The 57,671-nt window shown below is 63.2% G+C and carries 49 protein-coding genes, 1 tRNA gene and 1 pseudogene (2 of these 51 cut by a window edge); 26 read left to right on the forward strand and 25 right to left on the reverse strand.

Going from position 1 to position 57,671, the window contains the following annotated elements:
• The 4 genes from ACKFRY_RS04315 to ACKFRY_RS04330 all read right to left on the reverse strand — a co-directional run.
• Window positions 1-312, reverse strand: the start of a protein-coding gene (locus tag ACKFRY_RS04315; RefSeq protein ID WP_408923279.1) for an ArsA family ATPase. 630 nt of this gene lie to the left of the window's left edge; only the first 312 of its 942 coding nucleotides appear in the window; its start codon is at window positions 310-312; the stop codon falls past the left edge of the window.
• Complete coding sequence (locus tag ACKFRY_RS04320; protein ID WP_005325674.1) at window positions 303-560, reverse strand: cory-CC-star protein; 258 nt, start codon at window positions 558-560, stop codon at window positions 303-305. Before ACKFRY_RS04320 ends, ACKFRY_RS04315 begins: the two co-directional genes overlap by 10 nt.
• The gene (locus ACKFRY_RS04325; RefSeq protein WP_200435737.1) at window positions 544-2,256 is read right to left on the reverse strand and encodes a carbon starvation protein A; all 1,713 of its coding nucleotides are present in this window, start codon (window positions 2,254-2,256) and stop codon (window positions 544-546) included. The genes ACKFRY_RS04320 and ACKFRY_RS04325 overlap by 17 nt, the downstream gene beginning before the upstream one ends.
• 226 nt (window positions 2,257-2,482) lie before the next feature.
• On the reverse strand, window positions 2,483-4,585 hold the full coding sequence (locus ACKFRY_RS04330; RefSeq protein WP_049360198.1) for a PhoX family phosphatase: 2,103 nt from the start codon (window positions 4,583-4,585) through the stop codon (window positions 2,483-2,485).
• Between the two features lie 189 nt (window positions 4,586-4,774).
• Between ACKFRY_RS04330 and lysS the strand changes: the two genes are divergently transcribed.
• Both lysS and ACKFRY_RS04340 read left to right on the forward strand, forming a co-directional pair.
• Window positions 4,775-6,352, forward strand: coding sequence for a lysine--tRNA ligase (gene lysS, locus ACKFRY_RS04335; protein ID WP_005325682.1), 1,578 nt, complete (start codon window positions 4,775-4,777; stop codon window positions 6,350-6,352).
• 132 nt (window positions 6,353-6,484) lie between these two features.
• Window positions 6,485-7,408 carry a hypothetical protein gene (locus tag ACKFRY_RS04340; RefSeq protein WP_408923280.1) on the forward strand — a complete coding sequence of 308 codons (924 nt, stop codon included), beginning with the start codon at window positions 6,485-6,487 and terminating at the stop codon, window positions 7,406-7,408.
• Window positions 7,409-7,413: 5 nt separating this feature from the next.
• On the opposite strand, the gene crtI is transcribed toward ACKFRY_RS04340, so the two are convergent.
• From crtI to ACKFRY_RS04355, 3 genes are all read right to left on the reverse strand, one after another.
• Window positions 7,414-8,943 (reverse strand): phytoene desaturase family protein, encoded by a 1,530-nt coding sequence (gene crtI / locus ACKFRY_RS04345; RefSeq protein WP_179386982.1) that lies wholly within the window; start codon window positions 8,941-8,943, stop codon window positions 7,414-7,416.
• 9 nt (window positions 8,944-8,952) lie between these two features.
• Entirely contained in the window at window positions 8,953-9,828 is an 876-nt protein-coding gene (locus ACKFRY_RS04350) for a phytoene/squalene synthase family protein (protein ID WP_408923281.1), read from the reverse strand.
• Window positions 9,829-10,217: 389 nt separating this feature from the next.
• A complete protein-coding gene (locus tag ACKFRY_RS04355; protein WP_179386979.1) occupies window positions 10,218-11,654 on the reverse strand; it encodes a GuaB1 family IMP dehydrogenase-related protein in 1,437 nt (478 codons plus the stop codon).
• Window positions 11,655-11,766: 112 nt separating this feature from the next.
• Between ACKFRY_RS04355 and ACKFRY_RS04360 the strand changes: the two genes are divergently transcribed.
• Window positions 11,767-13,188 carry an MDR family MFS transporter gene (locus ACKFRY_RS04360; protein WP_408923282.1) on the forward strand — a complete coding sequence of 474 codons (1,422 nt, stop codon included), beginning with the start codon at window positions 11,767-11,769 and terminating at the stop codon, window positions 13,186-13,188.
• A gap of 13 nt (window positions 13,189-13,201) precedes the next feature.
• Here the strand turns inward: ACKFRY_RS04360 and ACKFRY_RS04365 are convergent, their stop codons facing one another.
• Window positions 13,202-14,413, reverse strand: a complete 1,212-nt coding sequence (locus ACKFRY_RS04365; protein ID WP_408923283.1) for a serine/threonine protein kinase — start codon at window positions 14,411-14,413, stop codon at window positions 13,202-13,204.
• Window positions 14,414-14,632: 219 nt separating this feature from the next.
• Here ACKFRY_RS04365 and ACKFRY_RS04370 point away from each other — a divergent pair, with 219 nt between their 5' ends.
• Both ACKFRY_RS04370 and ACKFRY_RS04375 read left to right on the forward strand, forming a co-directional pair.
• Entirely contained in the window at window positions 14,633-17,395 is a 2,763-nt protein-coding gene (locus ACKFRY_RS04370; RefSeq protein ID WP_408923284.1) for an ATP-dependent Clp protease ATP-binding subunit, read from the forward strand.
• Window positions 17,396-17,591: 196 nt separating this feature from the next.
• Entirely contained in the window at window positions 17,592-17,762 is a 171-nt protein-coding gene (locus ACKFRY_RS04375; protein ID WP_080970400.1) for a DUF4236 domain-containing protein, read from the forward strand.
• 56 nt (window positions 17,763-17,818) lie between these two features.
• On the opposite strand, the gene ACKFRY_RS04380 is transcribed toward ACKFRY_RS04375, so the two are convergent.
• Window positions 17,819-18,679 (reverse strand): A/G-specific adenine glycosylase, encoded by an 861-nt coding sequence (locus tag ACKFRY_RS04380; protein ID WP_005325704.1) that lies wholly within the window; start codon window positions 18,677-18,679, stop codon window positions 17,819-17,821.
• Window positions 18,680-18,714: 35 nt separating this feature from the next.
• Between ACKFRY_RS04380 and ACKFRY_RS04385 the strand changes: the two genes are divergently transcribed.
• Both ACKFRY_RS04385 and ACKFRY_RS04390 read left to right on the forward strand, forming a co-directional pair.
• The gene (locus ACKFRY_RS04385) at window positions 18,715-19,329 is read left to right on the forward strand and encodes a carbonic anhydrase (RefSeq protein ID WP_408923285.1); all 615 of its coding nucleotides are present in this window, start codon (window positions 18,715-18,717) and stop codon (window positions 19,327-19,329) included.
• 64 nt (window positions 19,330-19,393) lie between these two features.
• A complete protein-coding gene (locus tag ACKFRY_RS04390) occupies window positions 19,394-20,098 on the forward strand; it encodes a hypothetical protein (RefSeq protein ID WP_408923286.1) in 705 nt (234 codons plus the stop codon).
• A gap of 3 nt (window positions 20,099-20,101) precedes the next feature.
• On the opposite strand, the gene radA is transcribed toward ACKFRY_RS04390, so the two are convergent.
• Together radA and ACKFRY_RS04400 are read right to left on the reverse strand one after the other, a co-directional pair.
• Window positions 20,102-21,472 (reverse strand): DNA repair protein RadA, encoded by a 1,371-nt coding sequence (radA, locus tag ACKFRY_RS04395; RefSeq protein ID WP_250412926.1) that lies wholly within the window; start codon window positions 21,470-21,472, stop codon window positions 20,102-20,104.
• Between the two features lie 73 nt (window positions 21,473-21,545).
• Window positions 21,546-22,133 (reverse strand): hypothetical protein, encoded by a 588-nt coding sequence (locus tag ACKFRY_RS04400; RefSeq protein WP_408923287.1) that lies wholly within the window; start codon window positions 22,131-22,133, stop codon window positions 21,546-21,548.
• A gap of 192 nt (window positions 22,134-22,325) precedes the next feature.
• Between ACKFRY_RS04400 and ACKFRY_RS04405 the strand changes: the two genes are divergently transcribed.
• Genes ACKFRY_RS04405 through rlmB form a run of 5 tightly spaced genes read left to right on the forward strand, consistent with a single transcriptional unit; the run spans window position 22,326 to window position 26,482 of the window.
• The gene (locus ACKFRY_RS04405) at window positions 22,326-22,910 is read left to right on the forward strand and encodes a CarD family transcriptional regulator (protein WP_005325718.1); all 585 of its coding nucleotides are present in this window, start codon (window positions 22,326-22,328) and stop codon (window positions 22,908-22,910) included.
• Complete coding sequence (gene ispD / locus ACKFRY_RS04410) at window positions 22,882-23,604, forward strand: 2-C-methyl-D-erythritol 4-phosphate cytidylyltransferase (protein WP_408923288.1); 723 nt, start codon at window positions 22,882-22,884, stop codon at window positions 23,602-23,604. The genes ACKFRY_RS04405 and ispD overlap by 29 nt, the downstream gene beginning before the upstream one ends.
• Window positions 23,597-24,079 carry a 2-C-methyl-D-erythritol 2,4-cyclodiphosphate synthase gene (ispF, locus tag ACKFRY_RS04415; RefSeq protein ID WP_005329967.1) on the forward strand — a complete coding sequence of 161 codons (483 nt, stop codon included), beginning with the start codon at window positions 23,597-23,599 and terminating at the stop codon, window positions 24,077-24,079. Before ispD ends, ispF begins: the two co-directional genes overlap by 8 nt.
• A 44-nt stretch (window positions 24,080-24,123) precedes the next feature.
• The gene (gene cysS, locus ACKFRY_RS04420; RefSeq protein WP_408923289.1) at window positions 24,124-25,512 is read left to right on the forward strand and encodes a cysteine--tRNA ligase; all 1,389 of its coding nucleotides are present in this window, start codon (window positions 24,124-24,126) and stop codon (window positions 25,510-25,512) included.
• A 22-nt stretch (window positions 25,513-25,534) separates the two neighbouring features.
• Window positions 25,535-26,482: a 23S rRNA (guanosine(2251)-2'-O)-methyltransferase RlmB gene (gene rlmB / locus ACKFRY_RS04425; RefSeq protein ID WP_005325725.1), complete on the forward strand. Its 948-nt coding sequence runs from the start codon at window positions 25,535-25,537 to the stop codon at window positions 26,480-26,482.
• A gap of 15 nt (window positions 26,483-26,497) precedes the next feature.
• Here the strand turns inward: rlmB and ACKFRY_RS04430 are convergent, their stop codons facing one another.
• The 5 genes from ACKFRY_RS04430 to ACKFRY_RS04450 all read right to left on the reverse strand — a co-directional run bounded on the left by ACKFRY_RS04430 (window position 26,498) and on the right by ACKFRY_RS04450 (window position 30,977).
• Entirely contained in the window at window positions 26,498-27,508 is a 1,011-nt protein-coding gene (locus ACKFRY_RS04430) for an HNH endonuclease signature motif containing protein (RefSeq protein WP_408923290.1), read from the reverse strand.
• A 170-nt stretch (window positions 27,509-27,678) separates the two neighbouring features.
• Complete coding sequence (locus tag ACKFRY_RS04435) at window positions 27,679-28,407, reverse strand: alpha/beta hydrolase family esterase (protein ID WP_408923291.1); 729 nt, start codon at window positions 28,405-28,407, stop codon at window positions 27,679-27,681.
• A gap of 11 nt (window positions 28,408-28,418) precedes the next feature.
• A complete protein-coding gene (locus ACKFRY_RS04440; RefSeq protein WP_200435754.1) occupies window positions 28,419-29,333 on the reverse strand; it encodes a metal ABC transporter permease in 915 nt (304 codons plus the stop codon).
• Window positions 29,311-30,012 (reverse strand): metal ABC transporter ATP-binding protein, encoded by a 702-nt coding sequence (locus ACKFRY_RS04445; RefSeq protein WP_200435755.1) that lies wholly within the window; start codon window positions 30,010-30,012, stop codon window positions 29,311-29,313. The genes ACKFRY_RS04440 and ACKFRY_RS04445 overlap by 23 nt, the downstream gene beginning before the upstream one ends.
• On the reverse strand, window positions 30,012-30,977 hold the full coding sequence (locus ACKFRY_RS04450; protein WP_408923292.1) for a metal ABC transporter solute-binding protein, Zn/Mn family: 966 nt from the start codon (window positions 30,975-30,977) through the stop codon (window positions 30,012-30,014). Before ACKFRY_RS04450 ends, ACKFRY_RS04445 begins: the two co-directional genes overlap by 1 nt.
• An 80-nt stretch (window positions 30,978-31,057) precedes the next feature.
• Here ACKFRY_RS04450 and ACKFRY_RS04455 point away from each other — a divergent pair, with 80 nt between their 5' ends.
• On the forward strand, window positions 31,058-32,155 hold the full coding sequence (locus ACKFRY_RS04455) for a LacI family DNA-binding transcriptional regulator (RefSeq protein WP_408923410.1): 1,098 nt from the start codon (window positions 31,058-31,060) through the stop codon (window positions 32,153-32,155).
• Between the two features lie 26 nt (window positions 32,156-32,181).
• Here the strand turns inward: ACKFRY_RS04455 and otsB are convergent, their stop codons facing one another.
• From otsB to thrE, 5 genes are all read right to left on the reverse strand, one after another.
• On the reverse strand, window positions 32,182-32,964 hold the full coding sequence (gene otsB / locus ACKFRY_RS04460; protein WP_200435758.1) for a trehalose-phosphatase: 783 nt from the start codon (window positions 32,962-32,964) through the stop codon (window positions 32,182-32,184).
• Window positions 32,965-32,982: 18 nt separating this feature from the next.
• Complete coding sequence (locus ACKFRY_RS04465) at window positions 32,983-33,504, reverse strand: META domain-containing protein (protein WP_005325746.1); 522 nt, start codon at window positions 33,502-33,504, stop codon at window positions 32,983-32,985.
• The gene (locus ACKFRY_RS04470; protein WP_408921872.1) at window positions 33,501-34,943 is read right to left on the reverse strand and encodes a trehalose-6-phosphate synthase; all 1,443 of its coding nucleotides are present in this window, start codon (window positions 34,941-34,943) and stop codon (window positions 33,501-33,503) included. Before ACKFRY_RS04470 ends, ACKFRY_RS04465 begins: the two co-directional genes overlap by 4 nt.
• 14 nt (window positions 34,944-34,957) lie before the next feature.
• Entirely contained in the window at window positions 34,958-35,329 is a 372-nt protein-coding gene (locus ACKFRY_RS04475; protein WP_005329985.1) for a hypothetical protein, read from the reverse strand.
• Window positions 35,330-35,415: 86 nt separating this feature from the next.
• Complete coding sequence (gene thrE / locus ACKFRY_RS04480; protein WP_200435760.1) at window positions 35,416-37,152, reverse strand: threonine/serine exporter ThrE; 1,737 nt, start codon at window positions 37,150-37,152, stop codon at window positions 35,416-35,418.
• Between the two features lie 150 nt (window positions 37,153-37,302).
• Between thrE and ACKFRY_RS04485 the strand changes: the two genes are divergently transcribed.
• Window positions 37,303-37,375 (forward strand) — tRNA-Thr (locus tag ACKFRY_RS04485).
• A gap of 28 nt (window positions 37,376-37,403) precedes the next feature.
• Here ACKFRY_RS04485 and ACKFRY_RS04490 read toward each other — a convergent pair.
• Both ACKFRY_RS04490 and ACKFRY_RS04495 read right to left on the reverse strand, forming a co-directional pair.
• Entirely contained in the window at window positions 37,404-37,958 is a 555-nt protein-coding gene (locus ACKFRY_RS04490) for a TetR/AcrR family transcriptional regulator (RefSeq protein WP_005329996.1), read from the reverse strand.
• Entirely contained in the window at window positions 37,924-39,435 is a 1,512-nt protein-coding gene (locus tag ACKFRY_RS04495) for an MFS transporter (RefSeq protein ID WP_408923293.1), read from the reverse strand. The genes ACKFRY_RS04490 and ACKFRY_RS04495 overlap by 35 nt, the downstream gene beginning before the upstream one ends.
• A gap of 182 nt (window positions 39,436-39,617) precedes the next feature.
• On the opposite strand from ACKFRY_RS04495, the gene ACKFRY_RS04500 reads away from it, so the two are divergent.
• The 3 genes from ACKFRY_RS04500 (at window position 39,618) to ACKFRY_RS04510 (ending at window position 43,772) form a co-directional block, all read left to right on the forward strand.
• Complete coding sequence (locus tag ACKFRY_RS04500; RefSeq protein ID WP_200435761.1) at window positions 39,618-41,363, forward strand: pyruvate dehydrogenase; 1,746 nt, start codon at window positions 39,618-39,620, stop codon at window positions 41,361-41,363.
• Between the two features lie 186 nt (window positions 41,364-41,549).
• A complete protein-coding gene (locus ACKFRY_RS04505) occupies window positions 41,550-42,254 on the forward strand; it encodes a response regulator transcription factor (protein WP_005330000.1) in 705 nt (234 codons plus the stop codon).
• Between the two features lie 12 nt (window positions 42,255-42,266).
• A complete protein-coding gene (locus ACKFRY_RS04510) occupies window positions 42,267-43,772 on the forward strand; it encodes a sensor histidine kinase (RefSeq protein ID WP_408923411.1) in 1,506 nt (501 codons plus the stop codon).
• Here ACKFRY_RS04510 and ACKFRY_RS04515 read toward each other — a convergent pair.
• A complete protein-coding gene (locus ACKFRY_RS04515) occupies window positions 43,769-44,197 on the reverse strand; it encodes an HIT family protein (protein WP_005330004.1) in 429 nt (142 codons plus the stop codon). The two genes, ACKFRY_RS04510 and ACKFRY_RS04515, sit on opposite strands and share 4 nt — an antisense overlap.
• A 35-nt stretch (window positions 44,198-44,232) precedes the next feature.
• Between ACKFRY_RS04515 and purD the strand changes: the two genes are divergently transcribed.
• The 5 genes from purD to ACKFRY_RS04540 all read left to right on the forward strand — a co-directional run bounded on the left by purD (window position 44,233) and on the right by ACKFRY_RS04540 (window position 50,902).
• Window positions 44,233-45,507, forward strand: coding sequence for a phosphoribosylamine--glycine ligase (gene purD / locus ACKFRY_RS04520; protein ID WP_408923294.1), 1,275 nt, complete (start codon window positions 44,233-44,235; stop codon window positions 45,505-45,507).
• A 41-nt stretch (window positions 45,508-45,548) separates the two neighbouring features.
• Entirely contained in the window at window positions 45,549-46,979 is a 1,431-nt protein-coding gene (purB, locus tag ACKFRY_RS04525; RefSeq protein ID WP_005325782.1) for an adenylosuccinate lyase, read from the forward strand.
• A 116-nt stretch (window positions 46,980-47,095) separates the two neighbouring features.
• Window positions 47,096-47,989: a phosphoribosylaminoimidazolesuccinocarboxamide synthase gene (locus tag ACKFRY_RS04530; protein WP_408923295.1), complete on the forward strand. Its 894-nt coding sequence runs from the start codon at window positions 47,096-47,098 to the stop codon at window positions 47,987-47,989.
• 49 nt (window positions 47,990-48,038) lie between these two features.
• Entirely contained in the window at window positions 48,039-50,162 is a 2,124-nt protein-coding gene (locus ACKFRY_RS04535) for a S9 family peptidase (RefSeq protein ID WP_408923296.1), read from the forward strand.
• Between the two features lie 56 nt (window positions 50,163-50,218).
• Window positions 50,219-50,902 (forward strand): DUF2334 domain-containing protein, encoded by a 684-nt coding sequence (locus ACKFRY_RS04540; protein ID WP_005325788.1) that lies wholly within the window; start codon window positions 50,219-50,221, stop codon window positions 50,900-50,902.
• A gap of 189 nt (window positions 50,903-51,091) precedes the next feature.
• On the opposite strand, the pseudogene ACKFRY_RS04545 reads toward ACKFRY_RS04540, so the two are convergent.
• Window positions 51,092-53,855: pseudogene (locus ACKFRY_RS04545) on the reverse strand (ExeM/NucH family extracellular endonuclease).
• A 232-nt stretch (window positions 53,856-54,087) separates the two neighbouring features.
• Here ACKFRY_RS04545 and purS point away from each other — a divergent pair.
• The 4 genes from purS to ACKFRY_RS04565 form a co-directional block, all read left to right on the forward strand.
• The gene (gene purS, locus ACKFRY_RS04550) at window positions 54,088-54,330 is read left to right on the forward strand and encodes a phosphoribosylformylglycinamidine synthase subunit PurS (protein ID WP_023019878.1); all 243 of its coding nucleotides are present in this window, start codon (window positions 54,088-54,090) and stop codon (window positions 54,328-54,330) included.
• On the forward strand, window positions 54,331-55,014 hold the full coding sequence (gene purQ / locus ACKFRY_RS04555; RefSeq protein ID WP_005325791.1) for a phosphoribosylformylglycinamidine synthase subunit PurQ: 684 nt from the start codon (window positions 54,331-54,333) through the stop codon (window positions 55,012-55,014).
• 13 nt (window positions 55,015-55,027) lie between these two features.
• Window positions 55,028-57,337, forward strand: a complete 2,310-nt coding sequence (purL, locus tag ACKFRY_RS04560; RefSeq protein WP_408923297.1) for a phosphoribosylformylglycinamidine synthase subunit PurL — start codon at window positions 55,028-55,030, stop codon at window positions 57,335-57,337.
• Between the two features lie 212 nt (window positions 57,338-57,549).
• Window positions 57,550-57,671 carry the start of a hemolysin III family protein gene (locus ACKFRY_RS04565; protein WP_408923298.1) on the forward strand. Its footprint extends 601 nt past the window's final position, so 122 of the gene's 723 nt are visible here — the first part of the coding sequence; the start codon lies at window positions 57,550-57,552; its stop codon lies beyond the right edge, outside the window.

A 57,671-nucleotide genomic window follows, 5' to 3' on the forward strand; every position in this document is an offset into this window, starting at 1 on the left:
GAGGTGCTTTTTCACCTCGCCGTGCAGGTGTTCGGGCATAAAGCGGCGCATCGAGTTCCCTACCTGCGCTAGGTGCTGCTCGGTCGCGCGCGCAGGGTCGATCTCGATGGCGGACAGGGTAGGGGTGAGGTTTACGGGGGCGTCGCCAAGCGAGGCACCAAAAATATGCCCCAGGTTATGCGCCGGGTCCGTAGAAACCAGGCAGACGCGATGCTCGCGGGACAGGCGCAACGCGGTGGCGGTGGCCAAGGTGGTCTTGCCCACCCCGCCCTTGCCGCCAAAGAACATGATGGGTGAGGTCTCTAGCAACATTGAATATTCTCCAGCGGGGATTTATCCATTCCCATGCGGGTATGCCAGGCGTGGAAATCCTCATAGACCAACGGCAAAAGTTCCAGGGTGTAGTAGCTGGCCGGGTTGGGGATGCCCAGGGCCTCCGAGGCAACCAGCATCATGAAGAGATCGTCTTCTTGCTGTTGGGCCTTGGCAAAGCTGGCGCGATACGGGGCCTGGTAGTACTCATTGAGCCCGGCCGCAAGTGCCTTAAGCTTGTCGAGCATGCTCGGGCAGCGGGGCGTCAAGGTCATCATCGGTCCACTCCAGCGGGGCCTCCTTGCGGGCGCGGGAAATGGCGCCGACGGCCTCTACAATCACCCAGATGGCGGCCACCACGATGATGACGTCCATGCAGAATAGCAGCCAGTTCTGGCTGGTAAAGAGGGACTTCAGCTGGAGGAGTGCGGCCCACAGTGACATGGTGGTAACGAAGATGAGCGGGAAGACTACCGGCCACGTCGGCCGGCGCAGGTGGGTCAGGATGACCACCACGATGGCCAAGGAAAGGCCCGCCATGAGCTGGTTGGTGGTGCCGAATAGCGGCCAGATGGTCATGCCGCCGGATCCATCCGCACCGGCGGAGAAGGTCAGGCCGAAGGCCAAGCCCACCGCGATGACGGTGGCGGCCAAGGCCTTGATGCGCACGCCCATGATCTCGCCAATTTCTTGCACCACGAGGCGCTGCAGGCGCACGCCCGAGTCCATGGTGGTGGCGGCAAAAAGCACGGCCATGGTGGCCAAGATGGTGCCGGAGAGGGACGTGGGAATCCCCATGCCTTCATTCATGAGTGCGCCGCCGCCTTGCACGAAGGCCTCCACACCTCCGGCATTCCACTCGGAGTAGATCTCTTCCCACTGCTGCAGGGACTTAAAGCCTGCGGTGGTGGCGATGATGGTGCCCAGCGCGAGTAGGCCCTCGCCCACGGCGCCGAAGTATCCCACAAAGCGCACGTCAGTTTCCTTATCCACCTGCTTGGACGAGGTACCAGAGGCCACCACGCCGTGGAAGCCTGAAATAGCGCCGCAGGCGATGGTGACAAAGAGCAGCGGGAAGATGCCCGGGGTGTCCTCCGGCACGTTGTCGCGCAGCGCCGGTGCGGCAAGCGTAGGGCGGGTAATGAGGAAGGAGCCGTACAAAATGGCCAGGCCCACAAAGAGCTGGAGGCCGTTGATGTAGTCGCGCGGCTGCAGCAACACCCATACCGGCAGCATCGAAGCGATAAAGGCGTAGATGAATAACAAGATGATCCACACGCCGTTCGCTGGGATCCCCAGGACGGTATCCGGCAGGACCACGGGCACGCGGTCACCGATGATCATCAGCGCGTAGAGCGCGACAACGCCCACGATGGAGACCAGCGGCAGGTTCCAATTCAGGCGGTAGATGGCCTGGCCGATAAGCAGCGCGACGACGACGGCGCCCCACGTGGGTATTACGGCCGTAGGCGTGGAGACCAGCAGGTTCGAAATGACCACGGCGAAGGCCGCATTCACCATCAATAGCAGCAGGAAGATGACGATGAGGAAGAGGTTGCGCCCGCGCTTGCCAATGTAGCGCCCAGACAACGTGCCGATGGACTGGCCCTTGTGGCGCTGCGACGCCCACAGCGCACCTAAATCGTGCATGCCGGCAAAGAAGACGGTGCCGAGGGTGACCCAGAGAAACGCCGGACCCCAGCCCCAGATGACGGCTACAGCCGGACCAATGATGGGCGCGGCGCCCGCCACGGAAGTGAAGTGGTGGCCCCACAGGACGTATTTATTGGTAGGCACAAAGTCCACGCCGTCTTCCATGGTGTGGGCCGGGGTGGAGTAGTTCGGGGATAGCCGGAAAATGCTCTTTCCTAGGACCTTGGAATAGAGCAGATAGCCGGCGCCCATCATCGCAATGCCGATGATGGCGAGGACTAGAGAGTTCATGGTGTGCGTCTCCTCATGGGCAGTTGGGTGGCGTGTCTCACACGTGCGGATAGTATGCCATAACTCACATAGGTATTAGCCTGTGGGGGAGACCGGCGGGTGGATTTATATTTGGAAGGCGCAGGCGGCGCAGTACCTCATGCTGCCGGCAGGGAAAACAACAGCGCGGCCCCAGTTCCAGCGGAGGAACGAGGGCCGCGCGGTGGGTACTTAAACCAGGTGGTGCTTACTTCTTATCGACGCCGATGTTGCCGTCCTTCTTCCACACCACAACCACTGCTGGGCGAGGGGTGGACTTGCCACCGTCAGGCCAGTGGGAGGTCTGCTTTTCAAAGGTGGCATCATCGGTTTCACCTGGGTGCTGGACGTTGACCATCACACGCTCATCGGTGACGATGGGCCCGCAGGTCTCGGCACCTGCCGGCACGGTCAGGAAGCACTTCAGCTCACCGCGGGTATCGCCCTCAGTGGTCACGGCGTAGAGGCCATCGTTGGACTCCAGCGCGTTACCGTCGGTGGAGATCCACAGATTGCCGTGGCTATCGAAGGCCAGGTTATCCGGGCAGGAAATCGGGGATACCTTCTCCTTATCAAAGCCGCCGAAGTAGGTATTGGCCTCCTTCGGATCACCACAGACCAGGAAGAGGTTCCAGGTGAACTTCTCGCCAGCGTGGTCATCTTCAATCTCCATGACCAGGCCGTTCTTGTTCTCCTTGATAGGAGCCCACTCCATCGGCTCTTCCTTGTTCTTCTTGGCGTTCTCTCCGGTAGCGCCGCGGTATTTATTGTTGGTCAGGGCGACGTAGACCTTCTCGGAGTCTGGGTGAACCTGCATATCCTCAGGACGGTCCATCTTGGTGGCGCCCACCTTATCGGCGGCCTCACGGGTGTAGACGGCAACCTCTTCGGCAGACATGCCATCAACGTGGGACTCGAACTTATTGTTCTCGGTATCAGAGGTCAGCAGCTTGACCCACTCGCCCTTGCCGTCGAAGGAGCCGTCCTCTGGCAAAACGCCAGAGCCATCGATTTCATCCTCGGGGGAGTTGCCCTCCAGCTTGGCCACGTACAGGGTGCCGTGATCCAAGATGCTGAGGTTGTGCTCGATATTGCCCTCTTCGTACTTCTTGGTGGAGACGAACTTGTAGATGTACTCAAACCGGGAGTCATCGCCGGAGTAGCACACCACGGTGCCATCGGAGGCGATGTGGACGTTGCCGGCCTCGTGCTTGAATCGGCCCAGAGCGGTGTGCTTGACCGGGGTGGACTTAGGATCTAGCGGGTTAATCTCAACCAACCAGCCGAAGCGGTTAGGCTCGTTCGGCTCCTTGGAGACGTCGAAGCGCTTATCAAAGCGCTCCCATTTGCGCTGGGTCTCGCCATCTTCCAAGCCGAAGCGCTCCAGGGACTCCTGTGCCTTCTTGTCATCCAGCTTGGCGTGTGCAAAGTACTGGTCAAAGTTCTCTTCGCCAGAGAGCATGGTGTTCCACGGGGTGATACCGCCGGAGCAGTTAGCCAGGGTGCCCTTGACCTTCTTGCCCGTCTTATCGGCGGAAGTCTTTACAAACTCGGAACCGGCAGCCGGACCTACCAAGGTGAATTCGGTAGTAGCGGTAATGCGGCGGTTGAGTGGACCAAACTCGCGCTTGAGTTCACCGGTATCGCCTACCTTGGACACCTCCACGATGGAGTGGCCGTGGCCAGCCCAGCCAATCTTGGCCTGCTCTTCGGTGGGGTTATCCGCATCGTAGTTAGGGAACATCTGCGGTTCGGTGGTGTACTCGTGGGAGCAGACGTAGATAAGGCGGTTGTCATCGTCCGGGTGCTCGATGAGGCCGGCGAAGTCATTGTTGAAGCCGAATTGCTTCTCGGCTGCCTCGGCGGTCTGGTTCTTGTCATCGAATTCCGGCGCGTCCTCAAACAGCGGGTCGCCCCAGGCAATGAGGACGGACTGCTCGTAGCCATCCGGGATGACCACTTCGTCCTTCTCGTTTGGCTGTACTGGGTCGAACTTCATGCCCTCTGCGGAGGTGAGCTCAACGTTCGCCTCAGAGGTTTTGCCGCCCTTGCCCTCGGAGGAAGAAGCCTCATTAGACGCATCATCCGGGTTGGAGCAGGCCGCCAAAGCAGCGCCGCCGCCAACGGTGACGACGGACAGGCTGCCCGCACGCAGCGCGGTACGGCGGGAGAACTGGTCAGCAAAGTACGGGTTATTGGACTTGTTCTCGCACTCGCCAAAGCAAGCATTACCGCACTTGTAAGTGCAGGTCAGGCTGGAACGAGAGGAGGCAAAGAGACTAGAGAGAAGGTTGCGGCCTTTAAGCGCCATAGTTACTGCTCCAAATGGGTTGAAAATATTGTTTAGACACGGGGACAGCCATATATATAAGGGGATCTCAGTAACAGTGCGTTGGCGCGGAGGTGACGGTGAAGTGAATTATGCGTAAATCTTTTCCGGGGTGAGGTTGGCGTGGGCTAAATCGCGTGCTGCGGTGGGGATCGACTACCCTAGGCTAACGTGAGCGAGCAGAAGAATAATGAAGTAAACGATGTCCCTGAGCAGCTGCGCATCCGCCGCGAGAAGCGCGATCGCCTGCTGGAATCCGGCGTAGAGGCCTACCCGGTCACCGTTGAGCGCACCATCTCTTTGAAGGATTTGCGCCACGATTTCCGCGTAGTGGCCGAGGGCGAAGAGCCGGGCACGGAAGAAGGCGTGACCTACCTGGCCCCAGGCGAGGAAACCGAGGTAACCCACGCCATTGCCGGCCGCCTTATCTTTATGCGCAATACCGGCAAGCTGTGCTTTGCCACCCTGCAAGATGGCGACGGCACCCAGGTGCAGGCCATGCTTTCTTTGGCCGAGGTAGGCAAGGAGCGCCTCGACGCGTGGAAGTCCGATGTTGACTTGGGCGATTTCATCTCCGTGCGCGGCCGTGTGATTTCCTCCCGCCGCGGCGAGCTGTCCATCATGGTTTCCGAGTGGACCATGGCCGCTAAGTCCCTGCGCCCGCTGCCAGTGTCCTTTGCCGATATGGCAGAAGATACCCGTGTGCGCCAGCGCTATAACGACCTCATTATCCGCGAAGAGGCCCGCAAGAACGCCATGATCCGCGTGAAGGTCATGCGCGCACTGCGTAACTACCTGGAAAGCCAGGACTTCGTTGAAATCGAGACCCCGATGCTGCAGACCCTGCACGGTGGCGCGGCCGCTCGCCCGTTTATCACCCACTCCAATGCGCTGGATATTGACCTCTACCTGCGCATCGCGCCGGAGCTGTATTTGAAGCGTGCCGTCGTCGGCGGCATTGACCGCGTCTTCGAAATCAACCGTAACTTCCGCAATGAGGGCGTGGACCGCTCCCACTCGCCGGAGTTCGCCATGCTCGAGACCTATGCTGCATGGGGCGACTACGACGATTGCGCCCGCATGACGCGCGAGTCCATCCAGGCCGTAGCGCGCGACGTCTTTGGCTCGACCACCGTCACCCTGGCGGATGGCACTGAGTTCGATTTTGGCGGCGAAGAGTGGCCCGAAATCGAGATGTACCCCTCCCTCAATGAGGCCCTGCAGCGCAAGTTCCCGGGCCAGCCGGAGGTCACCATCGATACCGACGTTGAAACGCTCAAGGGCATTGCCGACGTCATCGGCCTTGACGTCCCCAAGGACGGCGGCTGGGGCCACGGCAAGCTGGTGGAGGAAATCTGGGAGGTCCTGTGCGAGGACCAGCTGGAAGGCCCCATCTTTGTCAAGAACTTCCCGGTCGAGACCTCCCCGCTGACTCGTCAGCACCGTTCCAAGCCGGGCGTGACCGAGAAGTGGGATCTCTACGTCCGCGGCTTCGAGCTGGCAACCGGCTACTCCGAGCTGGTGGACCCGGTTATCCAGCGCGAGCGCTTTGAGGATCAGGCCCGCCTGGCCGCCGGTGGCGATGACGAAGCCATGGTGCTGGATGAAGACTTCCTTGCCGCAATGGAGCAGGGCATGCCGCCTACGGCCGGCACCGGCATGGGCATGGACCGCTTGCTGATGGCCCTGACCGGCCTGGGAATCCGCGAAACCGTGCTTTTCCCACTGGTTAAACCGGAGCAGAAGTAGCACCTAGCGTCCTCTCGCTTTGCCGTCAGCCCGCGCGGGCTGACGGCCTTGTTATTTTCAGCTGGTGTTTCTTCCCACATTCATGCTGCGAAAGGTCAGCACAGGTTCCCACCGCATGGAAAAATGCAGGACATGAAAAGAATTCTCCCTATCCTTGCCCTACCTGTATTGGCCGTCGGGCTTGCGTCGTGTTCCTCTGCTGACGGTAACGAGGAAGCGCCCCAATTCCGCCCACAGATGACCGAAAGCACCGCAGCTAGCTCGGCGGAGGCTTCCTCTCCAGAGACCACAGCGGAAGAAACCACCGAATCAGATAAGAAAGTGGATGACTCCGGTCTCACGATGCGCTCGGCCGAGGACTTTTTGGCGAAGGGTCCCGAATACGCGCAGTCGAAGGCATGGGGAGTTAAAAGTCCCGATGAAAAGGTCTGGTGCTCCTTTAATGAACTCTCCGAAGGGCCGTGGTGCACCGTGCAGTTTGCAGATCCACCCCTAATGCCAGACCCAAACCAGCCGCAGTGGGAGGCTAATATGGTCAGCTTCAAAAAGGGGGAGGGCTTCTTCCCGTCTGGCGTGGTGGACCCAGGTGACCTGACTCCACCGAAACAGCTCAAGGCAGGGGAGAAGGTAGAAATTGAAGGAGCTACCTTCGAGGCACCTAACTCGGACGAGTTCACGGTCACAGCGAAAGGGCATTACTTCACCGTAAAGGACAACGGTCAGTACTTCTCCGATACCTTCCTGCCTAAGCCCGATTCCAATGGCAACGGCAAAATAGGCACTATCTGTGGCCAGATAGATACCCAATGGGGACGAAAGAACGTCTACGTGCAAGTCGATGGCACGAACTGCACCAAAGCTATGCAGGTCGTGGATAGCTATGTGCACCACGAATTTAAGCTGGAGGAAATGAATACTCGTGGCTTCCTCAAAGTCGATGGCTGGCAGTGTGATGTTTCTGCGCCGAAATTCTTAGACGACGCAGAGCCTGAAAACCGCCTGCCCAAATGCTTAGATATGAGCGGGAGCGGACGCGTAGTTTTGCTGGATACCTAGAGCATTTAGCGCACAAGTGGCCCGGCGGAGGTATCGCCACGCAGGCGCTTGATAATGTTCTCAGCCGAAATCAGGCACATTGGCACGCCGACGCCCGGCACGGTGGTGGCACCGGCGTAATAGAGTCCATCGACCTTGCGCGAGGCATTGCGTCCGCGCAAAAACGCCGATTGCCGCAGCGTGTGCGCAGGCCCAATAGAACCGGCCGACCAAGCATGGTAGCGCTCGGCAAAATCGGCCGGGCCGAGCGTGCGCTTGACGACGACCCTCTCCACCAAATCCGGCACCCCGGCTGTGGCTGCGATGTGGTTAAGGGCGGCGTCGGCAATCGCGGCGACGCGCTCGGATGCCTCTGCGTGGTAGGCATCGCCGAACCCGGGCGCCTCCGCGGCCGGCACCGGCACCAAAATGAAGAGGTTTTCGTGGCCCGCGGGCGCTACGCTCGGGTCGGTGGCCGAGGTCTTGGACACGTAGATGGATTCCGAGGCACCCAACGGCCGGGAAGGCTCCGGACCGGAATAGACGGCGCGGAAATCCGGATCCCAATCCTGGCTAAAAAGCAGCGTATGGTGCGCTAGTTCTGGCAGCTCGCCCTTCACCCCGGCCAAAATGAGCACGGTGCCCAGACCGGGATTGCGCCGGCCCCAGTAGCGCTCCGGGTAGGTGCGCAACTGCGGCGGCAAAAGTTGGGTCTCGGTGTGGTGCATGTCCGCCGCCGAGACCACGATATCGGCGTGGATGGCGCCCTTATTCGTGCGCACGCCGGTGACCTTACGGTTGGCGACCTTGATGGAGGTCACCTCTTCGCCCAAGCGGAAGGTGGCGCCAAACTTCTGAGCCTGCCGGTAGATGGCCTGGACCACGGCGGCGAAGCCGCCCTGCGGGTAACGCACGCCCTCCACCAGGTCGGTGTGGCTCATCAAGGAATACAGTGCTGGTGCGGCGGCCGGCTCGGAGGACAAAAAGACCGCCGGGTAGCTTAAGATTTGGCGCAGGCGGGCATCGGAAAACGTTCGGCCCACGTACTGCTTTAGGTTCACCGTCAGCAGAGCCATGAGGCGCGAAATCCGGGTGCGGATATCGCGGTGCACCAGGTTCAGCGGCGCGGAGAAGGTGGTGTAAAGGAAGTGCTTGAGCGCCATGTCATAGGTATCGCTGGCCTGCGCTAAGTACTCCCGGACTTTCTCGCCCGCGCCGGGCTCCAGTGACTCGAAAAGCGCGGTAACTTCTTCGGTGCCGGAGTGCACGTCCACCGGCGCATCGCCGTGAAAGACGCGGTAGGCGGGGGAGAGGTCCACCAAGTCCAGCTCTGCCTCGGTGGAGGTGCCACACAGCGCAAAGAAGTGATCGAAAGCCTCGGGCATGAGGTACCACGACGGGCCGGTATCCCACCGGAAGCCGGCTTCCTCGAAGCTGCCGGCGCGCCCGCCTACCTCATCCAGCGAGTCCACGACGGTGACCTCGTAGCCCTCGCGGCCGAGCAAAGCGGCGGTGGCGAGACCGGCGATGCCGGCTCCAATGACGACGGCGTGCATGATGTCTCCTTACTTTTCGCCCGTGGGTGAGATCTGGCTGCTGTGGCCGCGACGGCGCACCGCGCGGGCCGCGAGCCAAGCCTTGGTGTGGTTCGGCACGGATACCCGCGTGGTGGCAAGCGCCGTAGCCGGGGTGGCGGCGAGGCGATTGGTGAGCTCGGCAAAGATATCCGCCGCCGCGCTCACACCCACCCGCGCGGAAGCCGGGAGCAAGTCTATGGTGAGCGCGGCGGTGGCGAGCTCTCGGCGGATCTCTGCGATGAGCGCGGACTTGGTGGCTTCATCAATCCGACCAGATGGGGCCTGCTGAAAATAGGTGCGGCCTAAAGTGGAGCTATCCTCGCGCAGGTCACGCAGGAAATTAATCTTCTGAAAGGCTGACCCTAGCGCGCGGGCGCCGCGCTCCATGGCGGCGCGGTCGGCAGGGGAGACGTTCTCCTCGGCCAAGAAAATTTGCAGGCACAATAGCCCGATGGCTTCCGCTGAGCCGTAGATATAGTCCTGCAGCTCCGACGGGGAGTATTCGCGATGGGTCAGGTCCGCGCGCATGGAGCTAAAGAAGGCAACAAGGTGCTCGCGGTGGAAGCCGCAGCGGCGAGCGGTGATGGCATAAGCGTGCACAACCGGGTCGGTGTGCAGTCGCTGCTGCGGCGCGGCCAGAATGGTCTTTTCGTAGGCATCCAGTGCGGCCGCGGGGTCGGTGTGGGCTTGGGCTGCGGCGCCGTCGACAAGCTCGTCTGCAATGCGCACCACCGCGTATAGGTGGCGGATATCGGCGCGCACCCGCCCGCGCAAAAGCCGCGTGGCCAGGGAGAAGCTGGTGGAGTACTGCCCCATAACCTGCGCGGCCGCGCGGGAGGCCGCTTGGTCATAGCGAGTCAACATATCTGTCAACGTAGCACGTGCTGAGCGGAGGGCTTCTAGGGACGCTGGCTTCTTAGCACTCGAACTCTAGACTGTTCGAATATCCAGGAGGCCGCTTCCGGGGAGATCCAGGAACAAACTTTGTGAAGTGCTGTTGATACGTGATTCCTCAGAAGTACCTCAGCGTGCTGAATATCTTCTAGGAATGCCTTCGAGACGCGGGTGTTCCATAGATAAAGAGCCGCCGGGTCAGGATGATCGAGGAATCTCCTCATTCTGGGAGCTGAAAACCATTCAATTAGCTGGCGTTGGGTAGCTGATTATGGCGTCATGTCTCCCATGGTAGTGTCGCATTTGAAAGCCCCAGAGCGATCCCTGCAGGCCATCTGCACATCACTGGGGTTATTGTTTTAGCGGTTCGTGGCGCGTGGCTGCCCCTCGGCAAAGCCAGCGGCGGACTGCACGCCCACGGTGGCGCGCTCGCGGAAGGCGGCCAGGGAATCGGCGCCGGCGTAGGTGCACGAGGAGCGCACGCCCGAGATAATCCGGTCCACCAGGTGCTCCACGCCGCCGTGCTCGGGGTCGAGGTAGATGCGGGAGGTAGAAATGCCCTCTTCGAACATCTCGCGGCGGGCGCGCTCAAAGGCCTCGGTATCGGAATTGCGGCCGCGCACCGCCCGGCGCGAGGCCATACCGAAGGATTCTTTATAAAAGGCGCCGTCGGCATCCTTGTGCAGGTCACCTGGGGATTCAAAAGTGCCGGCGAACCAAGAGCCAATCATGACATTGGAGGCGCCCGCGGCCAGTGCGAGGGCGACATCGCGCGGGTCGCGCACGCCGCCGTCGGCCCAAACATGGGCGCCTACCTCCCGGGCGGCCGCAGCGCATTCTAAGACGGCCGAGAATTGCGGGCGGCCCACGCCAGTCTGCATGCGGGTGGTGCACATCGCGCCCGGGCCCACACCGACCTTGATAATGTCCGCGCCGGCCGTGGCCAGTTCGCGCACACCCTCGGCCGTGACAATATTGCCGGCGGCAATGGGAAGCCCCAGATCCAGCGCCTTCACCTTGCGCAGCGCGGTGAGCATGCTTTCCTGATGTCCGTGTGCAGTATCGATGACGAGGACATCAGCACCGGCCTCCGCTAGGGCACGGGCGCGACCTTCCACGTCACCGTTGATGCCCACCGCAGCACCGATGTGCAAGCGGCCTTGCTTGTCGACGCCCGGCCTGTACATCTTCGCCCTCACCGCACCCTTCCTCGTGAGGATTCCGGCCAAGGTGCCATCCGGGTTGACCACCGGGGCTAGCTTGCGGGAGGTCTTGCGCAGCTTGGTAAAGGCCTCCTGTGGGTCAATGCCCACCGGCAGCGTGACCAAGTCGGTGGTCATCAGCTGGCCGACGGCGGTGAAGTTATCCTGCCCACGCAGGTCCTTTGGGGTGATGATGCCGATGGGCATGTTCCCCTCGACCACGATGGCGGCACCATGGGCGCGCTTGTGCAAAAGGTTGCTGGTATAGCCCACGGTGTGGTGCGGCTTCACGGTAATTGGGGTGTCATAGACCAAGTCCGCCGCCTTAACAGAGGCGATGGTTTCTGCGGCCGCTTCCAAGGAGAGGTCCTGTGGCAGGATGGTCAGCCCGCCGCGCCGGGCGATGGTCTCGGCCATGCGGCGCCCGGCCACGGCAGTCATATTGGCCACGATGAGTGGGATGGTATTTCCGGTGCCGTCCTCAGTGGTGAGGTCTACCGACTGGCGCGAGCCCACCTCGGAGTGGCTCGGGACCATAAATACGTCGGAGTAGGTCAATTCGTACGGCGGATGGGAATCGTTGAGAAAACGCACTGGGGTGTACCTCGCTTTAGGCTCGGGTGGCGCGGTCTCACCGCGCGGATGAAGACACTAAAACTATACTCCTCGACTTTCCCCGCACCCGCGGCCTCAGTATCCTGTCTGGGTGTCTCAGAAACCAGATCCCCACATTTCCGCAGAGGTAAAAATCAACCTCACCATCCTCGTTCTCGGCGCGATGGTGATGATCCTGAACAAGACCGCCCTGTCGGTGGCGCTGCCCACCATCATGGCGGACTTCGGCATCCCCGCGACCTCCGCCCAGTGGCTGCTTACCGGTTTCCTCCTCACCATGGGCGTGGTCATCCCGACCACCGGCTTTCTCATGGATAAGTTCACCACCCGGCAAATCTTCTTGGCATCGTCGGGCGTTTTTCTTGCCGGTACGGTGCTGGCGGCGCTCGCCCCGGCCTTCGGCGTGCTGCTGGTGGGCCGCGTATTCCAGGCGACCGGCACCGCCTTGATGATCCCCACCCTGATGACGGTGGCGATGACCCTCGTCCCGCCGCAGCGCCGCGGCAGCGTAATGGGCATTATCTCCGTGGTCATTTCCGTCGCCCCAGCGCTCGGCCCCACTGTAGGTGGCTTCGTGTTGAGCATGTCTAGCTGGCACGTCATCTTCTGGACTATGGCGCCGCTGCTTGGCCTCATCTGCGCCGCCGGCTATTTCCGCCTGGTCAACGTGGGGGATAAGCGCGATACCCCGCTGGATTTCCCGTCCGTCGTGCTGTCCGTCTTCGCCTTCGGCGGATTGGTCTACGCCGTATCGTCCCTGGAAAACATGTTGGAGGGAGATGGCCTCGTAGACATCGTCGTTCTCATCGTCGGCCTCGTGGCCTTGGCGCTTTTCACCCGCCGCCAGCTGCGCTTGGCCAAGGACAATCGCGCCCTTTTGGACATGCGCCCGTTTACGGTTCCCAACTTCACCGTGGCGGTACTGGGCATGCTGCTCATGTTTGGGCTATTGCTCGGCGTGGTCAATATCCTGCCCATCTACCTGCAGACCTCCCTGGCGGTAAGCTCGCTGGTCACCGGGCTCGTCGTCATGCCTGGAGGCTTGCTCCAAGGCGGCATCTCGCCGATGGTCGGCCGCCTCTATGACATCCACGGGCCCCGCCCGCTCATGATCCCCGGCGCCTTGCTCCTAGCCGCGGGCACGTGGCTGATGACCCTGCTCAACGAGGACAGCGCGGTATGGATGGTCATTGGCATGCACATCCTTTTTGCCCTGGGCATTGCGCTTATGATGACGCCGCTGATGACGACGTCCCTCGCCTCCCTGCCAGACGAGCTCTACTCGCACGGCTCCGCCATCCTCAATACCCTGCAGCAGCTGGCGGGCGCGGCCGGCACTGCCTTCCTGATGACCTTCCTGACCCGTGGCACCAAGTCCGGTGCGGCCCAAGGCATGAACGAGGCCGCCGCCACGGCCCATGGCGCGCACTGGGCTTTCCTTTTTGCCGGTGCGCTTTCGCTGGTGGTCGTCGTACTGGCCCCGTTCCTCAAGCGCGTACCCTCCGGGGAATAGGAACAAGGACAAACTAAGAGGCGCACAGCGGCAGGTTCAGCCGCTCCTCTTCAGCATTATCGCCCCACACCAGGAATGCGGACTGGGTGCCTTCCACGGCCATTACGTAGGTAGGAACATCCGCGGTGGTCTCAAAGCTTTGGATGGTGCATTGGTCATTGGAAAGCTCGACCGGTTCGGCGTCGGGAAGCATGGCATCGCGCTCTTCCACGCTGGGGTAGTAGGTCACGATGTAGTTGAACCCATCGCCCACGCAGGAAATCTTGGCCTCCTGGCCAGGCTCCGGCTCGCGCGAGGAGCACTTAGCCCCATCGAATCCGTCCTGGCCGCTGCGGGAGCCCACCAAGTCCGGGTACGCATCCGCGAGGTTTTGCTCTTTGTCATTCCAACTGGGGTAGGACAGGAAGAACCACAGCGCGGCCGCAGCAGCAATCGCGGCCACCGCCAGCACCGTGATGAGCGCAATGAGCCCGCCCTTGCCCTTCTTCTTCGGCGCGGGCGCCATCGGTTGCTGCGGCTGGGCCATGGGCTGGGCCATCGGTTGCGGCTGTGGTTGCTGCTGTTGCGGCGGGGCAAACTGCTGCTGAGGGCGCGGTTCTGGCTCCTGCACGCGGGGAATCTGCGCGGTATCGAAATCGCGCTGCGGGCGCAGGTCGGCCACCACGTCCTTGGCACTACCCGCATTGCCGGTGGGCTTATACTCCGGGCATTTGCGGGCAACAAGCTCCTCAAACGCCGCCACCGCATCGCCGTGCTCTTCGCCGGACGGCCCGGCCGCAGCCAGCACCGAAACCTGGCGTTGCTTATCGACGCCCACCCGGGCCTCCCTTAGCCCATGCACCGCAAAGTCTGCCCGCCCGCGGGAAACTAGGAAGTCCACCGCACCCGCCAGCGGACCGAAGACGTCGGCGGCCTCCTCGCGGCTGAGATCATTGGGAAGCTCAGAAAGTTGGGTTCCGGAAACCCCTTCGCGCACGATGAATTCCTGCCCGTCCGCGGTGGTGCCCGTGCCTACCAGCGGCGCGATGGCTGGGTGGTGCAACCCATGCAGTGCCGTGGACTTGTCCACCACGCCGGTAATTTCCGGCGCGAAGATTTCCACGCTCAGCTGCTGGTGCGTGGCTCCATCTTCGACCGCAAAGAGGGTAGACGATGGCGCCTCATCCAACACGGCTAATTCGTGCAGGTTGTGTTGGGTGGCAAAGAACTCAGGAAGCTGGGGCACGGTCGCGATGTCCTTAAATAGTAGGGAGGGGCAGGGAACGATAAAACGATTCTAGATTACATGCCCATGCCCCTGTTCGCTACCGGCGTACACCCGTGTGAGCTGCACATATGGTGGATTCTGACGGTATTGCGGGCATCTGGGGACAAAACGGGAAATTATCGGCGGACTGCCGCGTTAGAGTGGGTATCACATTAGAAGCGAAAGTATAGGGGAATCATGTTCGAGAGGTTTACCGATCGTGCTCGCCGCGTCATCGTGTTGGCGCAGGAAGAAGCACGCATGCTTAACCACAATTACATCGGCACCGAGCACATCCTGCTCGGCCTTATCCATGAGGGCGAAGGCGTGGCTGCCAAGGCGCTGGAATCCATGGGTATCTCCCTGGAGGATGTCCGCCGCGAGGTCGAGGAAATCATCGGCCAGGGCAGCCAGCCGCACACCGGCCACATCCCCTTTACCCCACGCGCCAAGAAGGTGCTGGAGCTTTCCCTGCGCGAAGGCCTGCAGATGGGACACAAGTACATCGGTACTGAGTTCTTGCTGTTGGGTCTCATTCGCGAGGGCGACGGCGTCGCCGCCCAGGTGCTGACCAAGCTCGGCGCCGACCTGCCGCGCGTGCGCCAGCAGGTTATCCAGCTGCTGTCCGGTTATGAGGGCGGCCAGCAGGAGGGCGGTTCCTCCAACGGCCAGGGCTCCGGTCCGGTCGGCGCGGGTGCTGGTGCGGGTGCCGGCGCGGGCGGCCGTGGTGGCTCCGGCGGTTCCGGCGAGCGTTCCAATTCCCTGGTGCTCGACCAGTTCGGCCGCAATCTCACCCAGGCCGCTAAAGACGGCAAGCTCGATCCGGTCGTTGGCCGTGAGTCTGAGGTAGAGCGCATCATGCAGGTGCTGTCTCGCCGTACGAAGAATAACCCGGTCCTCATCGGTGAGCCGGGCGTTGGTAAGACCGCAGTCGTCGAGGGCTTGGCGCTCGACATCGTCAACGGCAAGGTTCCGGAGACCCTTAAGGACAAGCAGCTTTACTCGCTGGACTTGGGCTCCCTGGTTGCCGGCTCCCGTTACCGCGGTGACTTTGAAGAACGCCTGAAGAAGGTGCTCAAGGAGATTAACCAGCGCGGCGACATCATCTTGTTCATCGATGAGATCCACACCCTGGTTGGTGCTGGTGCTGCTGAAGGCGCCATCGATGCAGCCTCGCTGCTCAAGCCGAAGCTGGCTCGTGGCGAGCTGCAGACCATCGGTGCTACGACCCTTGAGGAATACCGCAAGCACATCGAGAAGGATGCCGCCCTGGAGCGCCGCTTCCAGCCAGTCAAGGTGGAGGAGCCTTCCCTGGATGACACCTTCTTGATCCTGAAGGGCCTGCGCGATAAGTACGAGGCGCACCACCGCGTGTCCTACACCGATGAGGCGCTGCATGCTGCAGCTTCCCTCTCGGATCGCTACATCAATGACCGTTTCTTGCCGGATAAGGCCGTTGACCTCCTCGATGAGGCTGGTGCTCGTATGCGCATCAAGCGCATGACCGCGCCGAAGGGCCTGCGCGAGGTCGATGACCGCATCGCTGAGGTCCGCAAGGAAAAGGAAGCGGCCATCGATGCCCAGGACTTTGAGAAGGCAGCCGGCCTGCGCGATAAGGAGCGCAAGCTGGGTGAGGAGCGCGCGGAGAAGGAAAAGCAGTGGCGCTCTGGCGACTTGGAGGAAATCGCCGAGGTAGGCGAGGACCAGATCGCCGAGGTTCTGGCGCACTGGACCGGCATCCCAGTGCTGAAGCTGACGGAGAAGGAATCCAACCGCCTGCTCAACATGGAAGAGGAGCTGCACAAGCGCATCATTGGCCAGGACGAGGCGGTCAAGTCCGTCTCCCGCGCCATCCGCCGCACCCGCGCAGGCCTCAAGGATCCGCGCCGCCCGTCCGGCTCCTTCATCTTCGCCGGCCCGTCCGGTGTGGGTAAGACCGAGCTGTCGAAGTCCCTGGCTAACTTCCTCTTCGGTTCGGATGATGACCTCATCCAGATCGACATGGGTGAGTTCCACGATCGCTTCACCGCTTCCCGCCTCTTCGGTGCCCCTCCGGGATACGTCGGCTACGAAGAGGGTGGCCAGCTGACCGAGAAGGTTCGCCGCAAGCCGTTCTCCGTCGTGCTTTTCGATGAGATCGAGAAGGCCCACAAGGAGATTTACAACACCCTCCTGCAGGTGCTGGAAGATGGCCGCCTTACTGACGGTCAGGGTCGCGTCGTCGACTTCAAGAACACCGTTCTCATCTTCACCTCGAACCTGGGCACCCAGGACATTTCGAAGCCGGTGGGCTTGGGCTTTACTGGTTCCTCCGAAAACGATTCGGATGCCCAGTATGACCGGATGAAGCAGAAGGTCAACGACGAGCTGAAGAAGCACTTCCGCCCAGAGTTCTTGAACCGTATCGATGACATCGTCGTCTTCCACCAGCTCACCCAGGAGCAGATTGTGGAGATGGTCGAGCTGCTCATCGGCCGCGTGGCCAAGCAGCTGGACGAGCGCGATATGGGCATCGAGCTCACGCAGAAGGCAAAGGACCTGCTGGCTAAGCGCGGCTTCGACCCAGTATTGGGTGCTCGCCCGCTGCGCCGCACCATCCAGCGCGAGATTGAGGACCAGCTCTCTGAGAAGATCCTCTTCGGCGAAATCGGCGCCGGCGAAATCATCACCGTCGACGTCGAGGGCTGGGACGGCGAGTCCAAGGACAACGCGGGCGCGAAGTTCACCTTTAGCCCGCGCCCGAAGCCTCTGCCGGAGGACACCGAGGAGCCGCAGCTTGACGACGCCGAGGTGCGCGAAAACGACGCCGACTCCACCGATGCCGGCGAGCCCGACACCATCACCCCGGACGTTCCGGGCGATGGCGGCTCCACCGCCGCCGGAACCGACCTAGAGTCCGGCTCCGACTCCGATGACGACGGCCACAACCCGCCGCCAGCAGGCGCCGGTCAGCCGATGTAACTCGGGGCAAGGATTAAAGCCACCCAGCACTTCGCTTTCTGCGAGGCTGGGTGGCTTTTTCTGTGCAGTTCCGCGGGCTCGGACCCCATTTAGCCCGCGCAATCAGAAGATGCCGGTTTCCCGTCAAATCTTTTCCATGCCCAAAACCTACTGCGCAGTAGGAACGGTGGAAGTGGAATTGCTAAAATATATGCTTATGGGACTTCAGTATCGTTCAAGAAAAAAGACCGGCAAGAATAGCTGGATCAATGTCTCCGGATCCGGCGCGTCGATGTCTACCAAGGTAGGGCCGGTCACCTTCAATTCCCGCGGCGGCATGTGGGTGAACCTGCCAGGCGGATTCAATTTCCGCGGCCGCTGGCGTTAACCAGATCACACCTTCGGGATCGTGACCTGCGATTATAGCCGGCCATTATTAACGCCCTAAATAGGGAGGTGGAACAGGCCGGCGTCGTTTTGCTCGGCGAGGCCGTCGGCAAGCAGCGAAGCCAACGCCCGGGAGCGCTGTGCCGCATCGGGCCAGACCACGTCAATCTCGGACTGCGGTACCGGCCGCTCCGCCGCGCGCAGCACGTCCAGAATCTTGCCGCGCACCTGTCGGTCCGTGCCGACGAATTTTTGCACGCGCTTTTTCGCCCGCGCCTGCTCTTCCGCACTCGGCTGCGGCCGGCCCGCCAACTGCCATGCACAGCTCGCGCGCAACGGGCATTGCTCGCAGGAAGGATTCTTCGCCGTGCACACCAGCGCTCCCAATTCCATGAGCGCGGCCGAAAAGCGCGGCCCATTTTCGGCCGGCAACAGCTCCGCCACGGCCGCTAACTCCCGCTTCGACGGCTGCGGCGCCAAGAACCTACCGTCCTCCGCGCGCGCATATACTCGGCGCACATTGGTATCGACCACCGGCACGTTGACCCCATAGTGGAAGCAGGCCACGGCGCGCGCGGTGTAGTCACCGATGCCCGGCAGGCGCAGCAGCTTATCGACGTCCGCCGGCACCTCGCCCTCGCCAATGGCCGCCGCGCACTCCCACAGGCGCAGCGCGCGCCGCGGATAGCCCAGCTTGCCCCAGGCGCGCAGTACCTCCGCCCGGGTGGCTTGGGCAAAGTCTGCCGGGGTGGGCCAGCGCCGCATCCATTCCTCCCACACCGGAGCCACGCGCGCGACCGGTGTTTGCTGGCTCATGACCTCGCTGAGCAGCACACCCCACGCGCTCGTGCCAGGCCGGCGCCACGGCAGGTCGCGTTCATTGGCATCGAACCAGGAAAGAAGAGCTTGCGAATCCATCGTGGGAGATAGTCTAGGGCATTAGAATGTGGCCTATGCCTTTACGTAATGTTGCCCACGAACCGCAGGCCGTATGGAAGGCCCTCAAAGCGGGAAATCAGCGTGTATTAGACGGCGAGACCGTCGACGTGCGCGAGATTTATAACCGCGAGGGCCTAACTCACGGCCAGGACCCCCGCGTGGTGGTCATTTCCTGTTCCGATTCCCGCGCCCCTATCGAGCACGTCTTCAATATCGGCTTCGGCGATGCCTTTGTCATCCGCACCGCGGGCCACATTCTTGACGACGCCGTCCTAGCCTCCCTCGACTACGCCCTCGCCGCCCTCAAACCCAACCTGCTGGTGGTCCTTGGCCATCAATCTTGTGGCGCGGTGGGCGCGGCTACCGGTTTCGTGGCTGGCGGCGAGCTGCCCACCGGCCTGCAGCGACCCATTATCGAGAAAGTTGCCGCCTCCGCCCTGGTGGCCGGCCCGAATGCCACGACTGACGACGTCGAGCGGGAACACACCCGCCAGACCGTCGCCCAGCTGGTGGCCAGCGTGCCCAACGTGCGCCGCCTGCTGGATGAGGGTGCTTTGGGCGTTGTTGGCGCGCGCTACCTGCTGGAAGACTCCAGCGTGGAAACCCTGCAGACCCTCGGCGTGAAGTAGCTCAGCCTGACACGCGGCGCGGGCTTAGCGCACCGGCCCGCACCCACCGCTTAAAATTGACAGCGTGACGCAGAAAAAGCCCCTACCTGAAGAGATCTACAAGCGCCGACGAGTAGCGGCGCTCATCATCGTGCTCGTGCTGGCCGTGGTGCTGATCTGGGCGGCCGTGGCCGCCTTCGGGGGCAGCAGCGATGAGCCGGCCGATACCGCCGCCCCTGCGCCCACGCCGGAGCAGACCTCGTCTTCTGCCGCCCCGGAGACCTCCGAGGCTGCCTCGGAGACGGCTGCGGAGGCGTCGGCCGAGGGGGCATCGGAAAGCAAGGCGGCCGAAAGCGAGCCGTCGAGCGCTGCGCCTGCAAGCTCCGAAGCGGCCAAGAAGACCTGCGACCTCGCGGACCTCCAGGTGCGCACCTCCATGCTGAACTACTCCGTGCCGGAAGGCGAGCTACCGAAATTCTTCATGACGGTCACCAACCCCACGGCCGCGGACTGCAAGATTGACCTGGACGAGAACCTGCTGCGCTTCGAGGTCTACAAGATGGCCGATAACCAGCGCGTGTGGTCCGATACGGATTGCTACGCCTCCGTGCAGACCGGCTCGCAAACCTTCCCGGCCGGCAAGGACGTGAAATTCGAGGCCGAATGGTCCCGCCAGGCCTCCAAGCCGGGCGAGTGCACCGACCGCCCCGCGGCCGAACCTGGGGCCTACTTCGCCCACACCGTCATCGGCGATAACTCCTCGCCGCCGCAGGACTTCACGCTGCGCTAGGCGCTACTTCGACACCGCGGCGATGGCCTGCCCCAGCGTCCCGGCCTGGTGCACACGCATGCCCTCTACCGGCTCGATATCCCCGCGTGGGACAATCGCGTGCTTGTAGCCCAGCCGCGCGGCCTCCATCAAGCGCCGCTCCACATTGGGCACCGGCCGCAACTCGCCGGCCAGGCCGACCTCGCCAATGACCACCGTCTTGGCCGGCAGCGGCTGCTCGTGCAGCGAGGACCACGTTGCCAGCGCCACCGCCAGATCCGTGGCGGTTTCCGTAATCCGCATGCCGCCCACCGTGGCGACATAAGCATCCTTGTCGTTGGTGCGTTGGCCGGCGCGCGCCTGCAGCACCGCAAGCACCATCGGCACGCGGTTGGAGTCTAGTCCGGTCACCACGCGCCGCGGGTTCTTCGCCACCGGGTCCACCGTCAGCGCCTGAACTTCCGCCAGTATCGGCCGCACGCCGTCCATCGCGACCGTTACGGCCGAGCCATCCGGCGTCGTGCCGCGGTGCGAGAGAAAGAGCCCTGAGGGGTCCGCGACTTCCCGAATGCCGCCGGCCGTCTGCTCAAAGCAACCCACCTCGTCGGTGGCGCCAAAGCGATTCTTAATACCGCGCAGCATACGCAGGCTGGATTGGCGGTCGCCCTCGAAGTTCAAGACGACGTCGACAAGATGCTCCAGCACGCGCGGGCCGGCCACGTTGCCGTCCTTGGTCACGTGGCCCACCAGCAGCACCGGAATGCCGGTGGACTTTGCCAGGGAGGTCAGCGCGGCCGTTACCGCGCGCGATTGCGCCACGCCGCCAGATACGCCCTCCACGCCCACGGCGTGCATGGTCTGCACCGAATCGACGATGATGAGGCTCGGCTTGAGCTTATCCACGTGTCCAAAGACCGCATCCAAGTTGGACTCGGCCGCCAAATACAGCGATTCCTGCAGCGCCCCGGTGCGCTCGGCGCGGGAGCGGACCTGGCCGGCCGATTCCTCGGCCGTCGCATAGAGCACGGTGCGGCCGAGCTGGGCCCACCGCGAGGCTACTTCCAGCAGCAGCGTGGATTTGCCCACGCCCGGCTCGCCGGCCATGAGCACCACTGAGCCGGGCACAATGCCGGTTCCTAGCACGCGGTCGAGCTCGCCGATGCCGGTGCGCACCGTCTTGGTCGCCTGCGCCCCAATCTTGGTTATCGGCTGCGCCGGGCTCGACGGCGCTACGCCCTTGCTTGCCGACGCCCCCGCTGTCCCAGGCCTCGCCACCACCGGCGCCCGTTCCTCCAATGTGCCCCAGGACCCGCAGTCGGGGCAGCGGCCGAGCCATTTCGGCGAGACGTAGCCGCATTCGGAACAGGTGTGGATGGGGCGAGATTTCTTGGCCATGGCCTCTAGCCTAAAACACGCAAACGCCCCCGGCCCGAAACGGGCTGGAGGCGGTGATTTGAGGCGGTGCGGCTTAGTTCTTTGGAGCCTCGGAGGAGTAGCCCTCAGCGGACTCGACGTCGCGGTCGAATTCGCCGGACTGCATCTGGGTGGCGGCGATGGTGGCGTCCACGTCGATGGAACCGTTGGAGAACTCGAAAGTAACCGGGCGGTCGCCGGCGTAGCCAAAGTCATCGTTCTTCAGCGAGGTGGCGATGTACTGGACGGTCTCGGAATCCTGCTGGGTGGTGGCGTCCAGGTTCTTCTGGGAATCCGCAATGATGGACTGGTCGCGGTGCAGCGGCTGAGCCTTGTCCATCTCGACGCGCTGGCCGTCGACCTTGACGGACTCCAGGGAGATGACATCGGTGTCGTAGCCCTGGTTTACGGCGGTGAACTTCAGGGCAGCGGAGCCGTCCGGTTCTACCAGGATGGTGACATCGCGAACCGCAACCTTGTTGTCTTCCGTGCTTGCAGAAGCGCCATCGACCGCAGCCACCTTTTCGGCGGTCTGGGCGACCTGGCCCGCCGAGCAAGAAGCCAGCGCCAGAGCGGAGACGGCGGTAACGGAAATAATGGCACCGCGGCGGGCGGCGGACTTCAGGGACTGCACGTTGAGCATCCTCCATCAATTGCGATCACAGGGCTTGTCAACGCTTTAGCCTAGTCCCTTTGGCAATAAAGTACACAGTTAGTCCCAAACCGGGCGGGTAGACCGTGGGGGTATACGGGGGTATCCGCAGGCGGGGCGGCCGTGCGTGATAAAATGGCGGCCTTAGTCAACCGGGATAAATCGGGAACACAAGGAGTGGCAATGGAGTATAAGGTCGGCGAGGTCGTCGTCTACCCGCACCACGGTGCGGCCGTCATCGAGGATATCGAGACCCGCGAGATGGGTGGCGAGACGCTGGAATACTTGGTGCTGCACATCAACCAGTCCGACCTAGTCGTCCGCGTGCCCATCAAGAACGCCGATAACGTCGGCGTGCGCGACGTCGTGGGCAAGGAGGGCCTGGAAAAGGTCTTTTCCGTGCTGCGTGACGAGGACGTCGAAGAGGCCGGCAACTGGTCCCGCCGTTATAAGGCTAACCAGGAGCGCCTCGCTTCCGGCGATATCAATAAGGTTGCCGAGGTCGTTCGCGACCTGTGGCGCCGCGACCAGGATCGTGGCCTTTCGGCCGGCGAGAAGCGCATGCTGGGCAAGGCCCGCACCATCCTGGTAGGCGAGCTCGCGCTGGCCAAGCCGGTTGATGAGAAGAAGGCTGACACCATGATGGAAGAGATCGATGCCACCATCGAGCGCCACCGCGCGGCCGGTTTGGTAGACGATAAGTCCATCACCACCGATATCGACAACGACATCGATCTCGATGACCTCTCCTTCGACGACGAAGACTAAACCGCGCGTCATCGCGCTCATCGCGGCCGCCGGCCAGGGCACCCGCCTCGGTGCCGAGGTGCCCAAGGCTTATGTCGAGCTGCGTGGGCGCACCCTCCTGGAGCGCTCCGTGCGCGCGCTGCTGGCCTCCGGCGTGGTGGACGAGGTCATTGTGCTGGTCAGCCCAGATATGGAGCCCGAGGCCGCCCGCATTATCGGCCGCATCGACGCCGCGCCCATCCGCCTCGTGCACGGCGGCAGCGAGCGCGCCGATTCCGTGTGGGCCGGCCTCCAGGCAATCCCCGACGACGACGCCGTGGTGCTCATCCACGATGCGGCCCGGGCGCTGACTCCGCCGGTGATGGTGCGGGGCGTCGCCAAGCGTGTGCTCGAAGGCGCCCCCGCGGCCGTGCCGGTGGTTCCCGTGGCCGATACCATCAAGGAAGTCGCGGCCGACGCCGTGGTGAGCACTCCCGACCGCTCCCGCCTGCGCGCCGTGCAAACCCCGCAGGCCTTCCGCCTGTCTGCGCTGCGCCAGGCCAACCTCGATTATTGGGCCGAGCAGCCCGAATTCACCGCTACGGATGATGCCAGCCTCATGGAATGGCACGGTGAGCGCGTGGCAACCGTGCCGGGCGATACCCTGGCGTTCAAAATCACCACGCCCATCGATCTCACCCTGGCCCACGCCCTGACCGAGGAGACCCATGACTAACCCGATTATCCCGCGTGTTGGCATCGCCACCGACGCCCACCAGATCGAGGCCGGCAAGGACTGCTGGATCGCCGGCCTGCTCTTCGAGGGCGATGCTGGCTGCGAGGGCCACTCCGATGGCGACGTGGTAGCGCACGCGCTTGTCGACGCCCTCTTATCCGCCTCCCACCTCGGCGACCTCGGCTCCTTCGTGGGCGTCGGCCGGCCCGAATACGACGGCGTATCCGGAGCGAAACTGCTGCGCGAATGCCGCGAACTCCTCGAATCCGAGGGCTTTATCATCGGCAACGCGGCCGCCCAGCTCATCGGCCAGACCCCCAAGATGGGCCCGCGCCGCGAAGAGGCCGAAGCGGTACTGAGCGAAATCCTTGGTGCCCCCGTGTCCGTCTCTGCCACCACGACGGACCATATGGGCTTTACCGGCCGTAAGGAGGGCCGCGCGGCGGTTGCCACGGCCGTCGTCTGGCGCGCCTAGCCCACCACACTAACCCCGCGCACGCGTCAATTAGACTGGGTGGCGTGAGTACTTTGCGCATTTATGACACAGCCACCCGCAGCCAACGCGATTTCGAGCCGATTCGCCCCGGCCACGCCTCCATCTATCTGTGCGGCGCCACCCCGCAGGCCCAACCGCACATTGGGCATCTGCGTTCCGGTGTCGCCTTCGACATCCTGCGCCGCTGGCTGCTCGCCCAAGGCTATGACGTAGCCTTGGTGCGCAACGTCACCGATATCGATGACAAGATCCTCACCAAGGCGGCCGAGAATAATCGCCCCTGGTGGGAGTGGGTGTCCACGTATGAGCGCGAGTTCACTAAGGCTTATAACACCCTGGGCGTTATCCCGCCTTCTGTCGAGCCGCGTGCGACCGGCTTTGTCACCCAGATGGTCGACTATATGCAGCGGCTTATCGACGCCGGCTTTGCCTACCCCGCCGACGGCTCCGTCTACTTCGATGTCGCCGCCTGGACCAAGGCCGAAGGATCTGATTACGGTTCGCTATCCGGCAATAAGGTAGAGGAAATGGAGCAGGGCGAGGGCGAGGATTCCGCCAAGCGCGGCGCGCAGGACTTTGCCCTGTGGAAGGCCGCGAAGCCGGGCGAGCCCAGCTGGCCTACCCCGTGGGGCGACGGCCGCCCTGGTTGGCACCTGGAGTGTTCGGCCATGTCCACCTACTACCTGGGCTCTAATTTCGATATCCACTGCGGCGGCCTGGACCTGCAGTTCCCGCACCACGAGAACGAAATAGCGCAGTCGCATGCGGCCGGCGATAAGTTCGCCAACTACTGGATGCACAACCACTGGGTGACGATGTCGGGCGAGAAGATGTCGAAGTCCCTGGGCAACGTGTTGTCCATTCCGAATATGCTGGAGCTGGTGCGCCCGGTGGAGCTGCGCTACTACCTGGGCTCGGCACACTACCGCTCCGTGCTGGAGTATTCCGAGACCGCGCTGACCGAGGCCGCCGCTGGCTACCGCCGCATTGAGGACTTCCTCGGCCACTTCGACGATCTGGAGCTTGGCGAGTGGACGCAGGGCTTTGCAGACGCGATGAATGATGACATCGCGGTGCCCAAGGCTTTGGCAGAAATCCACACCACCGTCCGTGCTGGCAATAAGGCGCTCGCGGCCGGCGATGAGGCCGAGGCACGCACGCTGGCTGGCCAGGTCCGCGCGATGGCGCATGTACTTGGTTTTGACCCGTTGGAGTGGGAAGATGGAGCGCAAGCTAGCGGGGCGGATGCCGCGCTGGATGCGCTGGTACACGCTGAGCTGGAGCGGCGCACCCAGGCGCGCGCGGACAAGGACTTCGCTACTGCCGACGCCGTCCGAGACCGCCTCGCGGCCGCCGGCATCACCATCACCGATACCCCAGACGGCCCGACCTGGTCGCTGGCGCAGCGTTAAGCACTCCGAAAGGACATAAATTATGGCACGTACCCACGGCCGCGGTGGCGCGGGAATCCGCAAGACCAATAAGAAGGGCGCAACCAAGGGCTCCGGCGGCCAGCGCCGCAAGGGCTTGGCCGGTAAGGGCCCGACGCCCAAGGCAGAGGACCGCATCTACCACGCCAAGCACAAGGCCAAGCTGGAGCGCGACCGCCGCAACTCCGGCCGCCACCAGAAAGAGACCGCCGAGATGGTCGTGGGCCGCAACCCGGTCATCGAGTGTCTGCACGCCAAGGTGCCGGCCACCACGCTCTACATCGTGGCCGGTACCCGCAACGACAAGCGACTGTCCGAGGCCGTGGCCATGTGCAATACCCGCAATATCCCCATCATCGAGGTGCAGCGCCACGAGATGGACCGCATGACCGGTAACGGCATGCACCAAGGCATCGGGTTGCAGATCCCGCCGTATAAGTACGCCGATGTCGATGAGCTCATCGCCCGTGCGGCCGAGAACGCACGCCCAGGCATGTTCGTCATCTTGGATAACATCACCGACCCGCGCAACCTCGGCGCGGTCATCCGCTCTGTGGCGGCCTTCGGCGGCGATGGCGTCATCATTCCTGAGCGCCGCTCCGCCTCCGTAACCGCGGTGGCGTGGCGTACCTCGGCCGGCACGGCGGCGCGCCTGCCGGTTGCCCGCGCGACGAATATCACCCGCACCGTGCAGCAATTCCAAAAGAGCGGCTACCAGGTCGTCGGCCTGGATGCCGGCGGCGAGCACACGCTGGATACCTATAATGGCGCGACGGATCCCGTGGTGATCGTCATTGGTTCCGAAGGCAAGGGCATCTCCCGCCTCGTGCGCGAGAATTGTGACGTCATCATGTCCATCCCGATGACGGACTGGGTCGAGTCCCTCAATGCTTCCGTCGCGGCCGGTTCCGTACTCTCCGAATTCGCACGCCAGCGCCGCGCGGCCCAGTAACCTCCGGCGAGGTTTCTAGCCGCTTTCCGCCCAGGGCGGCAGCCACTTAATGGTTCCATCCACCCTGGCCAGGCGGCCGCGCAGCGGCGGGGCGTTAGGGTCATCGTCGTTGACGCCGTTGTGGTACGGACAGGCGATGGTGAGGTTTTCGGGGTTGGTCTCGCCGCCGTGGCGCCACGCGGTGAGGTGGTGGACTTGGCATTCATCGGCGGGGTAATTGCACTGCGGCCACGGGCAGGTGGGATTTTCCGCGGCGGCCATGGTGCGCTGCTTCGGCGAGGCGAGCCGCTCGGTGCGGTACAGGTTCACCGGGCCTTTCACGGGGTGGATCAGAGTCACATAGCCGTGCGCGGTAAAGGCGCGACGCACTAGGTCCGCGCCGGTTATCCGGGCACCATTGGTCAGCTGCAGGGTGATGTCATCGCCCGCGGTGTCGACGACGCGATCGAGCTCGTCCAGGCGCAGCACCACATTTGTGGTCACGGTCGTAGGGGAAGTCGCGGCGGTGCCTTGAAAAATCTTGCGCACCGAATCGAGTGGGGCGTCCTTATCGAGCGCGGCGTGCATATCCGCGATGTCCGCAGACTTGCCGGTAATCGTCATGGTCCACGGCCCATCGGCGCGGCGGTAGAGCTTGACACCGGGCTTGCGTTGCGGTGGGCCTTTAATCTCACGCACGCGCTGGCGCCCCTGCTTGTCGACGTCCGACGCATCCCCCTTCATCCCACATAGCTCCCGTCGCAGCGCCCAGGCCTGGCGCTTACTCTTCAGCTTGGTGGCGTGGCGCTCGATGGCCAGCAGCGCGGTGAGGCTGTGCTCGTTGGTGCGGGCCGCGGTGATGGATCCGCGCTGGAGGCGGCTAAAGGCGGTGGGGCCGAAGTAGGTATCGGCGAGGGCAAGCAGGCGGGCGGCGGTGGTGTCGGGGCAGCCGGCGTCGATAAGCGCGCGCTTAGTAAGGCCGTGGCAGTCGGCGATAATGTCCATGCCGGCGGCCAGGCCTGTCAAGAATTTCTGTAGCGCGTTCACGGCTCCACACGTTAAGTGCGGGTGCACGCCGGCGCGCGGTGCGTGGCGCGCAGCTGTGGATAACTAGGCCTGCGCGTCGTCGAGGCCGAAGAACTCACGGACTTTATCCACAGCGCGGAAGGAATCCGTATTTGGGCCTATGCGTGGGTCGGTTTTCATGCTAGAGGGAATCACGTGGCCGAGGCCCTCCATGGTCCACAGCTCGACGGGGAAATCGCCGTCGTATGCGGTGGCGGTGACATCCGCGGTGGGGTGGTAGTCGCGGGGTGGCTGGCAGCCATTGGCCAGCGCGAAGTGCTCGGCGGTGGCCGGGGCGGAAAGCACACGGCCGCGGGTGCGCTCGGCGTCCAGCCCGGCGACCCCGCCCTCGTATGGCGCGTACGGGTCGGCGGTGCCGTGGAAAACAGCAGCGGCGTGGGCCGGTAGCCGGCCGGGTTGCTGGGCGCGTGGTTATCGCCCTCGCCCAGGGTGGAGGCGAAGATGCAAGCGCGGGTGAGGGCAAAGGGTGCGTCGAAAAGCAAGCGGAGCACCATCTGCCCGCCGTTGGAATAGCCGCAGGCAAAGGTACGGGCGGTGCCGAATTCGCGCTGCATCTCCTCGACGAGGTAGGCGGCGAAGGCAACGTCGTCCACGTTCTCCGCGCGGGCGGTGACGGGCAGGATGCTGCGGCAATCGTTGAAATGGCGGTCGACGCCGTCGGGGTAGACGAGGACGGTATTGGTGGCGTCGGCAAGCTCGTCGAAGGTGCCGTTAGTAAAGCGGCGCATCACGCTGCCGGATTGCAGCGAGCCGTGGAAGAAGAGCAGGAGGTCCGGGCGCGGGCCGGGGTTATCCGGTGCGATGACGAGGAAACGGCGGGTGCGGCCATCCACATCCGCGGTGCGGCGGTGTACGTGCATAGCCGTCCAGTCTAGTCGGCGTGGTGCTCTTCGGCGGTGCTGTGGCAGTCGGCGTGGAAGCGCTTTGCGGCGACCTCGTCGCGCACCGCCTTTTTATTGCGCTGCCAGCCAATGAGGCGGCACACCAGGTAAATGACAAAAGAAATCGTGGTAACAAAGACCGAGACCGGAAGGCCGGGCGCGAGCGATAAGACAAAGCCACCGACGGCCGAGACCTCGGCGAAAATGGTGGCCCACATGACCGCGCGCAGGGGCGAGGAGGTAATCTGCACGGCCGCCGCACCCGGGGTAATGAGCAGCGCCATGACGAGCAGCGAGCCGACGATTTGTACCGACTGCGCGGCCGCCAAGCCTACGAGCACGGCGAAGGCGACGGAAATGAAGCGGGTGGGTACGCCGGCGGCCTGGGCCATGACTGGGTCGGCCGAGGCGAAGAGCATGGGCCGCCACAGGATGGTGACGGCGGCGAGGATGACCACGGTGGTTGCGGCCAAAAGCCATACCGAGGCGGAAGAGACGCCGACGATCTGGCCGGTCAGCAGCGTCATCGCGGTATTCGCGTTGCCGGGGTAGAGGTGCAAAAACAGCACCGAGAGGCCCAAGCCAAAGCTCATGACCACGCCGATGGCGCTATCTTGCTGGCCTTTGAAGCCCAGCACGGCGAGGATGATGGCGGCCACGATGGCGCCGGCCACGGCGCCGAAGCCGAGGTTGAGGCCGAAGAGCAGCGCGGCCGAGGCGCCCATGAGCGCGAGCTCGGAGGTGGCGTGGACGGAAAAGGACATCTGGCGCAGCACGATGAGCGAGGTCATCACGCCGGACAGGATGCCCAGCAGCGCGGAGGCGATAAGCGAGGACTGCACAAAGTCCACGCTGAGCAGGTACTGGGTGTCTTCCATAAAGCTAGACAACGATGAGCCTCCCATCGACGTTTAAGACGTTCACCTTGGAACCGTAGAGCTCGGAAAGGACATCGGAGCGCATAACCTCATCTACCGTGCCGAAGGTATGGCCGCCGGGGGCGAGGTAGAGCACCTTATCGGTCACGCCGAGCACCGGGTTGATGCCGTGGGTGACGAACATGATGGAGGTGCCGCGTTCGCGGCGCAGCGCATCTAGCTTGTCCACGGTGTCCTGCTGGCGCGCCGGGTCGAGCGAGAGCAGCGGCTCGTCGGCGAGGATGAGCTCGGGGTCGTTGGCTAGCGCTTGGGCTTGGCGGATGAGCTGCTGCTGGCCGCCGGAAAGCTGGCCGACGCGGCGGTCGCGCAGGCCGGTGGCACCGACCTCGGAGAGGAGCTCGTCGACGCGATGGCGGGGCGGGCGGCGGCGTCGGAAAGCGCCGTGTGCCAGGGAGAGCGAGACTAAGTCGCGGGCGCGCAGGGGCAGGTCGGCCGGGAACATGCGTTGTTGCGGGATGAAGCCGACGCGGCAGTTAACGTCGACGCTGCCGGCCGTGAGCTTGCGGGTGCCCAAGATGGTGCCGAGCAGGGTGGATTTGCCCACGCCATTGGGGCCCAAAACGGCGATAAACTCGCCGCGGTCAACGGCGAGGTTAAGGCTGGACCACAGCGGGGCAACCGCTGCGTCATGAAAGTGGATGAGCACTAGAGCTTCCCCAGGGAATCGGTGACCTCGTCATAGTAGGTCCAGAATGCCTTCCCATCCGGCGGGGTCTCGCCGATTTCGACGATAGAGACGTCCGCATCCTCCGCGGCGGACTTGATGCGGCCGGCGGTATCGGTTTCGGTCTGCGGGTTAAAGATGAGCAGGTCTACCTTGTCTTCCTTGATGGCCTTGGTGAAAGCGGCGAGGTCGGCCGCGGTGGGCTCGCCCTCAGAAATGGTGGCCTTGCGGTAGCCCTCCGGGGTGACGTCCTTGCCGGAGGTGTACTTCATGATGTAGTCCGCAATCGGCTCGGTCTGCGCGTAGGAGAGGTCGCCCGGCAGTTCCTTGAGCTTGTCGCGCAGGCGGTCGACGTGGGAGTCCACGCGCTCGGTGCTGGCGTTCGCATCGGTATTGAGCTCGTTGATCTGGTCAGCGATACTTCTTGCGACCTCGTCGAGCGCGGCCGGGTCGTACCAAATGTGCTCGTTGCCCTCGATGTTGGTGACCTTCTCCGGGTCCTTCTTGGCGGTGGCCTTGGCGGCGTCGATGGTCATGACATTGGGGTCATCGGCCAGCTTGCCGTGATCAGTCAGCGGCAGGGCGGAGACGATATTGTCCTGGTCGGAGACGGCCTGGTAAATCCAGGAATCGTAGCCGCCGCCGTTGACCACGAGCAGGTCCGCGTCCTCGGCCTTGGCGATATCGGCCGCAGAAGGCTCGAAGTGGTGCGGGTCAACGCCGTTGCCCTCGACGATGGGCTTGACCTCGATGTCCACGCCGGAGGCGGTATCGGCCACGGCTTGGGCGACGTCGGCCCAGATGGAGGTGGACGCGACGATGGAGATCTTCTTCTGGGCGCCCGGCTCGGCGGCCGAGTCCTCGGTGTCGGAGGAGCAGGCGGTGGCGGTCAGCAGGAGGCCACCGGCCGCGAGGAGGGCTGCGGATGCGCGAAGTGAGGTATGCATAGTTTCCAGTGTGCGTTTGATGGGAACCATTGTCAATTGAATATGTATTGAAAATACGGCCGCGGGGTATGCTTGCGGTCATGGTGAAACGCAGCCCCACCCGCAAGACGCTGGCCTCGCTGGCCGCCGAGCTGGGTGTGTCGCGCACGACGGTATCCAATGCCTATAGTCGGCCGGACCAGCTTTCGACCGCAACGCGCGAGCGCATCCTGGCGGCGGCGAAGGCGCGCGGGTACCCCGGGCCGGACCCCACGGCCCGCAGCCTGCGCACCCGTCGCGCGGGCTCGGTGGGCGTGCTGCTGACCGAGCACCTCTCCTACGCCTTCGAGGATATGGCCTCGGTAGATTTCTTGGCTGGAATGGCAGAGGCCTCGGCCGGCGCGCAGACCACGCTCACCCTCATCCCGGCCGGCCCGGAGGGCGAGGCGGAGGCGGCCAGCCTGGTGGGCTCGGCCGCGGTGGATGGCTTTGTGGTCTACTCCGTCGCGGCCGGGGATGCCTACCTGGAGGCGGCGCGCGGCCGCGGGCTGCCGGTGGTGGTCTGCGATCAGCCGACGGATTCGGGCCTGCCGTTCGTGGGCATCGATGACCGCGCGGCGATTGCCCCGGCCGCCCGCGCGCTGGTGGAGGCCGGCCACCGCAAGATCGGCGTGCTGGCGATTCGCCTCAAACGCGAGCGCCACGATGGTCCCATTTCGTGGGGTGAGCTGCAGGGCGCCGATATGCACGTGCAGCGCGCCCGGGTCATGGGTGCCATGGACGTCTTTGCGCAGGCGGGCATCGCGCCGGAGACCGTGCCCGTGGTTACCCAGCACATCAACGATGCGCACACCACGCGAGCGGCCGCGCAGTTGCTTCTCGACGCCCACCCTGACCTCACCGCCGTTCTGTGCACCACCGACTCCATGGCGCTGGGCGTGATGACCTATGCGCGCGAGCGGGGCATCGACGTCCCCGGCGAGCTGTCCGTTACCGGCTTCGACGGCATTGATGCGGCGCAGCGCCTTGGCTTGACGACGATCGTCCAGCCCAATAAGGCCAAGGGCGCGGCCGCCGGCCACATGCTCGCCAAGCTTATCGCCGGCGCGGAGGGCTCGGACGCGAGCGAAGCCGCGATGCTACGGCGCGTGCTGCAGACCAGCTTCGCGGCCGGGCGGACGGTGGCTCCGCCGCGCTAGGTGCCGCTTCGCTAGGCAGCGGCGCGTTAGGCAGCGCCGCCGTTGTCGGGGCGGCCGACATGGGCCGCGCGGGCGGCGGCGAGCTCGGTGAGGAAGTGGGCGACGGCGTCGACGTCGGCAAGCTGCACTACGGCCGACGTATCGCCCTCGCCGACCTTGACGCCAACGTCTGGCGGCTGGTGCAGGGCGCGGAAACCGTCCTCATCGGTGACGTCATCGCCCAAGAAGACCATGGCGGTGGCTCCGGTGCGCTCGCGCAGGTTCTCAATCCACGTGCCCTTGGTGGCCTGGGTGGCGGAGAACTCCACCACGGACTTGCCGGCCGTGCGGGGGAAGCCGCCCGGATCGAGCGCGAGGGCGGCTTCATAGGCTTGGGCGGCAGCTTCTGGATCGGAATCCTCGAGCGCGCGCAGGTGCAATACGCGCTGGAAGGGTTTGACCTCGATATCCGCGCCGGGGAAGCGCTCCATGATCGCGCGGATCTCGGCTTCCTTGGTGGCGAGGTGCTCGCGCATCGCGGGGGTCAGTTCCGTGTCCTCCCACGAGGACTCGGCGCCGTGGGAGCCGCCGAAGAGAACGGGCTCGCGCAGAGGGCACACGCGCTTGAGGCCTTCGAGGTGGCGGCCGGAGAGCACGGCCGCGGTGGTGTCCGGCAGGTGGGCCAGTTTATCCAGGGCGCGCAGTGATTCCTGGTTCATTTCGACCTCATAGATGGCCGTGGCGAAGGGGGAGAGCGTGCCGTCGAAATCCGAGACCACCGCGAGGTGCTCGGCGGCGGCAAGGGCCTTGATGGCAGTTGAAAGCGTCATGGCTTATAGCCTACGCAACTAACCGCCGAGGGAAACCAACTTGATAGACGGCGAGTCCACCTCATCGGTGACCAGTTCTAAGACCAGTTGGTTATTGGAATTGACGGTGTAGTGAAAATCGTGGTCCGCGGAAATCAGGTTGCGCAGCAGGTTATCGGCCCACACGGACGCGCCGTGGCAATCTTCGGCGGTCTCGTCAAACTCCACCTCATCGAAGTGGAGGCGGTTGCCCTCGCGGATGTTTTGGCGCTCATCATCGGCGGAATAGGTCACCTTGCCCACCATTTGGGCGCACCCGGTGGTGCCCACCATCGTGGATTGGCCAAAACTCAACGTGGGTGCCTGCGGGATGGATTCCGGGATGGTGGAGGCGGCATCCGGGGTGGTGTTGATGGAGACTACCTGCCACTGCTTATCCAAGATCTGCTCATCGCCAGGGGCTTGGGGCTCCTCGTCGCCGGAGCCGCAGCCGGCCAGTAATGCGGCGGCGCAGGTCGCGGCAATGGGCACTGCGGCCAGGCGGGGAAAGCGAGACATCATGCGCCCGCCTCCTGTTCTTCTGCTTGGCGCAGGCAGCCCAGGAAGGACTGGGACCATAGCTGCACGTCGTGCTCGGTGACCTGCTGGTGCATGGTGAGCATGCGCTGGGTCATGGTGGAGGGGGCGTCGTCAAGCGCCTTGAGCGCATTGAGCAAGGCGGCCTTGACGGACTCGATATCGAAGGGATTGCACAGGTAGGCCTGGTTGAGCTCATCGGCCGCGCCGGCGAACTCGGAGAGCACCAGCGCGCCCGAGCCATCGTCGTGGCAGGCCACGTATTCCTTGGCTACCAGGTTCATGCCGTCCTTGAAGGGGGTCACCAGCATGACATCGGCCATGCGGTAGTAGCAGCGCAGGAGACTCTTGGCCACGCCGCGGTGCTGGTAGTGCACCACCGGGTGACCTACGCGGGCGAAGCGCCCGTTGATGCGGCCAACGGCTTCTTCCACCTTGGAGCGGGTGGCCTTGTAATGGTCGAGGCGCTCGCGCGACGGCGTGGCGAGCTGCACCAGCGTCACCTCCTCCGGGTCGAGCGCGCCGGTGTCCAGCAGCTCCTCAAAGGCGGTCAGCCGCTGCAGGATGCCTTTGGTGTAATCGAGGCGATCCACGCCCAAGATAATGCGCCTGGGCGAGCCCAGCTCTTCGCGCAGCTTGGCGACGTCCCCCTTCTCCTCCCCAGTGAATGCGGCAAAGTCCTTCGCGGCGATGGAAATGGGGAAGGCGCCCACGCCGATGGTGCGCCCCTGCGGCAGGCGAATATGCGCGGTGACCTCGCGGGTGCTGGCCTCGCCTTGTACGTCGAGGCCCTGGCGGCGGGCAAGCTCCAAGAAGTTGCGGGCATTGGCCTCCAGGTGGAAGCCGATGAGATCCGCGCCAAGCAGCCCGCGCACGAGCTCCTCGCGCCAGGGCAGCTGGCGGAAGAGATCGGCGGAAGGGAAGGGGATGTGCAGGAAAAATCCGATGGTGAGATCCGGGCGCTTCTGGCGCAGGATGCCAGGCAAAAGCTGCAGCTGGTAGTCCTGTACCCACACGGTGGCGCCTTCGGCGGCGACCTCGGCTACCTCGTCTGCAAAACGCAGGTTGACCTCGCGATAGGCGTGCCACCAATCGCGGTCATAGGTAGGGGTGACGATGAGATCGTGGTAGAGCGGCCACAAGGTGGCATTAGAAAAACCCTCATAAAAGCCCTCGAAATCGGACTCGGTGAGCTTGACTGGGTGCAGCAGCACGCCGGTATCGGTGCGGAAGGGCTCTGGCGCGGCATCGGCCACACCGGGCCAGCCCACCCAGCATCCCTGGTGTGATTCGAGGACTGGAGACAATGCGGTGACCAGACCGCCCGGCGAGGGCGTCCAGGTATGGCTGCCATCGGGCCGGGTTTCCAGATCTACCGGCAGGCGGTTGGCCACCACCACGAAGTCATTGCCACGCTCACTCATGGTGCAAGAATAACTTAAGACTTCTTAGTGGACTTCTTCGTTGCCTTCTTGGAGGCCTTCTTCGTCGCCTTTTTGGTGGCCTTCTTTGTAGCCTTCTTGGTCGACTTCTTCGTCGATTTCTTGGTGGACTTCTTAGTCGACTTCTTCGTGGCCTTCTTGCTGGATTTCTTGGTCGACTTCTTGGGAGCGGCATCGGCTTGCTCCGCCAGCACCTTCTTGTGCACCAGGCCCTTTGGCTCCACGCCCAGCATGGACATCAGGGTCACGCCGTCGAGGAAGTCCTGCGCATAGGTGGCCACGATGCGGCGGGCTGCGCGGGAGGTCTCCTCCTCAAGGGCGTGATTCTGGTCAGCCTGTGGGTGGGTGTCTTGGACCTTGGGTGGCACGACGTGTCCTCCTGAACGTTGTGGAAACTACTTAAGCGCTTGCAAGAAAAGCTATCAGAGCAAATATTGTACGCTACCGGCGGCGTTTAGGGCCGCTCGGGTCCGGATTCGGTGCCCGGTTGCTCCGGTTTCTGGGCACGAAAGGTTTCGGTGCCGGGCACGGTATAGGTGGTCTTCTCGCGCTGCTGCGGCTGCGCCGGCCACTGGGAATCTTCCGGCCACAGGTCCGCGGCCGAGCGGGTATGCGGCGCATGGTTTTGGGCCTCGTGGCGCGGGTGCTGCTGCGGCGGCTTCGGCCCGAGCTTGGGTGGTAACTCCGGGCGATTGACGCGCGGGGCAAACGGGGACATCGGCACGCGCGGGATGCGCGGGGCCTTGCGGGCCAAGTGCGTGGCCTTATGGAAGGAGAAGCGGCCGATGCGCTTGAAGGTGGTGTACGGGCGGAAGTACTGCGGGCGGCGCAGGCGGCGAGCCACACGCTCGCCCAGTACTACGCCGGCGGCCAGGGCGCCGGAGATGGCCAGCGCCATCGCCATATTGGTAAAGCCGGTAATCATCTGCTCATTGAGAGAGGCGTACATGCCGCGGTAGAGCATGAGGCCGGGCAGCATCGGCGTATAGCCCACGATCATGGTGATAAGCGGCGGAATTCCCCAGCGGCGCGACATCAAACCGCCGGCGAGGCCAACGACCACCGCGGAAAGACCAGAGGCAATCACCGGGCCGACGCCGAAGGGCACCACCACGAAGTAATAGAAAATCATGCCGGCTGCGGCCGTAAGGCCAGACATGGTGATCTCAATCCAGGCTGCGCCGCAGGCCAGCGCAAAGGCAGCAGAACCCGTGCCGCCGAGCAGCACTAGCAGTGGAATTTCGTGGTAGACCGGTGGGGCCAGCGTGGCCAGCGGCGGCAGGTTAAAGCCCAGCGAATCGGCCAGCTGGATGCCCACACCGACGCCGGCGATGATGGCGCCGGTAGATAGCAGCGCCTCAAAGAAGCGGGCGGAGGAGGTAACGGGGGCGCGCGTGATGCCGTCGACAAGCGATTGCACCAACGTCAGCCCCGCCACCAGCACGATGATGCCGGAGGCAATGATCTGCGTGGGCGAGAAATTAATGCCGAAGGAGGCTGCGACGTTGTACAAAATGGCGGCCGGGAAGACGGCGAAAAAGCCGCCGACCACATTCTGATAGAAGGGCGGCAGGCGGTAATTAGCCAACCAGGAGTTCAGGCCCATGATGAACGCGGAGACCACAAACGCCACCACGCCGACGAGCAGGTCGCCGCCAAGCATCATGGAAATCAGGCCACCCATCGCGCCCCAGCCGAGCATCACCGTGGACGGCTTATAGGGCGCTGGCATGCGGTCGATCTCGTCTAGGCGCTGCTCCGCCATGGCCGGCGGCATCTGGCCGGAGTGGATGGAGCGAATGAGCTTATCGACGGCCGCGAGCTTAGAAAAATCCACGCCAATGCTCGGTACCACGCGGAAGACGTGCAGGTTTTTGCGCTGCTCGCCGGTGCCAATGGTGGTGTGGATGGTGATGGTATTCATCAAGATGTCTACGTGGCAGTAGTGCAAACCATACGACGACGCTGCCAGGTGGACCTGGGCGCGCGCATCCGAGTTGGCGGTGCCGGCTCCGATGAGGATTTCACCAATGCGAGCGGCGATCTCCATAACGCCGGTGACCTGAGCAGCGTCGGTCAGATCGACCGGGGCGAGTGGTGATGGCGGCGGTGCGGCTTTAGCCGCGTCGATGATGGCTACCTGGCCCGAGGAAGCGCGTAGGCGCTCCCGCATAGCGGACAAAAATGACACGGAAATAACCCTCGAAAAGCGCTGGGAATGTGGGAAAGATTCTGCCTGAACTTTAGCCCCTGCACCCTGTCAATGCATAGATGGGGGACCGGCTTTCCCCTCGGCGGCGGTGCTCGGGTACTATGCAACGAGCGGGATTTCTCCCGCGGTGCTGGAGTGGCGCAATTGGTAGCGCAACGCACTTGTAATGCGTAGGTTGCGAGTTCAAGTCTCGTCTCCAGCTCAAAAGGAGGCTGGGCCCCGGCGTGGGCCTAGCCTTCGGTGGTTTTCGAGGGGGCGTCGATAAGCCGAAAAAGCCGGTCGACCATGCGCTGGCGATTGGCGGGGGACAGCTTGCGCTGGTTGAGGTGATCGTGCACCCACAGGCCGGTACTAAGAAGCATGATCAGCAGATTATCCTCGTCCGTCTCGGCGGCGGAAGGATCGACCATCCAGCGCGCATCCACCTCGGCCCACTGGGCGGAAAAATCCGGGTGGGTCTGGGAATGTACACACATCAACAGCTTGATGAGCGGATCATTTTTGCCCATCGACAATACGAGCGCGCGGGAACGCTCGGCCCAGCTGAGCTCGCTTGCCGGGTGGCCGCCGGCCAGCTTCTCGAGTTCTGCTTCCCAGCGTGCGGCGCAAAATCCATGGCAGTTTACGAGCAGATCATGGCGGGTAGGGAAGTGATAAATGAGTCCGGACTTGGACATGCCGGTCGCCTGCGCCAGGGATTCGTAGGTCAAGCCAGAGACGTCCTCGGCGGCGATGATGTCGAGCGCAGCTTCAAGGGCTGCGGTCTTTTTGTTGAGTCGCGGCATAGGGATCTCCTGATTTCGGGTTATCGCGGAAACACCAGGCGGTTATCGCGGCTAGGAGCAAGGCGAAGCAAGCTAGGCCGCCGATGGTGGAAAGATATCCGGCATTGTAGGCGCTCGCGGCGGCCGCGTGGGAAGCGGGGTGATGCAGCGCGTCGGTACCCAGTTCCGCGAGGTGGGGCGGCAGTTCGCGGGCCATGAGTAGCGGCACGAGGGTGCCGGTCAGTGCAATGGAGATCAGGGTGCCGAATTCATAGGAAACCGCTTCTACACCAGATGCCATGCCGGTGCGATGCAGGGGAGCGGCATTGATGATGGCGGTGGAGGACACGGACATGGCCAGGCCCGCGCCTAGGCCGGTGAGCACTAGGGCGGAGACGAGTAGGGGAAGCGTCTCGCCCCGGCTCACCACCACCAGGGCCATGCCGGCGGCCATGAGCAAGAATCCGCCGCTAATGAGTGGGAGGAACCCCACGCGGTGCAAGGTGGCACCACCCAGGATGGAGGTAGGGATGGCAGACAGCGCCATGGCGGAGATGATGAGGCCGGCGTGGAGGGGTGAGAGGGCGTCGACAAGCTGCAGCTTTTGGGTACTCACCAGCTCCAGGCCGGAGAGGCCGAACATGGCGCCGCCGGCCGTTAGGGACCCGCCGCTGAAGATGCGGGAGCTAAAGATATCGAAGGTCAGCAGGGGATCTGACAAGCGAGCCTGGCGGCGGCCAAAGGCGAGCGCGCCGCAGATGAAGACGATGCCTGCGGCGGCGCTCACCGGCCAATTGTGTGCCAGGGATTTAATGGCCAGCACCAGGCTGGCGAGAGTGATAAGGGAATACAGGGACGAAGGGAGGTCCCAGTGTTTTAGGGGGTTCGGAGCGTTTGGCGGGGCAAGGAGCCAGGTCAGCACAATGGCCACGACCACAACCGGGACATTGAGCAAAAAGACCGAGCCCCACCAGAAATGCTCCAAAAAGAAGCCGCCCACGGTGGGGCCAGCCGCCGCGCCGATGACGGCGACAGAACCCCAGATGCCAATGGCCGTGTTGCGCTCCACCTCATCGGGAAAGGTCAGGCGGATTAGCGCTAGGCTCGACGGCATCATGATGGCGGCGCCGCAGCCCAGGAAGGCGCGGCCTACAACCAGCGTCCAGGCGCTGGGGGAATAAGCGGCGAGCAGGGAAGCGCCGCCGAAGACGGCCAAGCCGATGAGGAACATCCGCCGGTGGCCGGTGCGATCGCCCAGCGTGCCGGCGCCAAGAAGGAGGCCGGAGAGCACCAACGCGTAGGCGTTGATAATCCAGAGTTGCTGGGTATCGGTGGTGTGCAATTGCTGCGATAGCTGCGGCAATGCGGTGTAGAGGATGGAATTATCCAGCCCAACCATGAGTAACCCCAGAGAGATGACGGCGCAGAAAGACCACCGCTGGGCGGCCGTGGAGGCCGCAGCGGCGTGGTCTTGTGCGCGGGGCGGGTGGATACTCATAGCGCAGTAAACAGTACCAAACAGTACCGAACGGTCGTTGCAGTTTGCAGCTCAAGATAGGTTAGTATTACCTTCCTCACAGCTGGGCGCAGTGTGTGAGTGTATAAGAGAACAGTGGACTTTACTGCGGTCTAAGTAGCACAGTGGTATTAACACCAATTAAGAGTTAAGGATGATTTTTAATGGCACGTAACTATGCAGAACAGCTAGTTGACACCCTGGAAAAGCAGGGTGTCGAGCGCATTTATGGCCTCGTCGGTGACTCCCTGAACCCGATCGTGGATGCCGTTCGTCGCTCCTCCATCGAGTGGATTCACGTCCGCAACGAGGAAGCAGCAGCCTTCGCTGCCGAGGCAGATTCCCTGACCACCGGCAAGCTTGCTGTATGTGCCGCATCCTGCGGCCCGGGCAATACCCACCTGATCCAGGGCCTGTACGATGCCCACCGCAACGGCGCTAAGGTGCTGGCACTGGCTTCCCACATCCCATCCCGCCAGATCGGCTCCAAGTTCTTCCAGGAGACCCACCCAGAGGCAATCTTCCAGGAGTGCTCTGGCTACTGCGAGATGGTTAACTCCGCTGAGCAGGGCGGCGTTGTCCTGCACCACGCCATCCAGTCCACCATGGCCGGCAATGGCGTTTCCGTCCTGGTTATCCCGGGTGACGTTTCCATGCAGGACGCTGAGGATGACTCCTTCGTCGAGTCCAAGATCTCTGCTGGCCGCCCGGTCGTCTTCCCGGATCCGGCCGAGGCCGCTGCCCTGACCCAGGCCATCAATGAGGCTAAGTCCGTCACCCTCTTCGTTGGCGCCGGCGTCAAGGACGCCCGCGAGCAGGTGCTCAAGCTGGCGGAGAAGATCAAGGCTCCCATCGGCCACGCTCTGGGTGGCAAGATGTACATCCAGTACGAGAACCCGTTTGACGTAGGCATGAACGGCCTGCTGGGCTACGGTGCGGCACACGAGGCCACCCACGAGGCTGACCTGCTCATCCTGCTGGGTACCGACTTCCCGTACAACGACTTCCTGCCGGATGCCAACGTGGCACAGGTGGACATCAACGGCTCCCACATCGGCCGCCGCACCAAGATTTCTTACCCGGTCACCGGTGACGTAGCCGCCACCATCGAGAACATCTTGCCGCACGTGGATGAGAAGAAGGATCGCTCCTTCCTGGACAAGATGCTCAAGAAGCACTACGGCAAGCTGGAGCACGTCGTTGAGGCTTATACCTCCAACGTGGACAAGCACACCCCGATCCACCCAGAGTACATTGCAGACCTGATTGATAGGAACGCGGATGAAGATGCCATCTTCACCGTCGATACCGGCATGTGCAACGTGTGGGGCGCTCGCTACATCACCGCCAACGGCAAGCGCGAGCAGATCGGCTCCTTCCGCCACGGCACCATGGCCAACGCCCTGCCACAGGCACTGGGTGCACAGGCCGCTAACCCGGGCCGCCAGGTCATCACCTTCTCTGGTGACGGCGGACTGTCCATGCTGATGGGTGAGCTGCTCACCGTGAAGCTGCACAACCTGCCTATCAAGATGTTTGTGTTCAACAACTCTTCCCTGGGCATGGTCAAGCTGGAGATGCTGGTGCAGGGTCTGCCGGAGCACGAGACCGACCACGATTCCGTCAACTTTGCCAAGATTGCAGAGGCTTCCGGCATCAAGCACTTCCGCATCGAGGATCCGAAGGATGCACCGGAGCAGATCAAGAAGGCGCTGGCTTATAACGGCCCGGCTCTTATCGACGTCGTCACTGACCCCAACGCCCTCTCCCTGCCACCGACGCTGACCATCGAGCAGCTCATGGGCTTCTCCAAGGCTGCCACCCGCACCGTTCTGGACGGTGGCGTTGGCCAGATGATCACCATGGCAAAGTCCAACCTGCGCAATATCCCGCGCCCGCAGGACTTCTAAATAGCGCGCTGCGCTAGCTGCCACGCCCTTCCTCACCTGGGGAGGGGCGTGGTTTTCTTTTGCGCCGAGCAGGCCGAGCATCCACGTTCACAGGATTCAGGCAGAAACTCTTCAGTAGGCTGGAAAGCAAGCGTGCCATGATGACGTGTTAGAAAATCACAACCTTTAAGGGAGTCTGAGGAGAACATGGAAGACACTAAACTCGCCAAGGTTCTTGTCGTCGATGACGAACCCAATATTGTGGAGCTGCTTACCGTATCGCTGAAGTTCCAGGACTTCGAGGTTTACAGCGCCAATTCCGGTAACGAGGCGCTGCGCATTGCCCGCGAAGTAAACCCAGATGCCTACATCTTGGACGTCATGATGCCGGGTATGGATGGCTTCGAGCTGCTGGGCAAGCTGCGTCAAGAAGGCCTGGACGGCCCGGTGCTCTACCTCACCGCTAAGGACGGTGTGGACCAGCGCATCCACGGACTGACCATCGGCGCGGATGATTACGTGACCAAGCCATTTAGCCTGGAAGAAGTTATCACCCGCCTGCGCGTCATCATGCGCCGCGGTGGCGCGGCGGAAGAATCCACCAACGATGCCACCATGAGCTACGCGGATCTAACGCTCAATGATGACACCCATGAGGTCACCAAGGCCGGTGAGCTCATCGAGCTTTCGCCCACCGAGTTCAACCTCCTGCGCTACCTCATGCAAAACAAGGAAGTGGTGCTGTCTAAGTCCAAGATTTTGGACAACGTGTGGCACTACGATTTCGGCGGCGATGGCAACGTGGTCGAGTCCTATATCTCTTACCTTCGCCGCAAGATCGATACCGGCGAGACGCAGCTGATCCACACTGTGCGCGGCGTGGGTTATGTACTGCGCACCCCGCGCTCCTAAAGTGCTTAAGTGATGGAAGATTCACAGGAGACCCAGGACCAGGCGCCTGCACCGGCGGCGGCGCGCCCGCAGTCCATGTGGCATGAAGGCCTGGGCCAAGGCGAGGGGGAGAAAAAGTCCTCCAAGCGGCGGATGTTTTCCCAGATTCCCCAGGCAATGCCGCTGCGTACGTGGCTGGTCATCCTCCTCGTCGTGGTCTCCGGGCTCGGCATTACGGGCTCGTCCTTTGCGGTGAATTCCATCATGCGCAACGTGCTCTTCAATAACGTCGATGATGAGCTGCGCTCCGCGTCGACCACATGGGGGCGCGATATCAGCAATGACTTTTTCATCGGCGATCACACCAAGCGCCCGCCTACCGAATACGTGGTGCTGAACTACCTGCCCGATGGCACCATCCGCTACTCGGGACCATCGTCGACTACCCCGAATGCGGAGAAGATCCCGCTCGGCGGCTACCCCACCACCGTGGGTTCCATCGAGAACAACACCAAGTGGCGCGCGCTCGCCTTCGCGGATTCCAACGGCGTCATCACGGTCATTGCCAAGGATATGACCCACGAGAAGGAAATCCTGCACGGCCTAGCCATGGTCCAAGTGACCATTGCCGCCATCGCCCTGGCTGCCATTGCGGCCGTGGGTTTCTGGTTTATCCGCAGGGCGTTGCGGCCGCTGCGGGTGGTGGAAAAGACGGCGTCAGAAATCGCGGCAGGTGACCTAGACAAGCGAGTTCCCAAGTGGCCGTTGCACACCGAGGTGGGCCAGTTGGCCGCCGCACTCAATATCATGCTGGGGCAGCTGCAGCGCTCCGTCGTGCGCGCGCAGGAGAAAGAGGAACAGATGCGTCGCTTCGTCGGCGATGCCTCGCATGAGCTGCGCACGCCGCTGACCAGCCTGCGCGGCTATACCGAGCTCTATCGCTCGGGCGCCACCAAAGACGTGGATCTGGTCTTTTCTAAGATCGATGATGAGTCCAAGCGCATGTCCCTGCTGGTGGAGGACCTGTTGGCTCTTACCCGCGCCGAGGGGACGCGCCTAGACCTGCACCCCGTAGACCTGCTGGAGCTGGCCTTGTCTGTGGGCTCTTCCGCGCGTGCCGCCTTCCCCGGCCGCGAGATTAAGGTGGCCAATGATGCCAAGTCCATCCCGGTGGTCAATGGCGATGCCAGCCGCCTGCATCAGGTGCTGCTCAACCTGGTGACCAACGGCATCCGCCACGGCGGCGAGGATGCCGCGGTGACGCTGCGCCTGCGCCGCGAGGCCAATGATGTACTGGTCGATGTCAGCGATGATGGCAAGGGCATGTCCCAGGAAGATGCGGCGCATATCTTCGAGCGCTTTTACCGCGCCGATACCTCGCGCACCCGCGATACCGGCGGCTCCGGCCTGGGCTTGGCCATCGTCCACTCCCTAGTGGAGCAGCACGATGGCAGCATTAGCGTCGACTCCGAGCTCGGCCGCGGCACCACCTTTACGGTGCGCCTGCCCGCGCTTGCCGACGCCCCCTCTGAGACCTAGTCCTCCCGAACGCCGTCCTCGTTGCAGCCGAGGTGCTGACGGATGCGGGCGGCCGCCTCATCCATCGCGGCATCGTCTGTGTTATCGGCGTCGAAGGCCTTGGCAAAGTCATACTCTTCCATTTTCTCGGTGGGGAAGAGGTGGATGTGGGTATGCGGGACATCGAATCCGGCGATGATGTAGCCGGTGCGCGGGGTATCAAACGCGGTCTTGATAGCGCCGCCGATTTCCAGGGCGACCTCGTTGAGGTGGGCCCAGGTCTGTGGATCCAGGTCGGTCCACTTATCTACTTCCTCGATGGGCACGACCAGGGTGTGGCCGTAACGCAGCGGCTCGATGGAGAGGAAAGCCACGCAGGTCTCATCGCGGTAGACAAAGCGAGCGGGTAGTTCACCATTAATGATCTTTGTAAATACAGAAGCCATGTGTGCCAGGCTACCCGCTGGTTATGATGGTGGGCATGCGCATTCTCGTAATTGGTTCGGGCGGCCGTGAACACGCCCTTGTCAAGGGCCTGTCCGCCGACCCTAAGAGCACCGAAATCCACGCCGCGCCAGGCAGCGCGGCCATGTCCGCCCTCGCTACCGTCCACCCGGACTACTCCGAGGTAGATGACGCTAATCGCATGGTGGAGCTCGCCCAGAGCATCGCCGCGGACCTCGTTGTCATCGGACCTGAGGTTCCCCTCGTCGCCGGCGTGGCCGATGCCCTGCGCGCGGCCGGCATCGCTGTCTTCGGACCTAGCAAGGACGCAGCCCAGATCGAGGGATCCAAGGCTTTTGCCAAGGACGTCATGGAGTCCGCCGGCGTCAAAACCGCCCGCGCGGAACAGCTGCGCCCAGGTGCGGGCGAGGACGACATTGAGGCCGCGCTCGACCGCTTCGGCCCGCAGTTCGTGGTCAAAGACGACGGACTGGCCGGTGGCAAGGGGGTCGTGGTCACCCCGGACCGCGCCGCAGCCCGCGCCCACGTCGACGCCGTCCTCGCGGCCGGCAACCCGGTGCTGCTGGAATCCTTCCTCGACGGTCCCGAAGTCTCTCTCTTCTGCTTAGTCGATGGCGAGACCGTCGTCCCGCTGCTGCCAGCCCAGGATCACAAGCGTGCCTATGACAACGACGAGGGCCCCAATACCGGTGGCATGGGCGCCTACACCCCGCTGCCGTGGCTGCCGGAGGACGGCGTGCAGCGCATCGTGGACGAGGTCTGCACCCCTGTGGCCAAGGAGATGGCGCGCCGCGGCACCCCTTATTCCGGTCTGCTCTACGCCGGCCTGGCCTGGGGCGAAGAAGGCCCAGCCGTAGTCGAGTTCAACTGCCGCTTCGGCGACCCGGAGACCCAGGCAGTGCTCTCCCTGCTCAAGTCCCCGCTGGCTGAGGCCCTCCACGCCACGGCCACCGGCACCCTCTCCGAGCTCCCGCCGCTGGAATGGGAGGATGGCTTCGCCGTCATCATCGTCATGGCGGCCGAGGGCTACCCGGCTTCCCCGCGCAAGGGCGATGCCATTTCCGGCGCCGCCTTGGACAATCCGCAGCGCGTCCTCCATGCCGGCACCGTGCATACCGACGGCGCCTACCGCACCGCGGGCGGCCGCGTGCTCAGCGTGCTGGGCAAGGGCGCCACGCTTGCCGACGCCCGCGCAGACGCCTACGCCACCGTCGACGGCATCGAGTTTGCGGGTGGCTTTGTGCGCCGGGACATCGGCAAGCGAGCAGAAGACGGTGAGATTTCTCTCTAACCCTTCACCCCGCGGCGGGGCAGGCATGGAATAATAGCCACGTGGCTGAAAAGAAGAAGATTTCCAACGTCCTGTCCTCCCGCTATGCCTCCGCGGAGCTGTCCAATATCTGGAGCCCGGAGCATAAAATCATCTTGGAGCGCAAGCTCTGGATTGCGGTCATGCGCGCCCAGAAGGATCTGGGCGTAGACATCCCCGCCAAGGCCATCGATGCCTACGAGGCCGTGGTAGAGGACGTGAACCTCGAGTCCATCGCGGAGCGCGAGCGCGTCACCCGCCACGATGTGAAGGCCCGCATCGAAGAATTCAATGCGCTGGCCGGCTACGAGCACATTCACAAGGGCATGACCAGCCGCGATCTCACCGAGAACGTGGAGCAGCTGCAGATCCACACCTCGCTGGAGATCATCCGCGATAAGGCCATCGCAGTGGTCTCCCGCATCGGCCGCCACGCCGCCGAGTACCAGTCCCTGGTCATGGCGGGTCGCTCCCACAACGTCGCCGCGCAGGCCACCACCCTGGGCAAGCGCTTCGCTACGGCCGGCGATGAGATGCTGCTGGCCATCGAGCGCGTCGAAGATCTCTTGGCACGCTACCCGCTGCGCGGCATCAAGGGCCCGATGGGCACCTCCCAGGACATGCTCGATCTCATGGGCGGCTCCGAGGACAAGCTCGCCTCCCTGGAGACTGCCATCGCGGATTACCTGGGCTTCCACCGCATCTTCAATTCCGTGGGCCAGGTCTATCCGCGCTCCCTCGACTTCGACGCCATCTCCGCCCTGGTGGAGCTCGGCGCCGCTCCGTCCTCGCTGGCCACCACCATCCGCTTGATGGCCGGCAACGAGACCGTCACCGAGGGCTTCAAGGAGGGCCAGGTTGGCTCCTCCGCCATGCCGCACAAGATGAACGCCCGCTCCTGCGAACGCGTCGGCGGCTTGCAGGTCATTCTCCGCGGCTACCTCACCATGGCCGCGGACCTCGCTGGCCAGCAGTGGAACGAGGGCGATGTTTTCTGCTCCGTCGTCCGCCGCGTCGCGCTTCCCGACGCCTTCTTCGCCCTCGACGGCCAATTCGAAACCTTCCTCACCGTCCTCGACGAGTTCGGTGCCTTCCCGGCCATGATCGACCGCGAGCTGGAGCGCTACCTGCCCTTCCTGGCCACCACCCGCATCCTCATGGCGGCCGTGCGCGCCGGCGTGGGCCGCGAGACCGCCCACGAGGTCATCAAGGAAAACGCCGTGGCCGTCGCGCTCAATATGCGCGAAAACGGCGGCGAGCAGGACCTGGTCCAGCGCCTTGCTGCCGATGACCGCCTGCCCATGGACGAGTCCGACCTCGAGGCCGCCCTAGCCGATAAGCATGCCTTCATCGGCGCCGCCGAGTCCCAGGTCAGCCAGGTCCTTAACCGCATCAACGCACTGGTAGGCGAGCACCCCAAGGCCGCGGCCTACACCCCGGGCGAGATCCTCTAGCTCGCATTTTCCGGACCCCTTCGCAATTCGATCAAATAGCACCCGAATCCCGCGCGGATTTCGGGGCTTATTTGATCGAAACGTGCTCGCTACCCCTGGGCGCTAGAATGAAGGTCATGCGACCTGAGCTTTCTTCTTATACCCATCTTGCCTCCGGCAAGGTCCGCGATATCTACGATGTAGACGAGAACACCCTGTTGATGGTGGTTTCGGACCGCATCTCGGCCTACGACCATGCCCTCGAACCGGCCATCCCGGACAAGGGCCGCGTGCTGACCGCAACCTCGAAGTTCTTCTTCGACTCCATCGATTTCCCCAACCACCTGGCCGGCCCGCTCGATGATGAGCGCATCCCCGCCGAGTGCCTCGGCCGCGCGATGGTGGTCAAGAAGCTGGATATGCTGCCCTTCGAGTGCGTGGCCCGCGGCTTCCTCACCGGTTCAGGCTTGAAGGAGTACAAGGCCAACGGCACCGTCTGCGGTATCGAGCTGCCGGAGGGCCTAGTCGAGGCTTCCCGCCTGCCCGAGCCCATCTTCACCCCGGCCACCAAGGCGGAACAGGGCGAGCACGATGAGAACGTCTCCTTCGACTTGGTGGTGGACAAGCTGGGCGCCGAGCGCGCCGAGGAGCTGCGCGCGGCCACCCTTCGCATCTACTCCGAGGCCGCCGCGCTCGCGGAGGAGAAGGGCATTATCCTCGCCGATACCAAGTTCGAGTTCGGCCTAGACCAAGACGGCACCCTCGTGCTGGCCGATGAGGTCCTTACCCCAGATTCCTCCCGCTACTGGCCGGCCGATTCCTACGTGGAGGGCGAGGTCCAGCCGTCCTTCGACAAGCAATACGTGCGCAATTGGCTGACTTCTGACGCCTCCGGATGGGATCAAGCCGCCGACGGTACCCCGCCCCAGCTTCCCGACGACGTCGTTTCCGCCACCCGCCTGCGCTACATCGAGGCCTACGAGCGGCTTTCCGGCGAGCGCTTCGCGGACTTCCTCTCGCCCGAGGCCTAACTCCCCTTAGGCTTCCAGCCCTGGGGCGCCACGCGTACAGTGGGGCGGCATGAGCAACGAGAATCTTTCCGCCCCCGTGGCCGCCGTCCACCCCGTGACCCGTTCCTTCCACGGCCGCGAGTTCGTGGATAACTACGAGTGGCTGCGCGATAAGGAATCCCAGGAAACCCTGGATTACCTCAACGCAGAAAATGATTACACCAAGGCGAAGACCGCGCACTTGGATGAGATGACGGAGAATATCTTCCAGGAGATTAAGTCCCGCATCAAGCAAACCGATATGTCCGTGCCTTCTCGCCGCGGCGATTACTGGTACTACGGCCGTACCGAGGAGGGCAAGAGCTACGGCTACTCTTGCCGGCTCCCGGTAGAGGAGGGGGCTGACCCATGGACTGCCCCGGTTATCCCAGAGGAAGGCACCCCGGAAGGCGAGGAGATTATCCTCGACGCCAACGCGCTGGCGGAGGGCAAGGACTTCTTTGCCCTCGGTGCCGCCTCCATCTCTGATTCCGGCCGCTACCTGGCCTATTCCGTGGACTTCGCCGGCGACGAGCGCTTTGAGCTCTATATTAAGGACTTGGAAAGCGGAGCGCTTCTCGACGACCACCTCAAGGGCATCTTCTACGGCGCCACCTGGGCCGGCGACGGCTATATCTTTTACACGACCGTCGACGAGGCATGGCGCCCTGACGCCATCTGGCGCCACAAGGTAGGCACCGCGCAGTCCGAAGACGTGCAGGTGTTCAAGGAAGAAGACGAACACTTCAACGTCGGCATAGGCAGCGCTCGCTCCGATAAATACCTCTTCCTTGGCGTGAGCTCCAAGGTGACCTCTGAGGTGTGGGTCCTCGAAGAAGACAACCCCGAGGGTGAATTCCGCCTGCTGTGGGAGCGCGAATCCGGCGTGGACTACGACGTCGACCACGCCGTCGTTAAGGGCGAGGATTACTGGATCGTCACCCACAACGCCACCGGCCCCAACTTCGAGGTCGGCTATACCAAGGCCAAGGATGAGCTGCCCACCTTGCGCGAGCTGCCGGCGCTCTTGCCGCACGAGGAGACCACCCGCATCGAGGGCGTGGATACCTACCGCGATCAGATTGTGGTGGGCTACCGCCGCGGCGGCATCGGCCGCGCCGCCATCATGCGCGTGAACGACGGCTTTAGCGAATTCGAAGAGCTCAACTTCAATGAAGAACTCTTCACCGTGTCCGTATCCGGCAACCCCGAGTGGGACGCACCGGTGCTGCGGGTGAGCTACGTGTCTTTCACCCAGCCCTCCCAGCTCTTTGATTACCGCGTGGATACCGGCGAATTTACCTTGCTCAAGGAGCAGGAGGTTCCCGGCGGTTATGACCCGGATGACTACGTGGCCTACCGCCTGTGGACCACGGCTGCCGACGGCACCGATATCCCCGTATCCATTGTCCACCGCGCCGACCTCGACCGCACCCAGCCGAACCCGACCCTGCTCTACGGATACGGCTCTTACGAGGTCAGCGTCGATCCGGCATTTTCCGTTACCCGCCTGTCCCTCATGGACCGCGGCATGATCTTCGCCGTGGCCCATGTCCGCGGCGGCGGCGAGATGGGCCGTACCTGGTACGACGACGGAAAAATGCTCAAGAAGAAGAACACCTTCACTGACTTCATTGATGTTGCCGATGATCTCATCGCCCGCGGCGTGACCACCGCGGATCAGATGGTGGCCGAGGGCGGCTCGGCCGGTGGCATGCTCATGGGCGCGATTGCCAATATGGCCCCGGATCGCTTCACCGCTATCCAAGCCGTCGTGCCGTTTGTGGACCCGCTGACTTCCATCCTCATGCCGGAGCTTCCACTCACGGTGCCTGAATGGGAAGAGTGGGGCGACCCGTACCACGATCCAGAGGTCTATGACTACATGAAGTCCTACTCGCCGTACGAAAACATCGAGGCTAAGGACTACCCGGACATTCTGGCTATCACCTCGCTCAATGACACTCGCGTACTCTACGTTGAGCCGGCCAAGTGGATCGCTCAGCTGCGAACGACGGCCACCGGCGGCGAGTTCTTGCTCAAGACCGAAATGGCCGCAGGCCATGGCGGCGTGTCCGGGCGCTATGAAAAGTGGCGCCAGAATGCCTTCGAGTACGCGTGGACCATCAACAAGGCCACTGGCTTGGAGAAGTAAAACCCGGATAGGGGGCCAACGCGCGAATCCTAAATTCCTGTGCGATAATTTTCCTTATGAATGGCCACCTTCTGGTATCTATCTCCAGCATCTTTGATGACACACGGAAGCAGGCTAGCCGGCTCCTCTCGATCCTTGATCGGGAGGAGATTCCTGTTTCCCTGCTGATTGCCCCGCATATCGACGGCAACTGGCACCTCGCCAAAGACAAAGACACCAAAAAGTGGCTCCAAGACCAAGCCGATGCCGGCCGCGTTCTTATCCTGAACGGTTTCGATCGCTCGGTGCAGGGCCGCCGCGCGGAATTCGCCAACCTCGATTCACACGAGGCGAAGTTGCGCCTCGCCGGAGCTACCCGCCAGATGGCCAAGATTGGCTTCGAGCCCACCATCTTTGCGCCCCCTCGCTGGCGCATGTCGCCCGGCACCTTGCAGGTCTTGCCGCAGTTCAAGTTTGAGGTAGCCGCCTCCACCCGCGGCATCCTCCAGATTAATTCCGGTAAGTTCCACCAAGCCCGCAACCTTTCTTTCGGTGAAGGCTTTGGTTCCGCCAAGTGGTGGCGCAAGAACATTATTCGCGCTGCTGAGCGCTCCGCCCAGCGCGGCAATACGGTCCGCCTTTCGGTTTCCGGCCGCAACCTGGATGACCGCAAAGTAATCAATGACTTCGTCAAAGCCGCCGACCGGGCCATCAACGCCGGCGCGACCCCTGCCGATTACGGCGCTTACCTTCCAAAATAGCCTGCGCATTCCCTCGTCAGAGGATCCGCGGAGCAATAAGCACAGCTTCGCGATTTTCGTCCATATAAACGCCCATTTCCGTCGACGGTTGCGGTGGTTTATATGGACGAAATCGTTGAAATCACAAAAATTAAGACCCCGCCGCTTGGGATTTATCCAAAAGCGAGCGGGGTTTGCGTTTGTGGGAGGTTAGCGCTGCAGGCTAGTGATGAAGTTCTTCACTTCCTTTGGCAGCATGACCCAGATGGGGGCCGGGATGGCCTTCTGGAGGTTGCCGGTCACGGCGAGGAAACCAGGGATGGCGACGAGGCCAGCGATGGCCGCGATGGCGGCGGCGATGCCTGCACCGACGGAGCTGGTGCTGGAGCTAGAGCCGGAGGTAGGCTTATCCGGCTTCTCAGAAGGATTCTCGGAGGGCTTGTCCTCTGGCTTACCTGGCTCATCGGAAGGCTTGTCCGCAGGAGCATCCGGCTGGTCGGCGGAGTCGTCTGCGCCGAGGGTGAAGCCGACCTTGACCGGGTCGTGGTCGGAGGCGCGGAATGGGGAGGCATCGTAGAAGTCCACGATGTTGTAGTTGCGGCGGGAGTATTCGAAGGCGACGGGTTCGTCGGCGTTGATGTTCCATACTTGGGCGTCGTCAAGCGTGCCGGTGGCAACCTTATTGGCCAGCACGTGGTCGAGGGTGCCAAGCAGGCCGGAGAACTGGTAGGAAGGGTCAGCCTCGTACTTTTCGGCAGGGACGGTGAAGCCATCGTTGCGGAAGACATCGAGCGCGGTCTCGTGGGTGTAGGTATTGAAATCACCCAGGGCGAATAGCGGCTTGTCCTTCCAGTCCTCCTGCTTGTGCAGCGCATCGAGGACGGCCTGGGCCTGCGCGTTGCGGACGTTCGGGTTATTGCCCTGGCCGTCGCCGGAGTCGGCGTCGTCCTTGGCTACCGAGCCCTTGGACTTGAAGTGGTTGGCCACGGCAACGAAGGACTCCTCGCCCTCCTTCAGCGGTTGGAATTCTTGGGCGAGCGGTTCGCGGGCGGTGCCGGTGAAGCGATCATCCTGGAAGATGCGGGATTCGCCGACGGGCTTGACCACATCCTTGTGGTAGATGAACGCGGTACGGATGACATCCGGGGAGCTCGGTACGGCGTCCTGGGAAGGCGAGGGGACAAAGGCCCACTTCTCTGAGCCGGCGGCCTCGTTGAGCTTTTCCGTCAGGTGCTTGAGCGCCTTATCGCGCTGGGCGAAGTCACCGGTAACGGCGTAGCCATCTTCGATTTCGGAAAGGCCGATGACGTCGGCATCGAGGCCGTTGATGGCGGCGACAATCTTGCGCTCCTGGTCTTCCAGCGCGGATTGGGTATAGGCGCCGCGGGTCTTACCGCGATTGACGGTGACCTTATTGCCCTCGCGGTCGGTGTAGGCGCTGCCGCCGAATTCCTCGCCCAGGGAGGTGAAGTAGTTCAGCACGTTGAAGGCGCCGATGGTGTACTCGCCCTTGACGTCATCGATGGCGTGGAGCTCGGCCGCGCGGGAATCCTCCCAAGAGATGGGCAGGTCTGCCCCCTTGGTGTTGCCGGTGACCGGGGTGGTGGGCTGGAAGCGCCACTGCTCATGAGAGAAGCCCACGATGACGGGGTGCTGGAAGGACACGGTATCGGTGGTGCGCAGGGACTTGATGGTCTGGGCATCATCCTGGGCGATGTACGGCAGCGGGGTATTCTGGTCGGTCTTGAGATAGTCGCGGGTGCGGCCATCGTCCAGGGTGACCAGCTTATCGGCGTTGTCCTTGGTGAGCTTCTGGATATCGGAGTTGGGATCCGTGGAGGGGGAGAAGACATCGGAAGGCTGACGGAGGGCTTCCTTGCCGGGGGGCGAGTCCGACCTCGCCGTACTGGTTGAGCGAGTAGTTATTGGTCACGGTGTGCTCGCCTGGCTGGATGAGCATGTGTTCGAAGGGCTCGCGGGCCTCGTTGCCATCGGGAAGCTGATCCACCTTGAGTGGGGTGACCTTCTCCAGCGGGGTTTCGAGCTGCGTGACCGTGGAGGCGGTGAGCTGGGTGGAGCCATAGAACTCGGAGACCTTGCCGGTGACCTCGACGGAATCTTCCAGGGCTGGGTACTGGTCGGCCGGCTTATCGCCCATGTAGACAAAGATGGCCTGGGAGGCGTCGGTGGACTCGGCGCCGGTGCCACCGGTCTGGATGGTGAAGCCATTGAGGCCGCCTTCGGTCCACACGCCAGTGACGACGCCCTCGGTGGCAACGGTCTGGTCCTTGAGCGGGGATTCGGCGCCGGTGCCCTGGATATCCGCGATGGCGGTGACGCCCTCGGGAGCAGGCTGCGCGGGCTCGGCCGGATTCTCGGGCTGCGGGGTGGGGGCCTCGTTACCGGAGTTGGTCGGGGTAGGGGTGCCGGTGGTGAAATCGGCGGCGTTGTCATCGCTATCGGTGCCCTCAGCATCGCGGGAGGCGGACTTGGCATTGGACAGGCCCGCGGCGGCGGTGCCTTCCTTGAGGGAAGCGGCGCCGTAGCCGATGGCATCGATGGGGGTACCGGTGGCGTCGGCAAGCTGCACGGAGCCCTTGGAGCCGGACATGTTGAGGCTGCCCTCGGCATCTGGGGCAGGCAGGGCCTCGCCCGCGCCATTGCCGGCCGCGCCCTGCACCAGGAAGTGGCCGTGCGGGGCGATGGTGCCGGAAAGCTTCACCTTTCCGCCAGTATTGCCGGAGGCGGAGAAGTACTCCACGGTGTATCCGGTCAGGTCAATTGGAGTATCGGTGGGGTTATAGAGCTCGATGAAGTCATGGGTGAAGGCAGCGCCCTTATTGCCGCCTCCCCCGTAGACCTCGGAGATGACGGCAGCGGAGCCATCGGTTGCGGCCGTGGCGGTAGGAACGGCAAGGGCGGCAGAAGACAAGGCGGTGGCAAGTGCCAGCGCGCCGAGGCGGCGAGAAGACATAGATTCAACCTTAAAAAGAGAGCGACAGTGTGCGTCGTCTATTAGTAGAGCGCCGCGCCGGGCCAGGCTGGAGCGCACGCCGAAGTTTGCCAGAGCGTCGTTTGGGGTTCACGTAGAGTTTGCCCAACCGGGGTGAAACCCACACTGCGGGGGTGAGTCTAGGTAAAAGGCGGGGGTGCCAACTAAACTAAGCCGCGCAGACCAAAGCCCCATACAGTAAGGCAAATATTTCATGGCTCGTGTAGTTGTCAATGTCATGCCCAAGGCGGAAATTCTGGATCCGCAGGGCCAAGCCGTCGTCCGCGCGCTGGGTCGCATCGGGGTATCCGGTGTCAGCGATGTGCGCCAGGGAAAGCGCTTCGAGCTCGAGGTCGATGACTCCGTCACCGCAGAGGACCTAGATAAGGTGGCCGCCACGCTGCTGGCCAATACCGTCATCGAGGACTACGAGGTTGTTGGGCTGGAGGTCAAGTAAGTGACCGCCACAATCGGAGTAATCACTTTCCCCGGAACCCTGGATGATGTGGATGCCGCTCGCGCTGCCCGCACCGCCGGCGCAGAGGTGAAAAGCCTCTGGCACGCAGATACTGATCTGCACGGCGTGGATGCGGTAGTAGTGCCGGGCGGTTTTTCTTATGGCGACTACCTGCGCTCGGGCGCGATTTCCGCGCTCGCGCCGGTGATGCAGTCCGTTATCGATCGTGCGAAGCAGGGCATGCCGGTGCTCGGCATCTGCAATGGCTTCCAGATCCTTACCGAGGCCGGCCTGCTGCCAGGCGCGCTGACCCGCAATAAGGGCCTGCATTTCCACTGCACCGATACCTACCTCGAGGTGGCCAATTCCACCACCGCATGGACCAGCGAGTTTGAGCAGGGCCAGAAGATCCTGGTGCCGGCCAAGCACGGCGAGGGCCGCTTCCAGGCCGGCGATGATGACATCGCCCGCATCGAGGGCGAGGGCCGCGTGGTCTTCCGCTATACCGATAATTACAACGGTTCCGTCAACGGCATTGCCGGTGTGAGCGATGAGTCCGGCCGCATCGTCGGTCTTATGCCGCACCCCGAGCACGCCATTGACACGCTAACCGGCCCATCCACCGACGGACTGGGACTTTTCGTATCCGCCATCAAGGCCGTCGCCCAGGCGCCGGCGGTTTAAGGAGGCCATTTTCATGACCGTTCATAATGACACCGTAGAAAAGGCGCAGTCCACCCCGGACGAACAGCAGCCCTACGCGGAACTCGGCCTGAAGGACGACGAGTACCAGCGCATTCACGATATCCTGGGCCGTCGCCCCACCGATGCGGAGCTGACCATGTACTCCGTCATGTGGTCCGAGCACTGCTCCTATAAGTCTTCCAAGACGCACCTGCGTTACTTTGGTGAGACCATGACCGAGGAGATGGGGGAGAAGATCCTCGCTGGCATTGGTGAGAACGCCGGCGTGGTGGATATCGGAGACGGCAATGCGGTGACCTTCCGCGTGGAGTCCCACAACCACCCCTCCTACGTGGAGCCTTACCAGGGTGCGGCCACCGGCGTGGGCGGTATCGTCCGCGACATTATGGCCATGGGCGCTCGCCCAATTGCCGTGATGGATCAGCTGCGCTTTGGGCCTGCCGACGCCCCCGATACCAAGCGCGTCCTTCCCGGCGTGGTCTCCGGCGTGGGTGGCTACGGCAACTCCCTGGGCCTGCCCAATATTGGTGGCGAGACCGTCTTTGATGAGACCTATGCCGGTAACCCTCTGGTCAATGCGCTGTGCGTGGGCACCCTCAAGGTCGATGACCTGAAGCTGGCCTTTGCATCTGGCAAGGGTAATAAGGTCATGCTCTTCGGTTCCCGCACCGGCCTGGATGGCATCGGCGGCGTGTCCGTGCTGGCCTCCGATACCTTCGAGGACGGCGCCGAGCGCAAGCTGCCGGCCGTGCAGGTGGGCGACCCCTTCGCAGAGAAGGTCCTCATCGAGTGCTGCCTGGACCTCTACCACGCTGGCGTGGTCGTAGGAATCCAGGACTTGGGCGGCGCGGGTCTGGCCTGCGCCACCTCCGAGCTGGCTGCCTCCGGCGATGGCGGCATGGAGGTCAACCTCGATAACGTGCCGCTGCGTGCGCAGAATATGACCGCGGCCGAGATCCTCGCCTCCGAGTCCCAGGAGCGCATGTGCGCCGTTGTGGCTCCGGAGAACGTGGCGAAGTTCCGCGAAATCTGCGAGCACTGGGACGTCACCTGCGCCGAGATCGGCGAGGTCACCGAGGGTAACCACCTGGTCATCCGCCACCAGGGCGAGGTCGTCGTGGATGCCCCGGCCGGCACCATTGCGGATGAGGCTCCGGAGTACGACCGCCCGTATGCCCGCCCGGAGTGGCAGGATGAGCTGCAGAAGTACCAGGGTACCGACAAGCGCGGCCTGGTTGAGTCCCTGCAGAAGCTCGTGTCCTCCCCGGCGCTGTGCTCGCGCGATTTCATCATGAATCAGTATGACCGCTACGTGCGCGGCAATACCGTGCAGTCCCACCATGCGGACGCCGGCGTGCTGCGCATCGATGAGGAGACCGGCCGCGGCGTGGCCGTGTCCGCCGATGCATCCGGCCGCTACACCAAGCTGGATCCGAACATGGGCGCCCGCCTCGCGCTGGCGGAGGCCTACCGCAACGTCGCCGTCACCGGCGCCAAGCCCGTGGCGATCACCAACTGCCTGAACTACGGCTCCCCGGAAAACCCCGACGTGATGTGGCAGTTCCGCGAGTCTGTGCATGGGCTTGCCGACGCCGCCGTGGAGCTTTCCATCCCCGTCTCCGGCGGCAACGTCTCTTTCTACAACCAGACCGGCGAAGAGCCGATCCTGCCCACCCCGGTGGTGGGCGTGCTGGGCGTTATCGATGACGTGCACAAGGCCATCGGCAACGAGCTGGGCACCGTGGGCGAGAAGGAAGTGCTCATCGCCCTGGGCGAAACCAAGGATGAGTTCGGCGGCTCCATCTGGCAACAGGTGAGCGCCGATACCTCCGAGGCTTCCTCCCTCAATGGTCTGCCGCCACAGGTGGACATGGCCAACGAGAAGCGCCTGGCCGAGTTCTTCCACGGCAATGAGCTGCTCACCGCGGCGCACGATATCTCCGAGGGTGGCCTTGCCGTCACCGCCTTTGAGATGGCAAAGCGCGCCGGTGCTACTGCCGACGGCGCCGGCCTCGGCCTCAACCTGGACCTCACCGCGGTCCACGAGGACGAGTTCGTCGCCGCCTTCTCCGAGTCCGCCTCCCGCGTGCTCGTGGCCACCACCTCCGACCGCGCCGATCAGGTCCTCGCCCGCGCCGGCGAGCTGGGCATCCCAGCCGCCATCGTTGGTGAGACCACCGAAACCGGCGCCCTCACCCTCGGCGGCGAGTCCGTCGCCATCTCCCAGCTGGTCTCCGCCTGGTCCGCCACCCTGCCGGACCTCTTCGACCACGCTGTGGGCGCTAACTCCGTGGTGGAGTAAACCGCTCTTCATTCCTCGTCGCTCGAAGGCGCGGATACGCGAAAAGCCCAGCTTCGGCTGGGTTTTTCTTGTTTTGTTCCATTAATCCACCGCTGCAACCGCAGCGTTCGTCGAGCGTTACGTAACGAGGCCCTTGAAGGCCTCTGCCTATGCCCGTACACTTACGGTATCGTAAGTTATCCGTTGCGGGTCAGTGGAAGGGACGTACCGCCGTGGCACAGATTCATGCGAATAGCGCGCCGGGGCCGGGCCTTGTCCAGCGCACTTATTGGATGGCCGATCGAGGGCCAAGGCCGCTAAGCCGTGGCTGGGGACATGCGATTGCAGCATTGCT

This window comes from Corynebacterium tuberculostearicum, assembly GCF_046097255.1.
Classification (GTDB): domain Bacteria; phylum Actinomycetota; class Actinomycetes; order Mycobacteriales; family Mycobacteriaceae; genus Corynebacterium; species Corynebacterium tuberculostearicum_J.

Coding starts and splice junctions, on each gene's coding strand:
- ACKFRY_RS04320 (WP_005325674.1), bottom strand. CDS start 560: ATGCTCGACAAGCTTAAGGCACTTGCGGCCGGGCTCAATGAGTACTAC.
- ACKFRY_RS04325 (WP_200435737.1), bottom strand. CDS start 2,256: ATGAACTCTCTAGTCCTCGCCATCATCGGCATTGCGATGATGGGCGCC.
- ACKFRY_RS04330 (WP_049360198.1), bottom strand. CDS start 4,585: ATGGCGCTTAAAGGCCGCAACCTTCTCTCTAGTCTCTTTGCCTCCTCT.
- ACKFRY_RS04340 (WP_408923280.1), top strand. CDS start 6,485: ATGAAAAGAATTCTCCCTATCCTTGCCCTACCTGTATTGGCCGTCGGG.
- crtI (WP_179386982.1), bottom strand. CDS start 8,943: ATGCACGCCGTCGTCATTGGAGCCGGCATCGCCGGTCTCGCCACCGCC.
- ACKFRY_RS04350 (WP_408923281.1), bottom strand. CDS start 9,828: ATGTTGACTCGCTATGACCAAGCGGCCTCCCGCGCGGCCGCGCAGGTT.
- ACKFRY_RS04370 (WP_408923284.1), top strand. CDS start 14,633: ATGTTCGAGAGGTTTACCGATCGTGCTCGCCGCGTCATCGTGTTGGCG.
- ACKFRY_RS04375 (WP_080970400.1), top strand. CDS start 17,592: ATGGGACTTCAGTATCGTTCAAGAAAAAAGACCGGCAAGAATAGCTGG.
- ACKFRY_RS04380 (WP_005325704.1), bottom strand. CDS start 18,679: ATGGATTCGCAAGCTCTTCTTTCCTGGTTCGATGCCAATGAACGCGAC.
- ACKFRY_RS04385 (WP_408923285.1), top strand. CDS start 18,715: ATGCCTTTACGTAATGTTGCCCACGAACCGCAGGCCGTATGGAAGGCC.
- radA (WP_250412926.1), bottom strand. CDS start 21,472: ATGGCCAAGAAATCTCGCCCCATCCACACCTGTTCCGAATGCGGCTAC.
- ACKFRY_RS04400 (WP_408923287.1), bottom strand. CDS start 22,133: ATGCTCAACGTGCAGTCCCTGAAGTCCGCCGCCCGCCGCGGTGCCATT.
- ACKFRY_RS04405 (WP_005325718.1), top strand. CDS start 22,326: ATGGAGTATAAGGTCGGCGAGGTCGTCGTCTACCCGCACCACGGTGCG.
- ispD (WP_408923288.1), top strand. CDS start 22,882: ATGACCTCTCCTTCGACGACGAAGACTAAACCGCGCGTCATCGCGCTC.
- ispF (WP_005329967.1), top strand. CDS start 23,597: ATGACTAACCCGATTATCCCGCGTGTTGGCATCGCCACCGACGCCCAC.
- rlmB (WP_005325725.1), top strand. CDS start 25,535: ATGGCACGTACCCACGGCCGCGGTGGCGCGGGAATCCGCAAGACCAAT.
- ACKFRY_RS04435 (WP_408923291.1), bottom strand. CDS start 28,407: ATGCACGTACACCGCCGCACCGCGGATGTGGATGGCCGCACCCGCCGT.
- ACKFRY_RS04440 (WP_200435754.1), bottom strand. CDS start 29,333: ATGGGAGGCTCATCGTTGTCTAGCTTTATGGAAGACACCCAGTACCTG.
- ACKFRY_RS04450 (WP_408923292.1), bottom strand. CDS start 30,977: ATGCATACCTCACTTCGCGCATCCGCAGCCCTCCTCGCGGCCGGTGGC.
- ACKFRY_RS04455 (WP_408923410.1), top strand. CDS start 31,058: ATGGTGAAACGCAGCCCCACCCGCAAGACGCTGGCCTCGCTGGCCGCC.
- otsB (WP_200435758.1), bottom strand. CDS start 32,964: ATGACGCTTTCAACTGCCATCAAGGCCCTTGCCGCCGCCGAGCACCTC.
- ACKFRY_RS04465 (WP_005325746.1), bottom strand. CDS start 33,504: ATGATGTCTCGCTTTCCCCGCCTGGCCGCAGTGCCCATTGCCGCGACC.
- ACKFRY_RS04470 (WP_408921872.1), bottom strand. CDS start 34,943: ATGAGTGAGCGTGGCAATGACTTCGTGGTGGTGGCCAACCGCCTGCCG.
- ACKFRY_RS04490 (WP_005329996.1), bottom strand. CDS start 37,958: ATGCCGCGACTCAACAAAAAGACCGCAGCCCTTGAAGCTGCGCTCGAC.
- ACKFRY_RS04495 (WP_408923293.1), bottom strand. CDS start 39,435: ATGAGTATCCACCCGCCCCGCGCACAAGACCACGCCGCTGCGGCCTCC.
- ACKFRY_RS04500 (WP_200435761.1), top strand. CDS start 39,618: ATGGCACGTAACTATGCAGAACAGCTAGTTGACACCCTGGAAAAGCAG.
- ACKFRY_RS04505 (WP_005330000.1), top strand. CDS start 41,550: ATGGAAGACACTAAACTCGCCAAGGTTCTTGTCGTCGATGACGAACCC.
- ACKFRY_RS04510 (WP_408923411.1), top strand. CDS start 42,267: ATGGAAGATTCACAGGAGACCCAGGACCAGGCGCCTGCACCGGCGGCG.
- ACKFRY_RS04515 (WP_005330004.1), bottom strand. CDS start 44,197: ATGGCTTCTGTATTTACAAAGATCATTAATGGTGAACTACCCGCTCGC.
- purD (WP_408923294.1), top strand. CDS start 44,233: ATGCGCATTCTCGTAATTGGTTCGGGCGGCCGTGAACACGCCCTTGTC.
- ACKFRY_RS04530 (WP_408923295.1), top strand. CDS start 47,096: ATGCGACCTGAGCTTTCTTCTTATACCCATCTTGCCTCCGGCAAGGTC.
- ACKFRY_RS04535 (WP_408923296.1), top strand. CDS start 48,039: ATGAGCAACGAGAATCTTTCCGCCCCCGTGGCCGCCGTCCACCCCGTG.
- ACKFRY_RS04540 (WP_005325788.1), top strand. CDS start 50,219: ATGAATGGCCACCTTCTGGTATCTATCTCCAGCATCTTTGATGACACA.
- purS (WP_023019878.1), top strand. CDS start 54,088: ATGGCTCGTGTAGTTGTCAATGTCATGCCCAAGGCGGAAATTCTGGAT.
- purL (WP_408923297.1), top strand. CDS start 55,028: ATGACCGTTCATAATGACACCGTAGAAAAGGCGCAGTCCACCCCGGAC.